Source organism: Phenylobacterium sp. P4_E10 (assembly GCF_056401675.1).
Genome location: NZ_JBFUIW010000007.1, coordinates 108989 through 165015, shown reverse-complemented (window position 1 = coordinate 165015; position 56027 = coordinate 108989). Strand labels below are relative to the sequence as shown.

General features: G+C 67.3%; 50 protein-coding genes and 1 tRNA gene (1 of these 51 cut by a window edge). 24 read left to right on the top strand and 27 right to left on the bottom strand.

What is annotated here, in order from left to right; all coding sequences use genetic code 11:
- Positions 1-252 precede the first annotated feature (252 nt).
- Both AC1DQJ_RS10675 and AC1DQJ_RS10670 read left to right on the top strand, forming a co-directional pair.
- Positions 253-2391 (top strand): KAP family P-loop NTPase fold protein, encoded by a 2139-nt coding sequence (locus AC1DQJ_RS10675; protein ID WP_477603009.1) that lies wholly within the window; start codon positions 253-255, stop codon positions 2389-2391.
- A 617-nt stretch (positions 2392-3008) separates the two neighbouring features.
- Positions 3009-3371 carry a hypothetical protein gene (locus tag AC1DQJ_RS10670; RefSeq protein WP_477603007.1) on the top strand — a complete coding sequence of 121 codons (363 nt, stop codon included), beginning with the start codon at positions 3009-3011 and terminating at the stop codon, positions 3369-3371.
- Positions 3372-3588: 217 nt separating this feature from the next.
- On the opposite strand, the gene AC1DQJ_RS10665 is transcribed toward AC1DQJ_RS10670, so the two are convergent.
- Positions 3589-3927 (bottom strand): hypothetical protein, encoded by a 339-nt coding sequence (locus AC1DQJ_RS10665; RefSeq protein ID WP_477603005.1) that lies wholly within the window; start codon positions 3925-3927, stop codon positions 3589-3591.
- Between the two features lie 277 nt (positions 3928-4204).
- Between AC1DQJ_RS10665 and AC1DQJ_RS10660 the strand changes: the two genes are divergently transcribed.
- Positions 4205-4573 (top strand): hypothetical protein, encoded by a 369-nt coding sequence (locus AC1DQJ_RS10660; RefSeq protein ID WP_477603003.1) that lies wholly within the window; start codon positions 4205-4207, stop codon positions 4571-4573.
- A gap of 1826 nt (positions 4574-6399) precedes the next feature.
- On the opposite strand, the gene AC1DQJ_RS10655 is transcribed toward AC1DQJ_RS10660, so the two are convergent.
- Positions 6400-6750 carry a hypothetical protein gene (locus tag AC1DQJ_RS10655; RefSeq protein ID WP_477603001.1) on the bottom strand — a complete coding sequence of 117 codons (351 nt, stop codon included), beginning with the start codon at positions 6748-6750 and terminating at the stop codon, positions 6400-6402.
- A gap of 238 nt (positions 6751-6988) precedes the next feature.
- Here AC1DQJ_RS10655 and AC1DQJ_RS10650 point away from each other — a divergent pair, with 238 nt between their 5' ends.
- Together AC1DQJ_RS10650 and AC1DQJ_RS10645 are read left to right on the top strand one after the other, a co-directional pair.
- A complete protein-coding gene (locus AC1DQJ_RS10650; RefSeq protein ID WP_477602999.1) occupies positions 6989-7687 on the top strand; it encodes a hypothetical protein in 699 nt (232 codons plus the stop codon).
- A gap of 329 nt (positions 7688-8016) precedes the next feature.
- Positions 8017-8340 carry a hypothetical protein gene (locus AC1DQJ_RS10645; protein WP_477602997.1) on the top strand — a complete coding sequence of 108 codons (324 nt, stop codon included), beginning with the start codon at positions 8017-8019 and terminating at the stop codon, positions 8338-8340.
- A 183-nt stretch (positions 8341-8523) separates the two neighbouring features.
- Here AC1DQJ_RS10645 and AC1DQJ_RS10640 read toward each other — a convergent pair whose 3' ends face one another.
- On the bottom strand, positions 8524-9588 hold the full coding sequence (locus AC1DQJ_RS10640) for a hypothetical protein (protein WP_477602996.1): 1065 nt from the start codon (positions 9586-9588) through the stop codon (positions 8524-8526).
- A gap of 226 nt (positions 9589-9814) precedes the next feature.
- Here AC1DQJ_RS10640 and AC1DQJ_RS10635 point away from each other — a divergent pair, with 226 nt between their 5' ends.
- On the top strand, positions 9815-10711 hold the full coding sequence (locus AC1DQJ_RS10635; RefSeq protein WP_477602994.1) for a hypothetical protein: 897 nt from the start codon (positions 9815-9817) through the stop codon (positions 10709-10711).
- 99 nt (positions 10712-10810) lie between these two features.
- Here AC1DQJ_RS10635 and AC1DQJ_RS10630 read toward each other — a convergent pair whose 3' ends face one another.
- A complete protein-coding gene (locus tag AC1DQJ_RS10630; RefSeq protein WP_477602992.1) occupies positions 10811-11215 on the bottom strand; it encodes a hypothetical protein in 405 nt (134 codons plus the stop codon).
- A gap of 281 nt (positions 11216-11496) precedes the next feature.
- On the opposite strand from AC1DQJ_RS10630, the gene AC1DQJ_RS10625 reads away from it, so the two are divergent.
- Positions 11497-11847, top strand: a complete 351-nt coding sequence (locus AC1DQJ_RS10625) for a hypothetical protein (RefSeq protein WP_477602990.1) — start codon at positions 11497-11499, stop codon at positions 11845-11847.
- Positions 11848-12300: 453 nt separating this feature from the next.
- Here the strand turns inward: AC1DQJ_RS10625 and AC1DQJ_RS10620 are convergent.
- The 3 genes from AC1DQJ_RS10620 to AC1DQJ_RS10610 all read right to left on the bottom strand — a co-directional run bounded on the left by AC1DQJ_RS10620 (position 12301) and on the right by AC1DQJ_RS10610 (position 14874).
- Positions 12301-12377: transfer RNA gene (locus AC1DQJ_RS10620), tRNA-Arg, on the bottom strand.
- 95 nt (positions 12378-12472) lie between these two features.
- Positions 12473-13732 carry a hypothetical protein gene (locus tag AC1DQJ_RS10615; RefSeq protein ID WP_477602988.1) on the bottom strand — a complete coding sequence of 420 codons (1260 nt, stop codon included), beginning with the start codon at positions 13730-13732 and terminating at the stop codon, positions 12473-12475.
- Between the two features lie 113 nt (positions 13733-13845).
- The gene (locus AC1DQJ_RS10610; protein ID WP_477602986.1) at positions 13846-14874 is read right to left on the bottom strand and encodes a P1 family peptidase; all 1029 of its coding nucleotides are present in this window, start codon (positions 14872-14874) and stop codon (positions 13846-13848) included.
- Positions 14875-14965: 91 nt separating this feature from the next.
- Here AC1DQJ_RS10610 and ggt point away from each other — a divergent pair, with 91 nt between their 5' ends.
- Complete coding sequence (gene ggt, locus AC1DQJ_RS10605) at positions 14966-16687, top strand: gamma-glutamyltransferase (protein WP_477602984.1); 1722 nt, start codon at positions 14966-14968, stop codon at positions 16685-16687.
- A 153-nt stretch (positions 16688-16840) separates the two neighbouring features.
- Here the strand turns inward: ggt and AC1DQJ_RS10600 are convergent, their stop codons facing one another.
- The 4 genes from AC1DQJ_RS10600 to AC1DQJ_RS10585 form a co-directional block, all read right to left on the bottom strand.
- Positions 16841-18337: a sensor histidine kinase gene (locus AC1DQJ_RS10600; RefSeq protein ID WP_477602982.1), complete on the bottom strand. Its 1497-nt coding sequence runs from the start codon at positions 18335-18337 to the stop codon at positions 16841-16843.
- 80 nt (positions 18338-18417) lie between these two features.
- Complete coding sequence (locus AC1DQJ_RS10595; RefSeq protein WP_477602980.1) at positions 18418-19458, bottom strand: quinone-dependent dihydroorotate dehydrogenase; 1041 nt, start codon at positions 19456-19458, stop codon at positions 18418-18420.
- Positions 19455-19796 carry a DUF952 domain-containing protein gene (locus AC1DQJ_RS10590; protein ID WP_477602978.1) on the bottom strand — a complete coding sequence of 114 codons (342 nt, stop codon included), beginning with the start codon at positions 19794-19796 and terminating at the stop codon, positions 19455-19457. The genes AC1DQJ_RS10595 and AC1DQJ_RS10590 overlap by 4 nt, the downstream gene beginning before the upstream one ends.
- 4 nt (positions 19797-19800) lie before the next feature.
- Positions 19801-20292, bottom strand: a complete 492-nt coding sequence (locus AC1DQJ_RS10585) for a SixA phosphatase family protein (RefSeq protein ID WP_477602976.1) — start codon at positions 20290-20292, stop codon at positions 19801-19803.
- A gap of 123 nt (positions 20293-20415) precedes the next feature.
- On the opposite strand from AC1DQJ_RS10585, the gene metX reads away from it, so the two are divergent.
- The gene (metX, locus tag AC1DQJ_RS10580) at positions 20416-21567 is read left to right on the top strand and encodes a homoserine O-acetyltransferase MetX (RefSeq protein ID WP_477602974.1); all 1152 of its coding nucleotides are present in this window, start codon (positions 20416-20418) and stop codon (positions 21565-21567) included.
- A 5-nt stretch (positions 21568-21572) separates the two neighbouring features.
- Positions 21573-22220 (top strand): methionine biosynthesis protein MetW, encoded by a 648-nt coding sequence (gene metW, locus AC1DQJ_RS10575; protein WP_477603108.1) that lies wholly within the window; start codon positions 21573-21575, stop codon positions 22218-22220.
- Between the two features lie 48 nt (positions 22221-22268).
- Here metW and AC1DQJ_RS10570 read toward each other — a convergent pair whose 3' ends face one another.
- Together AC1DQJ_RS10570 and AC1DQJ_RS10565 are read right to left on the bottom strand one after the other, a co-directional pair.
- A complete protein-coding gene (locus AC1DQJ_RS10570) occupies positions 22269-22547 on the bottom strand; it encodes a hypothetical protein (RefSeq protein WP_477602972.1) in 279 nt (92 codons plus the stop codon).
- Positions 22548-22622: 75 nt separating this feature from the next.
- Entirely contained in the window at positions 22623-25757 is a 3135-nt protein-coding gene (locus tag AC1DQJ_RS10565; protein ID WP_477602970.1) for an autotransporter outer membrane beta-barrel domain-containing protein, read from the bottom strand.
- A 175-nt stretch (positions 25758-25932) separates the two neighbouring features.
- On the opposite strand from AC1DQJ_RS10565, the gene AC1DQJ_RS10560 reads away from it, so the two are divergent.
- Both AC1DQJ_RS10560 and AC1DQJ_RS10555 read left to right on the top strand, forming a co-directional pair.
- Positions 25933-26274, top strand: coding sequence for a helix-turn-helix domain-containing protein (locus AC1DQJ_RS10560; protein ID WP_477602968.1), 342 nt, complete (start codon positions 25933-25935; stop codon positions 26272-26274).
- A 15-nt stretch (positions 26275-26289) separates the two neighbouring features.
- A complete protein-coding gene (locus AC1DQJ_RS10555) occupies positions 26290-27603 on the top strand; it encodes a hypothetical protein (protein WP_477602966.1) in 1314 nt (437 codons plus the stop codon).
- On the opposite strand, the gene AC1DQJ_RS10550 is transcribed toward AC1DQJ_RS10555, so the two are convergent.
- Together AC1DQJ_RS10550 and AC1DQJ_RS10545 are read right to left on the bottom strand one after the other, a co-directional pair.
- On the bottom strand, positions 27600-27944 hold the full coding sequence (locus tag AC1DQJ_RS10550; RefSeq protein ID WP_477602964.1) for a P-II family nitrogen regulator: 345 nt from the start codon (positions 27942-27944) through the stop codon (positions 27600-27602). The two genes, AC1DQJ_RS10555 and AC1DQJ_RS10550, sit on opposite strands and share 4 nt — an antisense overlap.
- Before the next feature lie 78 nt (positions 27945-28022).
- Positions 28023-28778, bottom strand: coding sequence for a class I SAM-dependent methyltransferase (locus tag AC1DQJ_RS10545; RefSeq protein WP_477602962.1), 756 nt, complete (start codon positions 28776-28778; stop codon positions 28023-28025).
- Between the two features lie 80 nt (positions 28779-28858).
- On the opposite strand from AC1DQJ_RS10545, the gene gloB reads away from it, so the two are divergent.
- The 3 genes from gloB to AC1DQJ_RS10530 all read left to right on the top strand — a co-directional run bounded on the left by gloB (position 28859) and on the right by AC1DQJ_RS10530 (position 32486).
- A complete protein-coding gene (gene gloB, locus AC1DQJ_RS10540; protein WP_477602960.1) occupies positions 28859-29623 on the top strand; it encodes a hydroxyacylglutathione hydrolase in 765 nt (254 codons plus the stop codon).
- A gap of 73 nt (positions 29624-29696) precedes the next feature.
- Positions 29697-31322, top strand: coding sequence for a Na+/H+ antiporter (locus tag AC1DQJ_RS10535; RefSeq protein WP_477602958.1), 1626 nt, complete (start codon positions 29697-29699; stop codon positions 31320-31322).
- A gap of 78 nt (positions 31323-31400) precedes the next feature.
- Complete coding sequence (locus AC1DQJ_RS10530; RefSeq protein WP_477602956.1) at positions 31401-32486, top strand: YeiH family protein; 1086 nt, start codon at positions 31401-31403, stop codon at positions 32484-32486.
- A 110-nt stretch (positions 32487-32596) separates the two neighbouring features.
- Here the strand turns inward: AC1DQJ_RS10530 and AC1DQJ_RS10525 are convergent, their stop codons facing one another.
- From AC1DQJ_RS10525 to AC1DQJ_RS10510, 4 genes are all read right to left on the bottom strand, one after another.
- Positions 32597-33289 carry a TPM domain-containing protein gene (locus AC1DQJ_RS10525; protein ID WP_477602954.1) on the bottom strand — a complete coding sequence of 231 codons (693 nt, stop codon included), beginning with the start codon at positions 33287-33289 and terminating at the stop codon, positions 32597-32599.
- 1 nt (position 33290) lies between these two features.
- Positions 33291-34085, bottom strand: coding sequence for a TPM domain-containing protein (locus AC1DQJ_RS10520; RefSeq protein ID WP_477602952.1), 795 nt, complete (start codon positions 34083-34085; stop codon positions 33291-33293).
- The gene (locus tag AC1DQJ_RS10515) at positions 34082-34702 is read right to left on the bottom strand and encodes a LemA family protein (RefSeq protein ID WP_477603106.1); all 621 of its coding nucleotides are present in this window, start codon (positions 34700-34702) and stop codon (positions 34082-34084) included. The genes AC1DQJ_RS10520 and AC1DQJ_RS10515 overlap by 4 nt, the downstream gene beginning before the upstream one ends.
- Positions 34703-34801: 99 nt before the next feature.
- Complete coding sequence (locus AC1DQJ_RS10510) at positions 34802-36010, bottom strand: acyltransferase family protein (protein ID WP_477602950.1); 1209 nt, start codon at positions 36008-36010, stop codon at positions 34802-34804.
- A 113-nt stretch (positions 36011-36123) separates the two neighbouring features.
- Here AC1DQJ_RS10510 and AC1DQJ_RS10505 point away from each other — a divergent pair, with 113 nt between their 5' ends.
- Complete coding sequence (locus AC1DQJ_RS10505; RefSeq protein WP_477602948.1) at positions 36124-36930, top strand: LytTR family DNA-binding domain-containing protein; 807 nt, start codon at positions 36124-36126, stop codon at positions 36928-36930.
- Here AC1DQJ_RS10505 and AC1DQJ_RS10500 read toward each other — a convergent pair.
- Entirely contained in the window at positions 36927-37289 is a 363-nt protein-coding gene (locus AC1DQJ_RS10500; RefSeq protein WP_477602946.1) for a SpoIIAA family protein, read from the bottom strand. The genes AC1DQJ_RS10505 and AC1DQJ_RS10500 overlap by 4 nt on opposite strands.
- Before the next feature lie 110 nt (positions 37290-37399).
- Between AC1DQJ_RS10500 and AC1DQJ_RS10495 the strand changes: the two genes are divergently transcribed.
- A complete protein-coding gene (locus AC1DQJ_RS10495) occupies positions 37400-38068 on the top strand; it encodes a hypothetical protein (RefSeq protein ID WP_477602944.1) in 669 nt (222 codons plus the stop codon).
- On the opposite strand, the gene AC1DQJ_RS10490 is transcribed toward AC1DQJ_RS10495, so the two are convergent.
- Positions 38065-38646 carry a histidine phosphatase family protein gene (locus AC1DQJ_RS10490; protein ID WP_477602942.1) on the bottom strand — a complete coding sequence of 194 codons (582 nt, stop codon included), beginning with the start codon at positions 38644-38646 and terminating at the stop codon, positions 38065-38067. The two genes, AC1DQJ_RS10495 and AC1DQJ_RS10490, sit on opposite strands and share 4 nt — an antisense overlap.
- A gap of 104 nt (positions 38647-38750) precedes the next feature.
- Between AC1DQJ_RS10490 and AC1DQJ_RS10485 the strand changes: the two genes are divergently transcribed.
- Positions 38751-39200, top strand: a complete 450-nt coding sequence (locus AC1DQJ_RS10485; protein WP_477602941.1) for a MarR family winged helix-turn-helix transcriptional regulator — start codon at positions 38751-38753, stop codon at positions 39198-39200.
- Between the two features lie 5 nt (positions 39201-39205).
- Positions 39206-40474 (top strand): beta-ketoacyl-ACP synthase II, encoded by a 1269-nt coding sequence (gene fabF, locus AC1DQJ_RS10480; RefSeq protein WP_477602939.1) that lies wholly within the window; start codon positions 39206-39208, stop codon positions 40472-40474.
- A 139-nt stretch (positions 40475-40613) separates the two neighbouring features.
- On the opposite strand, the gene AC1DQJ_RS10475 is transcribed toward fabF, so the two are convergent.
- The 5 genes from AC1DQJ_RS10475 to AC1DQJ_RS10455 all read right to left on the bottom strand — a co-directional run bounded on the left by AC1DQJ_RS10475 (position 40614) and on the right by AC1DQJ_RS10455 (position 48243).
- Positions 40614-42269, bottom strand: coding sequence for a M28 family metallopeptidase (locus AC1DQJ_RS10475; RefSeq protein WP_477602937.1), 1656 nt, complete (start codon positions 42267-42269; stop codon positions 40614-40616).
- A gap of 67 nt (positions 42270-42336) precedes the next feature.
- The gene (locus tag AC1DQJ_RS10470) at positions 42337-44184 is read right to left on the bottom strand and encodes an ABC transporter ATP-binding protein (RefSeq protein ID WP_477602935.1); all 1848 of its coding nucleotides are present in this window, start codon (positions 44182-44184) and stop codon (positions 42337-42339) included.
- On the bottom strand, positions 44181-46040 hold the full coding sequence (locus tag AC1DQJ_RS10465; RefSeq protein ID WP_477602933.1) for an ABC transporter ATP-binding protein: 1860 nt from the start codon (positions 46038-46040) through the stop codon (positions 44181-44183). Before AC1DQJ_RS10465 ends, AC1DQJ_RS10470 begins: the two co-directional genes overlap by 4 nt.
- A gap of 116 nt (positions 46041-46156) precedes the next feature.
- Positions 46157-46918, bottom strand: coding sequence for a DUF1365 domain-containing protein (locus AC1DQJ_RS10460; RefSeq protein WP_477602931.1), 762 nt, complete (start codon positions 46916-46918; stop codon positions 46157-46159).
- Complete coding sequence (locus AC1DQJ_RS10455; RefSeq protein ID WP_477602929.1) at positions 46915-48243, bottom strand: NAD(P)/FAD-dependent oxidoreductase; 1329 nt, start codon at positions 48241-48243, stop codon at positions 46915-46917. The genes AC1DQJ_RS10460 and AC1DQJ_RS10455 overlap by 4 nt, the downstream gene beginning before the upstream one ends.
- Before the next feature lie 128 nt (positions 48244-48371).
- Here AC1DQJ_RS10455 and AC1DQJ_RS10450 point away from each other — a divergent pair, with 128 nt between their 5' ends.
- The 3 genes from AC1DQJ_RS10450 (at position 48372) to AC1DQJ_RS10440 (ending at position 52365) form a co-directional block, all read left to right on the top strand.
- Positions 48372-48800, top strand: a complete 429-nt coding sequence (locus AC1DQJ_RS10450; protein ID WP_477602927.1) for a DUF2177 family protein — start codon at positions 48372-48374, stop codon at positions 48798-48800.
- A 192-nt stretch (positions 48801-48992) separates the two neighbouring features.
- Positions 48993-50573, top strand: a complete 1581-nt coding sequence (locus AC1DQJ_RS10445) for an AMP-binding protein (RefSeq protein ID WP_477602925.1) — start codon at positions 48993-48995, stop codon at positions 50571-50573.
- Positions 50574-51201: 628 nt separating this feature from the next.
- Positions 51202-52365 carry a DegT/DnrJ/EryC1/StrS family aminotransferase gene (locus tag AC1DQJ_RS10440; RefSeq protein ID WP_477602924.1) on the top strand — a complete coding sequence of 388 codons (1164 nt, stop codon included), beginning with the start codon at positions 51202-51204 and terminating at the stop codon, positions 52363-52365.
- Between the two features lie 388 nt (positions 52366-52753).
- Here the strand turns inward: AC1DQJ_RS10440 and AC1DQJ_RS10435 are convergent, their stop codons facing one another.
- On the bottom strand, positions 52754-54439 hold the full coding sequence (locus AC1DQJ_RS10435) for a bifunctional helix-turn-helix transcriptional regulator/alpha/beta hydrolase (protein ID WP_477602923.1): 1686 nt from the start codon (positions 54437-54439) through the stop codon (positions 52754-52756).
- A gap of 305 nt (positions 54440-54744) precedes the next feature.
- Here AC1DQJ_RS10435 and AC1DQJ_RS10430 point away from each other — a divergent pair, with 305 nt between their 5' ends.
- Both AC1DQJ_RS10430 and AC1DQJ_RS10425 read left to right on the top strand, forming a co-directional pair.
- Positions 54745-55707: a quinone oxidoreductase family protein gene (locus AC1DQJ_RS10430; RefSeq protein WP_477602921.1), complete on the top strand. Its 963-nt coding sequence runs from the start codon at positions 54745-54747 to the stop codon at positions 55705-55707.
- Between the two features lie 152 nt (positions 55708-55859).
- Positions 55860-56027, top strand: the start of a protein-coding gene (locus tag AC1DQJ_RS10425; RefSeq protein WP_477602919.1) for an alpha/beta fold hydrolase. The gene runs 666 nt beyond the window's last position; 168 of the gene's 834 nt are visible here — the first part of the coding sequence; it begins with the start codon at positions 55860-55862; the stop codon falls past the right edge of the window.

The following is a 56027-nucleotide window of genomic DNA, read 5'->3' as shown; positions in this document are numbered from 1 at the left end:
AGCACCCGCACTTAGGGTTGCGCCGGGCGTAATAGATGGCTTGGGAGTTACTCAGGCGACGTTGCCAGTGTCTGTCTTCGGGCCCCGATCAGATGTCTGCAATTGGCGCATACGCGGCAAATGCCAGGCCATCTCGCATCGGCGGAGTACCGAAACTCTGAGGCGTCGGCGCGGGGTGGGTTGCGGAAATGTGGACGGGCGATCCTGGGCCGCGACACTAGCGTGGCCACAAGGCTCTCGGGTCGCTTAGTGTTGAGCCCATCTGACATCGACGCGAGGCTGATCGGCGTGACGCAGGATACAAGGCTCCACTACGACGCTGCGTTAGCCCTTCCCGACCACGACAAATTCGGATTCCAGGCGCTCGCCGATCAATTGCGGCAGAACATTCTCCCGCTTCTTGCGGGGGATCGCGCCAGTGGCGGCTTCACCTTGGGACTTGAAGGGCGTTGGGGCAGCGGCAAGTCGACGATCTTGAATTACCTGCGCCTGTCCCTGAAGGCGGCGTTGAATCCCAATACACAGTTCGTGCTCGACTTCGATCCGTGGTGGCTGGAAGAAGACGCTAACATCGTCTCGGCATTGCTTAGCGCAGTCCTGGACGCCATGCCGAAAGACGAGGCTGATGTGGCGGCGTCGATTGTCGGCAAGCTTGCAAGCGCCGCCGGAAAGCTGCCCGAGGGTCTCGACGTTCTCCTGAGCCTCTCTAAAAAGACCGAGGGTGTCGGGGAGATCGTCAAAGCTGCGCGCGAAGCAGGCGGTGATCTAGGCAAAATATTGAACGCCTCGAAACCAGCCCGGAAGCTCCGCGATGTGGTGGCGGAGGCATTTGCAGCGAAAGGCTTCAGCTTTGTCGTCCTGATCGACGACCTGGACCGCCTGGCACCCGAGCAGGCCGTGCGCGTCATGAGCGCAATCAAGTCGATCGCGGATCTTCCAGGTTTCGTCTACGTGCTGGCTTACGATCCAGTCGCGCTGGGCAACATCCTCGCCAGCTTCAAGCCCGCATTGGACACGGACTATTTTGAGAAGATCATCAACGTATCTGTGCCAGTGCCGCCGCTTACGTCATCGCAGACCCTCAGCTTCCTCGCCGACCTCTTAAGCCCGGTGCTTCGAGACGCCGTACTTGAAGCGCCAGTTCACAAGGCCGCACTGCTGCGAATGCTGGACGCGCCGCGCGACGCCGTCCGACTGGCCAATGCCGTCAACTTCTGGATTGGCGGAAAGACCGCCGAACTCTTTCTTCCCGACTTCCTCTTGCTTGAAGCGATAAGGCTGTCGAGACCCTCGGCCTATGCTGGGATCCTCGCCACGAGCGACATTTGGCTCAATACGGAGAGCCTGGATTTCCTAAGCCGCGTACTTGGAAGCACCGACGCGCGGAAGGACGCCGTTCGTAAGGACGCGGCCGCCAGGGTGACGTCCGCCCTCCAATTGCATGACGCACCGCGGGACCATGCCATCCGCGCCTGCCTCAGCGCACTATTTCCGAAAGCTGCGAGCTATCTTGGCGAGGCCGCCGGGTTCGGCGAACACACAACCGATACGCAACCGCCTACGCGCGCGATCTCTGACAGCGGGCATTTCTTCACCTACTTCCTGCACCGCCCGCTTCCCGGGGCGCCGTCTCGTAGCGAAGTCGACGCGCTGATCTCCGAGACGAGCGCCAGTCAGTCCCGTCGCGAGCTCGTCGCTGAAATATCGAGGCGGCCGGCAGGCGACGTCACGCCCTTACATCACTTGGTGGCATTGCTCGATGCCGAACGCGATCACGGCAACATCAAGCCATCAGTCGTTTTTGAGCTCGTCCAGGCGTTCATCGCGCCCACGACGTTCCGTCGTCCGGCACCGATCGGAGAGAGGGTCGATCAGCAGGCTGTCAGAGGCTTTGCGTACCGCTCATTGGTGCACCTCTCGAAGCTGAGCGACGAGCAGGTCGCCGCGCTTACGGCCGATGAGCTCGACCTTGAAGTGTTGGGTCACCTGCTCATCTTGATAACGTCCGGGACCGCCCACTTCCTGCTCAAAGGGCCCCGCGAACACCGCAAGATCGAGGCAAGCGACGTCGCCTTGGCGACAGCCACGAAGGCCGTTGTGGACAGGGTCCTCGCGGCAATCGCGGACAATAGCATCTTTGCGGTCGCCACGGCTCCGCACCTGCTGTTCATGGCTCAGCGCTTCGGTTCCGAGGCGTTCGCCGCCACGATCAACCCGGTCTTTGAGGACGACGGTCGGCTCGTAGCTCTGGTCGACTGCTATTCTGGCTACATGAACGCGATGGAGGCCATCAGTTCCTTCGCGGGCAGGGACGAAGCGGACATGACCGAACGGGTCCGGGCAGCTTTCCAAGCCGTCGGCCGGCCGATGATCGAATTCTCAAACTGGTGAGATTGAAATTTTCGTCGGTTGTGAGGGCGATACCATGACAAGGCCGCGGAAGGCGGACAGCGCCGATGTCCGCGAAGGTGCGGGCCCAGTCGATCACAACGTTCCTACTAGTAGCGGACCAGCAGATGAGTCCGCTTTCAGCCTCGCCGCCAATTTCCGCAAGTGGCGCATTCGCGACTTCGGCGACGTGTCCGTTTCCGCCAGGTGCTGTTTCAGGAGCGTCTGGAATGGTGGGAAGCGGCCGACCTCGTGATAGCGTCACCATGTAAGGTTGCCGAAGGCGCAGCTTTGATCGAGGGGGATTTGGGACGTGGCGGTCGTAAGCGCCGGTGTGATTGGCGGTCTCGTCGCTAGTCTAGTTCTGAGCTTTGTTGCGGGGTCCGATGGACGCTTGCCCAAAGTGCTGCTCCCGCTCGGAGTGGCGTTGGCCTCCTTGGGGACGTCAGCCTTCTTCTTCTATGTGTATCTCTTCGTTGGCTCGACCCGGCCGGACGCTGAGCTTCAAATGCGGTATTGCCTCGGCTTGGCCATCGCGTTCCTGGTTGCTTCGATAGTCGTTTCCGCCTGTTCCCTTTGGGCCGCCAGAGAGCGCTAAGGGGCTCAAAAGCGCGTTGAGTATGACGAAACCTCTTGTGCCGTCGGCAATCTGTTTACTCGCTCTCTTGGCTTGCAACTCTCCCGCCTCGATCGATCGCGTCGGTCTATGCGTGCAGTATGAAGGACCTGCCCCCCACATCAGCACTGCAATCGTCGTGCTGCCGTCGAATAAGCCCAAGTGGGATCGCGACATTTCAAAGGACATCGTCGGGCTGCAGGTCCCAGCGCCAATCACCTATTGGCCGGGGACGTGGATCCCAACCATGATCGAACGCGAGCGCAGTGGATGGTGGAAGCCCGCGGCGAGCACAGAGGCGATCACGGTGAAGGTGGGCAGCGAGCATTATTTCAACTGCGATCAACTGAACCGTCCTGCACCGTGAAGTTAGATTGCCGCGGTCGTGAAGCGTAAAGGTCCGCAACGGGTCGAAGCCGGCCGGGGGGCGGGTTCTGATAAGCGGACATCGACCCGAGTCCGCAATCCGCTACCGCTGGTGAAGATCATGTGGGGCTGGAAGGAGGCGTAAGGATCTGGGGCTACCCGATGCCTTGCGGCTTGGCCTCGACGGCCTTTTCCCGGATCGACCGCGGTCATGCGTGCTAAGCGCCCAGGGGAGCCTTCAGCATATTGGTCGCCCTCTTCATGCAGGCGTAGGCATTGTCGTGATAAGCGGCAGCAGACATGAGCCTTCCGTGAGACCACATGAAGACCTTTCCGGCACGGGCTTTTCTGCTCGCGGACGTCGAATAGACCCCGCATATGAACGGCGGTAGCTCAGGCTCGGTCACCAAAATCGCTTCAGCGATCCTCACGCGCGCGCCTTCCTCGCTCGCTAGGGCCTTCTCAATCTGGCGCACCTCCTCGCGCGGCAATTGGGCGGTTAATTTCGGTGCGCATGCGGTCAAAGCCGACAGCACACAGAGGGTCACAAGGCGCATCACAGCTCGATCAAATCTGCTCGGAGTTGGTTGAGACTCCGCCAATGGGCCATGGATGTCGAGGGGACTCGCGTAAGACGCTGCGGTGGCGAAATCGCAACAGGGCGGAACGGACCGAGGCTCACCTTCCATTTGGGGAAACGTCCAGAGTCCGAATTTCGGCTCACGACCAATGACCTAAGCCGGCTACTTGCTCACTTCTGCCAGATGCAGTCGAAGGGGCCTGGAAAGGGTCAGTGGACGTTGTGTTTTGAGCGCACAGAAGCGAAGCTTTGCCATGACTGCGCACACGTTTCGGTTCACGCCACGCTGGAAGGAAGAACTGGTCGTGGCCGGCCCGGGCGGCTCCTTCATCCTTGCGCTGCCCATGGGCGTCCTCACTGCGTGCCTTCCGACAGAACAAGCCTGGCCGACCGTCGCACCTGCCTGGGCTATTGATTTGTGGCCAGTGCTCAAACCGGAACTCGAACGGTGGTGTGCGGCTAATGGTGCCGGGCTAGAGATCGACCCAACTGCTACGGTCAGTCCGCTCTACGAGACATCGTCCGGCTCATCAGTTCTCCCGATCCACTTAGCTGGATGGTTCGCGGCCATATTGCTGCTCTTAGCTGCCGGCTGGCTCCTTCTTGGATTCAAGGTCGGCTAAGCGTCGGATCGGGTCGACCGCGACGTTTTTGAATGCGGACCAAAGTTCCGCTCTTCGGTCTGCGGCCCATGTCTGGAAATGGCGCATTCGCGACCAACACCAGGCGATCTAGCATCGGCCGAGATTCGGACCTCTGAAGCGTCTGCGCGGGGTGGCTAGCGGACCTAGCCTCCACTACGAACCCTAGCTTCGTCAGGCTCAATCAGGTGCCGCGCCTCGATGGACGCGCTCGCCCCCGGCGGCGGAACTAGTGATCCGCGCTGGTGGAGCAGCAGTTCCCCACGGCTTGCCCTGCTCATCGACTCCGCCGGTTCTCTCGCAGTAGCCGCCGTCCGCCTTAGATCGGCAGGTGATCTCACGCGGGACATAGATGGCATTAATCGGGCGGAGGCGTGCGAGCCCTGTCCATGCAATCCCAGCCAGCAGCAAAACGCCTAAGATCACCGCGAGCGCGATGGCCCTCTGGTAGCGCCAAACCAACAGGTGCCAGTTCAACGGCCTCATTTCGAACCTCTACCACTGATGCGCTGAGAGTTTCGTATAGCGGACCTCGCGACGGTCTCAGATGTCGGATCCGGTCGAACACGACGTTCCTGCTAGGGGACGTTGGCCTATCGAACTACGTGTAGGGCACGCCAAGGAAACTCGCCGCTCGCGCCCGCGAACAGCAGGTTACCTCGTGAAATGGAGCTCAATCGAACGAGGCCGCTACAGTAATCGCCCTCTGAGCAGGCCTGCTCCAGTCCGCCGCTATCATCGCAGACGATGGTAGCTATCCCACCATCCTGCGTGGCTCGGTCACATAGTTCTCTCAGGGCGTCGAAGGCGCAAGCCTCGGGTTCGTAGAGGTCGTCCTGCTGCACAATGGGGCCACCCTCGGTCCAGTCGACATACTCCGACAACAGGCATGAGCACTCCAATGGCTTCACTCCCTCGGCCTTCCGACCCAAGTAGTAGACGAACTCGCGCCGCCTAAGCGGCGGTGGCGTCCATGCAGCCTCTTCTACGCCAAGCTGGCCCGGCCCGGAGGACGGGATCGAGAGCGGGCGCGACGTTCCGAGATAGACACTGAGGCACATGCCAGCAGACTACATGAGCGAACGCGTGGGGGAATGTACTCGACAGAATGTCGTTTCCGCCCCGCACAAGCAGGCCTGCTCAAGGTCGTCTAAGGGTCGGAAGCGGTCGAGCCTGAAGTTCCCACGAGCAAACCTCATCTAGTGTCCGCTTCTTGGCTGTGACCCAACTTCCGCTGATGGCGCATTCGCGACCAACGCCAAGCGACTTGGCATTGACCGAGATTTGGACCCCAGAAGCGTCTGACCAGGGTGGGTAGCAGACCACATCGGGAAGCCTCTTGCCGGTCTTAGGCGTCGCCCATTACAGCTTATGGCGATGAGCGCGATGCCGAAGCCCGCGGGAAGACGAGACTACTGGTACGCTTTTGCGGCGACAGTCGGTTTCATGTTGGTTTGGGGTATGACGCCGGTCGGCGACGTCGTTACTCGACTAGTCGCCTCAATTGATGCTCGTCTCGTAGACTGGGCTTGGCCCCTGGTGGGCCTGACGTTTTTCTGGCTGTGCCGTCTGGGTCTGTTCTTGATCCGCAGAAGGCTCCCGCCAGCAGAGGGTAACATCCGCTGAGGGGCGGATCCGGTCGATTACGGCGATCTCACCAGCGGACCGCCAGCTAGGTCAGCTTGCCGCTCAGCAGCCTTAGTCTGCAAAGGGCGCGAAAAAGGACCGTGGCGAGGGACGTCTCCGGTGTGCGACGATACCGCAGGGACAGATCATGCGGGGCTGGATGGAGGGGTAAGGATCTGGGGCTACCCGATGCCTTGCGGCTTTGCCTCGACGGCCCTTCCCCGATCGACCGCGGTCCTTATGCAGGCATAGACATTGTCGTGGTAGGCACCGGACATAAGCCTTCCGTGCGACCACATGAATATCTTTCCCGTGCGGGCCCTTCTGCTCGCTGATGTCGAATAGACCCCACAAATGAACGGTGGCAGCTCAGGTTCGGTCACCAAAATCGCATCGTCTATCCTCACGCGCGCGCCCTCCTCGTTCTCGAGAGCCTTCTCGATCTGGCGCACCTCGTCGCGCGGCAAGTTGGCGGTGAGTTTTGGAGCGCATGCAGTCAAAACCGACAGCATGCAGAGGATCGCAAGGCGCATCGTTGCTCGGTCAAACCTGATCTGAGTTGGCTGAGGCTCTTCCAATGGTTCCAAGTTGTCGAGTGGGCCTTGCGTAGGATCGCTGCCGTGGCGAAGTATGGCGCTCAACTTGCGATCTGGGAGAAGTGCCCACGGTCCGCATAGCGGCTTGAGACCAATGTCTCCTCATGGCGCACTCGCGACCTAAGCCGGCGCCGCGCTCATTTCTGCCAAGCGTGGACGCGAGGGGCGTCCACAGATGGATTGCGGACACGACCGTCAGCGCAATATCTTCCTCTCCATGAACCTTATGGCGGCCAGCATCGCTCTACGCGCTTCGAAGGTGCTTCTGTTCGTTGGCGGGGTTCTTCTCGCCTCGGGACTCGCAGGCGGTTCGACCGCGTTTGCCGCCAGTGACGATGCGTGCGCGGCGAGCGCCGCAGCACTGCGGGAGCTTCTGTTGAGTAAGGGTCCCGGTCGCTGGGAGCTTGGATCGGAAATCGATACCTCGCGAATTTCCTATCTCGACGTGCCGTTCATTCGACAGGATTTCGGCAAAGAGGACGCGGGGAACGGCGAACCGAGATGGTTCTTGCCTCAGCCTAACGAGGCTAATCAAGTTCCCGCTCCCATCCCTTCCGCTGAACTAGCGCAAACGTTTCTGACCGGCCACCAGTTGAGTGCGACGACGTGCGAGAGCGTGCGCGAGATCGCTTCCACGGCTGGAGCAGCTATCTCCGCCAAGACATCGCGACCGCACATTCGGAAGAACGGCGTGTTCGATCGCACCTACATCGCACTAACGCGGGCTGCGGTTTCAAGCGATGGCATGGAGGCGCTGATCTACGTTTCGGCGGTGTCGGGATCGCGCGCGGGTCAAGGTTATCTGCTACTTCTCCGACGCGATCTCAAAGGGGGCTGGATTGGATCTTCCCTGCTGGGTGTCTGGATTTCCTAAAGCCGAAGCCGCGCAGGCGCCTAGTTGAAAACGGACCTTCCGAACGTCTCACATGGGTCGAATCCGGTCGATCGCGACGTTCCTGAAAGCGGACCGCTGGCCGAGTCCGGTTTCCGGCCTGGAGCCATGGTCTCCTGGTGGCGCATTCGCGACCTGACCGGTGGAGCATTCCTTCCTAACCGAGGCTCGTCAGGATCATCTCGGTGGGTGGAAGTCGCACGATCCGCGTGGTTGAGATAGGCGACACAATTGAGGTGGGGCGGGTGGACTGGGCGGCTGCTACATTTCTAGATCACGTCCTCCACAGCCTCTGGCTTGATCCGGAGTGCGTGTGCATCAAGTTCGATCTTGGTGCGATCGCCAAACGCCATGCTCCATTCAACGAAGCACTGGTCGCAAGTTGGCAAGCAGTTGCGCCAGGTTCCGACGCCGCAGTCATCGAGTTTGACTTTCGCGCCTCTGGAGGCGCAAAGCGCAAGTTGCTTCGTCGTCTGAACGGGCACGTCATACAGCGACGGGGCGGCTTCAAATTGCGGAGCGCGACCTCGCTGAAATGGCTTCCCGATTATGCGATCGCCTATGAGATCGCCGCCCACGAGTGTGGCGGCGTCCTCATTGGTTGGACCTGGATGCGCTCGCCGCTCAGCGACTAATCGAGTCCGATAGGCGCGGAACCAGTCCGGCGATCAACCGCCAGGTGGCCGTCACAAGGTCCGCTATCCGCTCGCAAGCCTTGGTCTCCTGTTGGCGCATTCGCGACACGCGGTAGACCGGCGACCCGCAAATTGATTGGGCTCGGCGGGAAGTCGCCGGCGAGGCAGGGCAATGCCCCGGCCCTAGTCGCGGTCGCGCAGTAGAATTTCGCTTAAGGCTGCCCGCGTTGCGCTGTTGGTTGCGAGCACCGCCTCCAGCAAACGAAAGTCGACAGCGCCTTCCGTGGCAACCGTGGAACTTGGACTTCCTCGCGCTGGCGGCGCGTCTAGCTGCCCTAGAATCCAGCCCTCCCAGCGCGCGATCTCAAGCGAGAGGGAGGGGCCATCTGCCCGTCGACCCTCTACGACCTCGATCATACCAAGGAGCCCCATGAACGCGTCAAAGCGATCCTCCCCAGCGGCGTCCTCACCGAAGCCGGCGAGGAGCATCGTCATAACGATCGGAGCAAGCGCCACGCCGTGGCGCTCAGCCCAGCCGAGAATGGCGCGTGACTTGGCTAGACGATCTGACTGCCGGCGCTTGCTCTCCTTGGCCGCAAAGCTGACCCCGACGTGACTGTAGGCCTCTGCCGGATATGTCTCCGCGAGCACAACCCCGCAGTCCTTCCCGAGCAGGCTCGCGAGGTCTCCGTGGTATGGCCAGAGTGCGGCTCCAGCGGCAAGGGCGGGCCCGACGACCTCGCTCCATCCCGAGAGGGCACCGCGGCCGACCTGGTTGCCGCCTAAGGTCCAAAAGAGTGGGCAGGCCGCTCGGCGATCTTGTGTCGCCCGCTCGCAGGTGCGACGCAGCTCGTCCAGCGAGGCGACGCCGTGGGCGTCGAGGAGCGCCGACTGCTTCAGTCCGGCCTGAGCGCCGGCGGGGTAGAAAGGGCGATGCAGGGAAATCTCACCAGGCGAGCGTGCGACCTGGCCGAACTGAGACCATACTCCGTCGCCAAGGCATTTGAGCAGAGTCGGGAAGTCGGGCAGACCGGTCCGAGCCCCATAGCTGGCCGGAACTCCGATGGGGAAGTCGAAGCCGGCGACGACTGGCTCAACCTGCCCCGCAGAGATCAGACTGCGTACGAAGTCAGCCGTTGTCCCAACCTTGCGGACGTCAAAGATGCGCCAGCGCCCTTCGATCCGCTTAGCGGCGGCCACCCAACGCTTGTCAGCGGCGACGCTCCAATCGGCGTGGAGGAGTTGCATGTTTGAACCGGAGGGCGATGAGGTCATAGCGAGGCATATTGAGTGTGATCACTTCGATCTGAAACGCTCCAGTTAGGAGATGCTAGCAGGCGAATGTCTGCTCTCAGTTTGCGACCTGTACCGGCAGCGTGGTCTTTTGCGCCAGGTGCGGACTCCAGGACCGTCTGGAACGGGTGGAAAGCGGACAGGACCTGTGTTCCCATCACTGCGCTTGGGGGCTGAACGAATGAGAGTAGCGGCGCTTTTCGGCGCGGCCGCAATTGCGACCGCCTCGGCGACCGTGGCCGTGAACATCGGAGTGCATCCGCAGCCCCCCGTCTGGGACGAACGAGCGGCCATCACCACGCATTTGGCCTTGTGGATTGTGCTTACGGCTTTGTCTCTAGGGATGGCGCAAGCATTGCCTGCGCCTGCCTTGCCCCGGCGCCTAGCCACCCTGCCGGGGGTTGCCGGGCTCATCATCCCCAGCTTCTTTGTTCTGGCGGCGACGGCCCTCTCCGGCGGAATGCCGACGCCGGCAGTGGCGACCAAACTTGCTACGGGCATCGCGACCGGGGTCGGGTTGAGCTTTGTGTTGGCGTTCTTGAATAGCTTTTTACCGCCCAGTGAACACGAAGCGCCGGCTGATTCCGGCAGACCGGCGTACGCGGGCGCGCTCTTCGTCACAGCCGTAACAGCTCTGATTTGGGCCGGGATAACCTTCTACCCCAGGACTGCCGATAACGGCCAATTCCGACACTACCTTCGCCTGGAGCACGAGGGGCGGACGCTGACAGTCGGTGTCAAACGCACGATGCTCACTCGGGAGCAGCTCGGCGTCCTGAAGATCTCTGATCGAGCCGGCTCGAACGGATTGATCCTGGAGGAAGGCGAGTGGCGCTCCCTTATGGGCCTTTGGGTGCATGCTCGCGAGGCGCACACCGATACGCGGGCCAAAATCGGCACAGCAAACGATAACGTCCCTGGCGACCCTTCCAGCTTGAGCATCGAAATCATGCCGGCAGGGGCCCATCTCAGAATATCGTCGACACACGCGCCCACCATAGATTTTCAAGTAGACCGGGCAGAGTTCGACGTCGTCACAGCCTCGCTGGAGCGCACCCATCGAGACCTGCTGCAATAGGATGGATGCGGTCGAGCGCGACGTGTCTGCAAGCGGACCTTCAAGCCTCGCAGCCAATGTCTGCTGGCGGCGCTAAGCGTACATGCAGGCCCAGGAGCGCTATCGGCCGTCCTCGTTCTGTTCCTTCGTCGTTTGCTCGAACGCGGCAGCGACCTCCCGCACGAACTTGCCCGGGTCGTCGACATAGCTCGCCGCTGACGATTTCATGATCGCTTGCAGCAAAGCAGCGCGCGTGGCTGGAACAACCGCTCCGGCCTCATCGACTAAGCGCCAGTCATTGATCCGCGCCAGCTCGCAAATGGCCCCCACGAATGGGTGCGAAAGGTGCGAAAGATCCAAGCGAAATTGAAGCGACTCCACCCGACCGCCCTCAAGCCAGAGCTGGACGTCGTCGGAAGTCTCCTCGCCCCAAATTCTTAGGTCCGGGTGCCAGCCCTGTTTCTCTGGCAGTAGTGGCGCAAGGCGAGAGTTGAGTGCTTCGAAGTTGAGAGGCGTAGCCTTCACCCATGCTTCGTGTGCCTCATCAGCGGTCAGCCGAATAGGTTCGACGCTGGTCCTGGGCCTTCGGGGAACTGCGAAGATGGGAAACTGCCATAAAGCCATAGAGCCAAGTTGAAGGGCATCCGGCTCGTCCGCAACCGGTTGAACTGCGTCTCACCCGCAAGCGGACCAGAAGCTAGTTCTGCTTTTTGCCCACGAGCCTTGGTCTCCTACTGGCGCATTCGCGACCTCGCCGCGGTCCCAGAAGGCTGGAAACCAGACTGCTCGCAGGGCACCTTGGTCGTGTGGAAAAACTACCTATCAATCCGCTTGCCTGGCTCGAACCTGACCGCCGTTGGCTCTATGTCGCTTTGCTGGTGCTCACCCATTGTCGGCTCACCGAGAGCCGCGTCGCGGTAGCCCGCCACGTTCTGCTCGTTGATATGGAAATCTACGATGACCCGCGCCAAGGCGTGGGGAACTGGCTATTCCCGAATGAAGAGCCGCTGCTAGATCGATTAGGCGAGCAACTTCAGAGCATAGGCTCTGCGTCCCTAGGCGAAGATGGCTGGGCTCAGATCGTCGAGACGGCGGCCGTCTTGCGCGCTCATCTCGAAGCGAATGGCGTGGGGCGGCCCTTGGGTCGCGTCCGCTAGGGAGGATCCGGTCGCGACGCTCCGGCCAGCGGACCTTCAAACGAGTCCGCTTCCAGCCCCGCGGCAAATGTCTCCAACTGGCGCTAAGCGGCCGCACCCGCGTGCGGCGCAGGCGGCAGCGCCGGTTCGGCCAGGTTGGTTTGACTGCCGAGCCGAAAGACTTGGGGCTCCGCCCCAGGCGCGCTTCGCGATCCCCGCGAAGCTGGCGTCTCCGCTTGCACCCCCGGTCTCGCCGAAGGGCAAGGGTTCATGCTGAACCCCTGGCCTGAGTAACAAGACGGGAAACCTTTGGCCGGCGCGATCACCTGGCGAAAAGCTCTCGGGGTCCAGATTGCGCCCGAATCACCACTGACATCTGGGTACGCTCATGAGGCCCACGCCTGAGCGCTCGACCCCAATGTGACCCCAGGTGATTTGTGGAGCAGTCCCAAGGTGAAGAAACCTTAGGAGAAATGGCGCGCCCGGAACGATTCGAACGTCCGACCCTCAGATTCGTAGTCTGATGCTCTATCCAGCTGAGCTACGGGCGCGCATTGCCCTACGGCAAGGGCGCGGAACCTAGTCGCGGCTGGGGCGGATGGCAACCCGGCTTGAGCAGGAATTTTCGTCCCGGCCCAACTTTTTTCTAGAGGCCCGGCAAACGGCCCCCGAGACCCTTGAGAATGGCCCCGCCGAGGCCGGGCAAAGTCGGCGCCTGGGGCTGCTGCTGCTCGCGGGGAGCCTGGCCGCCGCGCGAGGCCGGGACCTCGTCGTCGCCCGCCATGCCGGCCATCGAGGCCATGTCCATGCCGAGCACGCCCGCAGTCTGGGACTTGTAGCGGACCTTCAAGGTCCAATCGATGTTCCAGGGCGCCTTCGGATCGGCCGGCTGAGGCGGGTAGGAAATGTTGGTCTCGCCGCCAAAGGCGGCCAGCTGGACCATCGCCTGGGGAGCGGCTTTGACCACTTCCTGCGGGATGGTGCAGCTGGTGGTGGTCGGCGCCATCAGCGCCTTGGCGCTCACCAGCCGGGCGAGGTCGGCGTTGCTGATGTAGTCCTGCATCGCGAAGGACGAGGCCTGCACCTCGCTGGACGACCACATGACCATCGTGCCGTCCTCGCCCGCGCCCACAGCGGTGGCGAGGTAGCCGCGGGCGCCGGCCACGGCGTTCCAGCCGATCTGGCCCGAACCGGTGGGGTTGGTCTGGTTCTTGATCAGGTTCAGCGGGCCGAGGAAATCCTGCTCGGCGGCCAGGGCGAACTTGATGTCCGGCGAGTAGTTGCCGCGGATCAGGTGGTCGCCGACCAGCGAGCCGGCGGCCGGCACCGAGGTGTTGGTCTTCGGATTCGGCCATTCGCCATAGGTGGCGTTGCGGCTGGGCGAGGGCGGCTGCATCGGGGTCCCGAGCTGAGCGGCCATCGCCTGCATGGCCGGCGGGGCTTGGCCTGCAGCCACCTTAGCGAAGTCGACGACGATCGGTTGGCCGGCCCTGGCGTGCTCGCCGCAGCCCCAGAAGATCAGCATCCGCCCCTTGGGCTTGAAGTCGTTGGGCATGACCGAATGGTCGGCCTTGCCGCCGGCCTGCGGTTTGGGGGTGGCGAGCGGCAGGATCTGGCCGGCCTTCAGGGCCGCCGGCGGCAGGTGCTCGGCGGCCGGTTCGCCGGTGGGTTTACGCGAAGAACCTAGCTGGAGGGTCAGGGTCTTCGACAGGTTTCCGCCCCCTCCTCCCATCATGCTGCCCATCGAGGGGACGCCGCCGCCCATGCCGCCGAGCCCCGTCTGGGTCCGGGCGCTCATCCAGTAGGTGGCGACCGGGCCCGTCACCTGCTGCTTGGTCTGCGCATCAGCGCCGCCGGCCAACAGGCTCGCGCCGGCCACCAGGGCCGTGGTCCTAACCCAATGCATGGGCGTCTCCTTTTGAACTCTCAGAACGCGGGTTTCTAAACACTACGCAACTAAGCCGTAGTCTGTAAAATCGCTGAGGGTTCGCGGAGCCGCGACGAGTACGACCAGGCCGGTCAGGCGACCGACGAGCGCCAATCCCGAACGCCGGGCCACGCCTGCGCGGCGTAGACCCCACGAGCGACCGCCCGGGCCAGGACATCAGCCGCAAGGGCGCCGATGCGCGTCACCGTGAAGTCGGCGGCCTCGGGAAGCGGCCGCCGGGCCGTGGAGAGCGCGAAGACCACGTCGCCGTCGAAGGGCGCGTGCACCGGCCGGATGGCGCGGGCCAGGCCGTCCTGAGCCATCACCGCCACCCGCTTGGCCTGGGCCGGCGTCAGGGCCACGTCAGTGGCGACGCAGGCGATGGTGGTGTTCATCCGGCTCCTGGGATCGGTCTTGGCCAGGCCCCACTCGTCGGCCGCGCCGGCAAGGCCCGCCGGGCCGAGGCCGCCGAACTCATCGCCCACCTCGAACGGTGCGGCCCAGAAGGTGCGCCCGTCGGCGGCCACCACCGAGCCAAACGAGTTCACGCAGACCAGGGCGCCGACGCTGATCGCGTCGGCGGAGACGATCGAGGCCGAGCCGGTCCCGCCCTTGAAGCCGCCGGCCATGGCGCCGTAGCCGGCGCCGGCGGTCCCGAGGGCGAAGTCGGCGCCGGCGCCGACCACCGCCGCGCGACCCAGGCGCCGATAGGGCGGATCCTCGCCCCAGTCGCGCGCGCCGCCGTTGGCGAGATCGTAGAGGATGGCTGAGGGCACCACCGGCGAGCGCGGCACGCCATTGGCGCTGACCAGCCCATAGCCGCGCCCCTGTGCGCCGAGCCAGGCCACCACCCCGTCGGCCGCCGCCAGGCCGTAGACCGAGCCGCCCGACAGCACGATGGCGTCGATCGCATCGACCAGGTTCTCGGGCGCCAAGGCGTCAGTCTCGCGGGTGCCGGGGCCGCCGCCGCGCACGTCGCAGGCCGCCACCGCCCGGTCGTCGGGGAGGATCACGCTGACCCCGGTGCGGGCGGCCTCGTCGTGGGCCTGTCCGACCTTCAGGCCGGGCACATCGGTGATCAGGTTGCGCGCTCCGGGCGCAGCGGCAGGTCTATCGCTCATAATCGGCATCGAAAGCAGGCTACGCATTTGTTGTCCACGCACGGATGACTATGGTGGCGCTCCCTTTCGCCATCGACGTGGTCTCGTGTTGTTGCTCAAGCGTTTTGCCGCCCTTCCGCTCGTCCTGGCCCTGGCCGCCTGCGCCACGACCGCCGTCGAAGCTCCCGCCCCGTCCGGATCCCCGTCGCCGCCCGCCGCCGCCCAAGGGCAGGTCATGGTCGCCGCGGCGAACCCGCTGGCGGTGGAGGCCGGCCTCAACGTGCTGCGCAAGGGCGGCTCGGCGGTGGACGCCGCCGTCGCGGTCCAGGCGGTGCTGGGCCTGGTCGAGCCGCAGAGCTCGGGCCTCGGCGGCGGGGCGTTCATGACTTACTACGACGCCAAGACCCACAAGGTGACCGCCTATAACGGCCGCGAGACCGCGCCGGCGGGCGCCACTCCGGACATGTTCCTGGGGTCCGACGGCAAGCCTCTGTCCTTCCCGGTCGCGGTGACCAGCGGCAAGGCGACCGGCGTGCCCGGCGCGGTGGCGATGCTGTCGATGGCCCAGGCCAAGCACGGCAAGATCGCCTGGAAGGAGCTATTCGGCGACGCTGAGCGGTTGGCCGACGACGGCTTCGTGGTCAGCCCGCGCCTGGCCGGCATGATTGCCGGACCGTTCCCGCAAGGCCAAACGCCCGACGCCAAGGCCTACTTCACCAAGACCGACGGCGAGCGTTACAAGGCCGGCGACGTCCTGAAGAACCCGACCTACGCCGACACCGTGCGCAAGATCGCCGCTCAGGGCCCCGCGGCCCTGCTGGAAGGCGCCCTGGCGCAGGCCATCGTCGCCAAGGTCAGCCAGGGTCCGCTGCCCGGTTCGATGACCCTGACCGACCTCAAGGCCTACCATCCGAAGTCGGGCGATGCGATCTGCCGCCCCTACCGCATCTATGTGGTCTGCGTGCCCGACGCCCCGTCCAGCGGCGCGGCGGTGCTCCAGGCCCTGGGCATCCTCTCGCACACCGACATCGCCGACCGCGGCCCGAACGACCCGCAGGCCTGGTTCCTCTTCGCCCAGGCCAGCCGCCTGATGTACGTCGACCGCGACCGCTACTTCGGCGACCCGGCCTTCACGCCGGTTCCGATCGAGGGGCTGCTGGAAGAGGACTACGTCGCCCAACGTGCAGCGCTGATCGGCGAGGTCGCCGGTCCCGCCCCCGCCCCCGGGACGCCGCGCGGCGCCGGCGCCCTGGCCCCGGACGCCACGAAGGAACCGGCCGGCACCTCGCATTTCGTGGTGGTCGATGCGGCCGGCAACGTCGTGTCGATGACCACCACCGTGGAAAGCATCTTCGGCACCGGACGGATGGTCGGCGGCTTCTTCCTGAACAACCAGCTGACCGACTTCTCGTGGTCGCCCAAGAACGCCGACGGCAGGCAAGCGGCCAACGCCGTGGCGCCAGGCAAGCGCCCGCGCTCGTCCATGGCCCCTGCCATCGTGCTGGACCGCCAGGGCCGCTTCGTCGCAGCGATCGGTTCGCCCGGCGGCAACTCGATCCTGGCTTATAACCTCAAGGCCCTGGTCGGGATCCTCGACTGGAACATGAGCGTGCAGGACGCCTTCAACCTGCCCAACCTGATCGCCCGCGGCGACAGCTTCGCCAGCGAGCCGGCGCGCTTCGCCCCCGGCGTGGTGGATGCGCTGGCCTCCAAGGGCGTCGTCTTCAAGGGCAGCGGCGGCGAGGGCTCGGGCCTGCATGGCGTGAAGGTGACCCCGCAGGGCCTGCAAGGCGGCGCCGACGACCGCCGTGAGGGCGTGGCGAAGGGGTTCTAACTCGGAGCTGTCATTTCGGTTTGCGCAGCAAGACCGGAACCCGCTGCGCCAGCGAAATGGGGCGAGGCCTCTCACTGGCGCAAGCCATCAGGTGTTCATGAGTCCCGGTCTTCGGCCTTCGGCCCAAACCAGGATGACACGGTTTGGGCGGAGCTAGGCTTCGGCGCTTTTGGTGCGACGGCGCCTCGGCGGGCTGAGCTTGGTCGGGGCGCCTGGCAGGCGCAGTTCGAACACCGAGCCCTGCGGCCCGGTCTCGGCCAGCAATAGGTCGCCGCCGTGGCCCTGGGCCAGTTCGCGGGCGATGGCGAGGCCGAGGCCCGCGCCGCCGGGGCGAGTCGATCCGGCGAAGGGCTGGAACAGCCGCTCGCGCGCCCGCTCCGACACGCCCGGCCCGTTGTCCGCCAGCCTCACGACGCTGGCGCCGTCGTCCTCGAACAGCGACACCTGGATGAAGCTGGCGCTGATACGACCGGACTGCTGCTCCACCGCCTCGCGGGCGTTGCGCATCAGGTTGACCAGGATGCGATGCAGTTGGTCGGGGTCGGCGGTGACCTGATCGCCGGGGTCCACCAGCGAAACGAGCCGCACGCCGTCCGGCGACAACCGCGCCTCCTCCGCCGCCGCCTCCACGGCCTGAGCCAGGGCCAGCGGCCGCACGTCGGGGGCCGCTTCCTCGGTCTTGCCATAGGTCAGCACGTCGGTGGCCAGCTTCACGGCGCGGTCGAGGGCGCGCTCCAGGCGCGGCAGGGCCTGGGTGACCTGAGGGTCCTTCAGGGCGGCCAGCCGCTCGGAGGCGATCTGAGCGCTGGTCAGCATGTTGCGCAGGTCGTGATTGATCTTGGCCACCGCCTCGCCGAGGGCGGCAAGGCGCGCGCGCGACTGCAGGGCCGCGCGCAGCTCTTCCTGCATCCGGTCGAGCTGGACCTCGGCGCGGCCGACCTCGTCGCGCCGGCCGGAGGGGGTGATGTGAGCCTCGGAATCCCCGGGATCGGCGGCGAAACGCTCCATCGACCGGGTGATCCGCTGCATCGGGCGGACCAGGAAGAAGTTCAGCGACAGATAGACCAGACCGCCGGCGATGGCCGAGACGAAGGCCATGATCGCCAGCAGACGCCAGAGATAGTTCTTCAGCTCCGCCTTCAGCTCGGCGTCGGGGGCCACCACCTCGATAAACTGGGCCTTGTAGAAGCGAGGCTCGGCGATCACCCGGACCATCCGCCCCTCGCCGTCCCCGAATAGGGTCTGGAACGGGGCCGAGAGCCAGGAGGCCGGCGCCTGATCGCGCAGGTCGACCAGATACGGCGGCTCGTCCAGCCGCGGGCCGGGCACCTTCAGGAAGCGGTTGCCGTCATTGTCGAGCACAGCGACGGTCTGGACGCCGGCGCCCTCGCGCAGCTGCGATGCAAGATTCTCGCTCAGCATCTGGTCGGGCGCCACCTCGGTCGCCATCGAGGCGAGTTCGGCGGCCCGCACGCGGTCCAGCAGCCACTGCTCCTCGAACGCGGCCAGTGCGGCCGGCAGGGCGATCGCGCTGGCTCCGGCGACGAACAGAATGGTGAGAATCAGCAGGCGCGCTGACAGCCCGCCCGGCCAGAAAAAGCGGCGCGTGGGCGGCTTCGTGGGCGCCGAGGGAGAGAGGGCGTCCGCCATGACGACTCCCCGTTACTTCACCCCGGACCGTTCGGCAACGCAGCGCAACCGCCAAGCGGCGCCGAATCTACGCTGGAGCCTCAATTCGCACCCACCGCCTCGGCCACCGCGCCGAAACCATCCGCCCGCAGTCTGGCGGCGAGGTCGCGCTTGATTCGGGTGACCAGGCCCGGCCCGCCGAACACCATCGCCGAGTAGAGCTGCACCGCTCCGGCCCCAGCGCGGACCTTGGCGTAGGCGTCCGCACCCGAGCCGATTCCGCCGGCGCCGATCAGGGCGACACGGCCGGCTGCGGCCTGATGGAACCTGGCCAACATCTGAGTCGAGAGGGCGGTGAGCGGCGCTCCGGACAGGCCGCCGGCCTCCCCGGCGAAGCGAGAGGCCAGCGCCGGGCGGCTGATGGTGGTGTTGGAGACGATGATCCCCGAGAGGCCGTTGGCGACCACCGTCTCGACGATAGCCTCGACCTCGCCCTCTTCCAGGTCCGGAGCGACCTTCAGGAACATCGGCGCGCGGCCAGCGACCGGCAGGGCGTCGCGGGCCTGCGCCAGGCGGCCCAGCAACTCCTCGAGCGCCGCCTTGGTCTGCAGGGCGCGCAGGCCCGGCGTATTGGGCGAGGAGATGTTGATCGTGAAGTAGGAGGCCAGGCCCCACAGCCGCGTCAGGCTGGTGACATAGTCCCCGATGCGGTCCTCAGCGTCCTTGTTGGCGCCGATATTGGCGCCGATGACGCCCGGACCGCGGCGGGCGAGCCGCGCGGCGAAGGCCTCGAGGCCTTCGTTGTTGAAGCCCATCCGGTTGATGACTGCCTGGTCCTCGGTCAGCCGGAACAGGCGCGGTCGCGGATTGCCGGCCTGGGCCAGCGGGGTGACCGTACCGCACTCGACGAAGCCGAAGCCTGACCGGAGCATGGGCCCGAACACCTCGGCGTTCTTGTCGAAGCCAGGGGCGAGGCCGACGCAGTTGGGCAGCCTCAGCCCGCCGACCTCCGTCGCCAGAATCGGATCGTTGAAGCTGTCCCGAGGCCCCAGGCCCGCGGCCAGGGCGCGGATCGTGAAGCGGTGGGCGTCCTCGGGATCGAGGACATGCAGGGCGCGGGCGGCGATGTCGTGCAGGCTCACGCCAGATCTCCCAACTGCGGGACGCCGTCGTCGCCAAGCGGCGCCTCGGTGACGGCCAGCACCTTGGCGGCGTCCAGCGCGCCGTAGAGGTGCGGGAAGAGGGCGCCGCCGCGCGACGGCTCCCAGACGAGCGCCTCGCCGAGCGCCTCGGCCTCGATCGCCAGCACAACCAGATCGACCTGGCCGGCGAAGTGGCGCCGAGCGGTCTCGGCCGCCTGGGCGCCGGTGGAGAAGTGGATGAAGCCGTCGGTCAGATCGACCGCGGAGCCCTCGAAACGGCCCTCAGCCGCCGCCCGTGTCCATTCGGCGCGGGACAGGATCTTGTAGATTCGCGCCACCGCCTCAGCCCCTCGGGAAGAACAGGCCGTCATAGGACGGAAGGCCGACCGCATCGAACAGGAACACCGCCGAGGCCGCGGTCGGGAAGGCGGCGTGGGCGCGGGCGATCAGCGGCGCGGGAGCCGAGCCCTCCGCCAGCAGCCGGATCGTCAGCTCCTGCAGGCCCGGATTGTGGCCGACGATCATCACCGTGCCGGACGTCTCGCCGGCCGCCTCGGCCAACTGGCGGACCACCCGTTCTTCGGCGTGATAAAGGGAACGCTCGATGCGCGAGGCCGCCTTGGGGAAGGCGCTCTGCGCCGAGGCCCAGGTCTCGCGGGTGCGCGCGGCCGGCGAAACCAGCACGAGGTCCGGAATCAAGCCGAGGTCCGCGAGGTTGGCCGCCATGGCCGCCGATTCCCGAACGCCGCGGTCGGTCAGTTTGCGGTCGAAGTCGTCGCCGCTTGCAGAGTCCCGCTCCGCCTTGCCGTGCCGCAAGAGAATAAGCCGATCCATGGATACTCCGCTGCGCTCCCTAGCTGCTCGTCGCGCCCCCGAGCGCCGCAGAAGTCTGATAGCGGACGCGAAGCGATACGCGAAGCTGTTGACACAGAAAGAGCTTGGCGGTCCAAGCGGCGCATGACCGCCATTGCGATCCCGACAGGCGAGACCGGCGGCGGGGTGCACCGCTTTCCCGCCGACCAGCCGCTGCGCCTGGACTCCGGTGCGCTGCTCGCCCCTCTGGAGGTCGCCTACAAGACCTATGGGACACTCAACGCGGACAAATCCAATGCGGTGCTGGTCTGCCACGCCCTGACCGGCGATCAGCATCTGGCCTCCATCCACCCGGTGACCGGCAAGCCCGGCTGGTGGGACCGTGTTGTCGGCGAAGGCCTGCCGCTGGACCCGGCCAAGCACTTCATCATCTGCACCAATGTCGTCGGCGGCTGCATGGGCTCGACCGGCCCGGCCTCGATCAATCCGGCCACGGGAGCGCCCTACGCCCTGGCCTTCCCGGTGATCACCATCGCCGACATGGTCCGCGCCCAGGCGATGCTGATCGAGGCGTTTGGCATCGAGACCCTGTTCGCCGTGGTCGGCGGATCGATGGGCGGCATGCAGGTGCTGCAATGGGCCGCCGACTATCCGCAGAAGCTGTTCTCGGCGATCTGCATCGCCGCGGCCGCGCGCCACTCGGCCCAGAACATCGCCTTCCACGAGGTCGGCCGCCAGGCGATCATGGCCGACCCCGACTGGCGGGCCGGCAGCTATGAGCTGGCCGGCGTGCGCCCCGAGAAGGGCCTGGCCGTCGCCCGCATGGCGGCGCACATCACCTATCTGTCGGAACCGGCCTTGCAACGGAAGTTCGGCCGCGAGCTGCAGCGCGACGGCCTCTCCTGGGGCTTCGACGCCGACTTCCAGGTGGAGAGCTATCTGCGCCACCAGGGCGCCAGCTTCGTCGACCGCTTCGACGCCAACTCCTATCTCTACATCACCCGGGCGCTGGACTATTTCGACCTCGCCGCCAGCTGCGGCGGGGTGCTGGCCGAGTGCTTCCTGCGCGCCCGGCACGTGCGCTTCTGTGTGCTCTCCTTCTCCTCCGACTGGCTCTATTCGACGACTGAGAGCCGCGACATCGTGCGCGCCCTCAATGCCGCCGGCTGCCGCGCCAGCTTCGCCGAGATCGAGACCGACAAGGGCCATGACGCCTTCTTCCTCGATGAACCGGCGCTGGATTCGGCGCTGCGCGGTTTCCTGGCTTCGGCCGGCGAGAAGCGGGGCCTTGCTTGACCGCCATGCGTGACGACTTCCGGGAGATCCTTCGCCTGGTGCGCCCCCGTGCGCGCGTCCTCGACGTCGGTTGCGGCGAGGGCGAGCTGCTGGAGCTGCTGACCCGGGAAAAGGCCATCGACGGCCAGGGCCTGGAGCTGTCCGGCGAGGGCGTGGCCTCCTGCCTCGCCCGCGGTTTGGCCGTGGTGCAGGGCGACGCCGACCGCGACCTCGACCATTTCCCGACGAAGGCCTTCGACTATGCGGTGCTGTCGAAGACGCTGCAGCAGGTGCGCGATCCGCGCCACGTGCTGAGGGAGCTGCTGCGGATCGCCGACCGCGCGGTGGTCTCGCTGCCGAACTTCGGCCATTGGCGGGTGCGGATGGACCTGCTGACCAAGGGCCGCATGCCCGAGACCAAGGCCCTCCCCGAGCCCTGGTGGTCGACGCCGAACATTCACCTCTGCACGCTGCGGGACTTCACCGCCCTGTGCGACGACTTGGAACTGAGGATCGAGGCCTGCGCCTCGCTGGTGCCGGGCAAGCCGGCGCGCCAGATCGATCCGGCCCGGGCGGTCGAGAACTGGCGGGCGGAAAACGCCCTGTTCCTGCTCAGCCGAAAGGCGGAGCCGACACCCACGCCGGCTCCGCCCCCGGGCGACCTCTTCGACTAGCGGCGGGCGGCGGGGGGACCAAACCGCCCAGGGGGGAATGCGCCGCTTTTAGGAGAGCCATCGCGGCTGCGGACGTCCTGCCGCAGCCATCAGGCTGAGGAGCGCCAGGCTCCCCTCGAAGAGGCAGAAGCCGGCCACGAACACGACCGGCGTCTCCACGAGCGCGCGGGGGTCGATAACGACCAGCGCCGCGCCAAATCCCAGACAGACCACCGCACCGGCCAGGGCGGCCCACGACCGCCACAGCGGCGGGCGCCCGTAGGTGCGGCGAGCCAGGCTCACCAACACCGCGCCGATCGCCAGGAGGCCTCCAGCCAGAAGCGTCATCTACTCAACTCCAGTCCGTCGGGGACCGCTTCGAGCGTCCCCCGACGCGATTGCACGAGACCTGCTTCGCAAGGTCTAGAACATGAACCGGACCACCACGCGGCCGTCGTAGGCCTCGTAGTCGTCACGCACTTCGCCGCCGCCTTCGACCGCGAAGTCGAAGTACTGGCCCTGGCCGCGCAGGGCCAAGCGCAGCACCGGGCCGCCGCCGGAGAGGTCCGGCGCGGCGATGCTGAAGGCAGGACCTCCGGCGACGAAGCGGGCGGTCGTGACGTCCACTCCGTCGCCGGCTGCCTGACGCCATCCGGCGGTCAGCTCGGGAACCCAAACAAAGGCGCTCTCCTCACCAAGGCGAGCCCCGAACGTGACACCCGCGAAGGCGCTTAGCTGATTGCTCGATCGTTCATCGACCGTGAGGTCCATGGCCGCGCCGCCGCCGCTTTCGGTGCGGTCGCCTTCCTTCAGCATGAAGTAGTCGGCGGTGGCCTGCGGCTTGACGAAGAAGCGGCCGAAGTCGGCGAGGTAGGAAAGTCCGGCGTGAGCGGCGACCGTCCAGCCGTTCCAGTCGGACTCCGATTCCTTGTTCAGGCCGGCGGTCGGGTCTGACAGGGTCCGGGTGCTCTTCAGCGAGGCGTAGCCGCCGTTGAGGCCCAGATTGGCGGTGAGGCCGCCGGCGCTGTCGCGCCAGTAGACGCCGGCCGAGAACACCTGGCCGCCCAGCGACTCCGCCGCCGAGGCGAAGGCGTCGTCGACATTGACGTTCACGAAGCTGGTCATCAGGCCGACATTGCCCAGGCCGTCGACGTGGGTTTCAGCCCCGCCGGCCAGGCCGAAGCCGTCGGCGTCGTAGTTGGTCGTGCGGTCGACGTCGCGCTTGACCAGGAAGGCGATCTCCTGGGTCCAGACGCGCAGGCCGTCGGCGGTCATCTGGCCGTCGCCTTCGTCGATGGCCCGGTTGGTGGCGTCCGAGGCCGCCGCCAGGGTGTGGAACAGGCTGCCGGTGAAGTCCGGCAGGAACTGGTCGTAGAGCCCGGCGAAGCCGGCGGCGTCGGTCTTGCCCAGCAGCGCGTCGCGGACCGTGGCGTCGCGGTCGAAGTTGGCGAAAACTGCGTCGTAGGCGGCCGCTTCTGAGTCGTTCAGCCCGGCCTCGGTCGCCGAGCGGCGGCGTACGTCGGCCAGCAGCGAATTGCTCGCGCCGTCCACCCGCAGCTCGGCCTTGTAGAGCCAGGGCGTGGAGCCCAGCAGGCTCTGATCGAGGGTCCCGGACGTCAGGGTCCCGGCTTTGATCAGCGTGAAGGTGGTCGGGCTGCTGAGCTTGGAGGTGAAGCGCAGGCCGACCTTGGAGCCGGTGGCCAGGTTCGCCGCGCCCGCCACGTTCAACAGGGTCGACTTGGCCGCGACCGGATCGGCGGTCAACACCAATTCGCCCGTGGCGCCGAGGGTCAGCGAGGTCAGGTTGATGGCGTCGGCGTTGGTCGCCGTCAGCCGGCCCTTGGCGATGTTGACGGTCAGGCCACCGCCGGCGTCGCTCAGGGCGCCGGTCATCTTGGCGCCGCCGTCGATAACCAGGGCGTCGGCGCCCGAGCCGAAGGCCACCGCACCGTTCAGAACGCCCGCCATCAGCTCCAGGCGCGACGGGCCCGAACCGAACAGCACGTCCCCGGCGATGGTCGGGGTGATGGTCGAGGACGAGTTCGCCCCCTGCCGCACCGTCGCGCCGCCGGTGTTGGCGCGCAGGTCGATGGCCACGGCCTTGCCAGTCACCGCCTGGGAGGCGTCGCTCGGGGCGATCGCCGCCGTGATGTTGTTGACGTTCTCGATCAGCTTCAGGCTGCCGGAGGCGTCGAGAATCGCCGTGGCCGAGCCCTTGGTTCCGGTGATGGCGGCCGAGATGACCCCCGAGTTGCCGAGGTAGTCGACGCCAGCCCCGGCGTCGATCTGGACCGCGCGCACGTCCACCGCCTCGGTGGACACCACGGCGGCCTTAATGCTTCCGCCCTCGACCAGGATCTTCGGCGTGCTGGCGCCCGCGCCGAGACGCAAGCCGACCGCGCCGGCCTTAACGGCGCTGGAACTCACCGCGCCGGAGACACGCACTCCGCCATCGATCGCGACATTGCCGCCGAGGCCGCCGAGCTGGATCGCCGTCGCGGCGATGTTGTCGTAGACGCCGGCGCTCTGGACGCTGCCCTTGATGTTCAGGCCGTAAGCATTGTCGCCCGTGCCGCCGACGCCGAGCCGCACGCCGCGGCCGTCGGACCCGACCAGGATCGCCGGAGCCGAGCCGAACGAGCTCACCGAGCCGGTGGTTTCCTGGGCGTCGGTGATGCCGTCGTCGTCTTCATCGGCGTCGTCCTTGTTGTTGTCCGCGGGCGGGGCGTCGACGACGATGCCGCCGAACACGTCGCCGCGCACGCGCACCGATGGGCCGCCGATCAACAGGTCGTCGGCGTCGAGCTTGGCGACGGCGGCGTCGGCGCCGCGGGTGGCCGAGCGGAAGCCCGTGGTGGTGATCGATGCGCCCAGCACCAGCTTGCCGCCGATGTTGTCGTCGGCGGCCACGCCGACCGAGTTCTGGCCCTGGGCCGTCACGGCCGACAGGATCGCGACGTCGCCGCCGACTGTGCCGGCGGTGTGCACGCCGAAGCTGCGATCGCCGGTGACGGCAATCGCCCCGGCGGTGCGCACCGACCCGTCGATCGCTGTCTCCACCGAAATGGCGGCCGAATCATTGCCCTCGATGGTGATCGAGCCGGCCGACTGGTTGACGCTGCCATGGAAGGCGGCCGGGCCCGTCACCCGGATGCCGAAGCGCCGCGCGCCGGTGGCGAACGGACCGTCCAGGTCGCCGTCGCTGTCGGTGTCCTTGAGCTCGGTGCTCTCGTCGACGACGATGGATCCGGCGTTCTTGATCTCGCCGGTCATGCCGCCCAGGGCCAGGATGGCCGTCGCGTCGTCGACATTCTGGAAGCTGATCGCGCCTTCGTTGGTCACGCTGTTGTTGCTGTTGAGCGTGATGGCGGCCCCAGCGGCCGTGGGCTTGATGGTCCCGGCGCTGGAGACCCGGAGGTCGTCGCGTCCCCCGCTGGTTGCGGTGGCGGTGGCCACCGGGGCCGTAGTGCTTGTCGAGACAACGGTTTCGGCCTGGGCCGCGCCCGCCAACAGGCAAAGCGGCGATGCGGCGGCGAACAGGACATGGCGAAGACGCATAATCACTCCAGACGGGCCTCACGACGTGGCGGCTGCCACAGACCCATGTTATGATGACAACGAGGCGTTACACGTCTCGTATGAATACGTTTCGTAAGTACTGTACATCGAGCGGTCAAGTGCGCATGATGGGTCGCACGGTTTATTCGCCGTGCGAGGTTTGAGGAGTTGAATCATGCCAAGGAGCGCGGTCGACCCTGCGCGGGCTGCAGTCACCAAGGGACTGCGCCAGGAGGCGGGGCGCTGGCTGAAAGCAGGACGCGAGTCGGCCGGGCTGACCCAGGCTGAACTGGCGGAACGCGTCGGCCTGCGCTACTACACCTTCGTCTCGCAGGTTGAGAGCGGCCTGGGCCGAGTGCCAATCGAGACGCAAGGCGCCTGGGCTCAGGCGATCGGCCTTGATCCTGCCGAATTTGCCCGCACCTTGCTGCGATACTACGAGCCGGAGCTCTTCCGGCTGCTGTTCGGGGACGCCGCTCAGGATGCGCCGGTCGCGCGCCTGGCAGGCAGGGGCTAGGGATACACCGTAGCAATGGACAATGTCGTCCCGTTCACGCCGCGGCCCAACGCCGGCGGTGGATGGACCGCCGCCGAGCGCGCGCGGCTGTCTGAACTGGCCGACCGGCTGGCGGCTGACGGCGTGAAGGTCGAAGTCGTCTACGGCGTCACCGACGAGGGCGATCCCTGGTGCGTCATCAAGGACGACCAGGAAGAGGTCCTGATCCACGTCGCCCGCATCAACGGCCAGTTTGTCGTCCATGACGCCTCGGCCGACGCGATCCAGGAAGGCGAGACCCTCTGGTCGGCTTGCGACCGCCTGCTCGGCGGCGACTGGCGCCAGAGCCGCGAGGACGTGGTCGTCTCGCTCAGCGCGCGCCAGATGCAGACCTTCATCGCCCTGGTCGTGGCCGCCGCCTTCATCCATCAGGCCGACGACGCCGAGGCCGCGGTTTCGCCGCACGCGGAAACCGCCGCGTCGACCGTGCCGACAGCTCTGGCCGTCACCGCCGCGGCGCAGGCCGGGTCGGAGGATCAACATCGCCAGGATCTTCTGGCGCCTCAGGACCACGGAACGAGCGACCCAGCGCCCGCGGCCGCCGGCCAGCCCGCCACGCCTGAGGCCCCGCCGCCCGAGCCGGCGCAACCTGAACCCGAGGCCGCCTCCGCGCCGCCCGCGGCCTCCGCATCGGTGGAGGAAGAGCCGCTCCCGACGCAGTCCAGCGAGGGCCTGGCCCTGACCGGCGGCTCCGGGAACGACAACCTCTTCGGCGGCGCTGGCGACGACACCATCGACGGCGGCGCCGGAAACGACAGCCTGTCGGGCGGCGCCGGTTCCGACCAGCTGCTCGGCGGCGAAGGGAACGACACCCTCGACGGCGGAACCGCGCCGGACGGCGGTCACGACCTCCTCGACGGCGGCGACGGCGACGATCAGCTGCTGATGACCGGCGGCACGATCGCCATCGGCGGGGCCGGAGCCGACACCTTCGTCATCCGCGCGGTCCCCGGTCACGACGGCTTACTGGGCGTGGTGCTCGACTTCGACGCCGCCGCCGGCGATCGGCTGGTGTTCCACGGCAAGGATGTGGCGGTCACCTCTCGGACCGACATGACCAACGTCCTCAAGGACCTCGGCGAACACAGCAACCTGCTTCCGCTGTCTCCGACTCCGGGCCAGCGGGTCGGGGTCGATCTGGACGGCGACGGTCGCGAGGATGGTCACATCATGCTGTCAGGACCGCGCCTGCCGCCGCCGACGCCGACCGACGCCAGCATCGCGCCCGACCTCGATCACCCGCCCCTCGACATTCCGTCGGCGAACGACGGCAGCTTTCTCTTGGGTTAGCCGGCGATGGCGGCCGCATCGCGGTCGCCGGTGCGGATGCGCAGGGCCTGTTCGAGGTCGAGCACGAACACCTTGCCGTCGCCGATCTTACCGGTGTTGGCGGTGCGCGCCACGGCCTCGATCACAGTCTCGGCAATGTCCGAGGGCACGGCGATTTCCAGCTTCACCTTCGGCAGCAGCTTCACCTCGTACTCGGCGCCGCGATAGACCTCGGTCTTGCCGCGCTGGCGGCCATAGCCGCGCACCTCGGTGACCGTGAGGCCCGAGGCGCCCGCTTCCGTGACCGCTTCAAGCACAGCATCCAGGCGGCTCGGCTTGATCACCGCGACGATCATTTTCATGGCGCTACTCCGAAAGCTCGAACCGCAGGGTCCATGTCCGCAAGCTACGGCCAAGCGACACCGTGTCCAAGCGCTTGTCTAAGATTGCGGTTCGGGCGCCCGCGAAACAGGCGCCCGATTGGCTGGGAGAGGCGACAGGCCCGGCCGGACGGCAGGAACCCGCACCCGCGAGGCCTTGGCCTTGACCGCGAAGGTCTCCTTCACCGCCTCGGTCAGCACCAGACCGGCGAACCCCGGCCACAGGCGCGAGCCCACCTGTTCGAAGCCTTCGGCCCAGCTGGCGAGCCAGCCGACTGGCGGCACATAGAGCGCCCGCGTCCAGCCGGTGGGCTCCAATTCCGCCTCGCGCAGCAGCTCGGCCAGCTGGCTGCGGGTGTAGGGCCGGCCATGGCCGAACGGCGTCTTCTCGGAATTGGCCCAAAGACCGTTGCGGGCGGCGGTGACCACCACCACGCGGCCGGTGGGGGCCAGCACCCGCCAGACCTCGCGCAGCAGGGCCAGCGGATCGGGGCTCTCTTCGAGCGCATGAACCGCCAGAATCCGGTCGAAGAAGGCGTTCTGGAACGGCAGGGCGTCCTCTTCCGACAGGCAGGCCAGGTTCGGCGCGTCGGCGGGCCACAGCTCAACGCCCTGCTGAGCCGGCATCGCCGCCACCACCCGCCGCGCGGCCGGGCGGATCGAGCCCATGAACGGCGTGGCGTAGCCGAGCCCGAGAACATCCAGGTCGCGGGCGTCGTCCCAGGTCTCCAGCACCTTGCGCGACACCATTTCGCGCGCCGCGCGCCCGAGCGGCGTGGCGTAGAACTGTCGGAGATCGAGGACGTCGCGACGCATCTGTGAGTGACTTAAGCTCGACTCAGGCCGCCGCCGACCCTAAATCGCCAGAACGCGGACAAGAAGGCCTGGAGAGACACGTGTCGATCACCGTCCATCAGTTTCCCTGCCTCTCCGACAACTACGGCTTCCTGGTGCGCGACGACGCCACCGGCCTGGCCGCCTGCATCGACACTCCCGACGCCAAGGCGATCCTGCGCGAGTTGGAAACCCTGGGCTGGAAGCTCGACCTGATCCTTAACACCCATTGGCACCCGGACCATGCCGGCGGCAACGCCGAGATCAAGGCCGTCACCGGCGCGACCGTCGTCGGGCCTCAGGAAGTCGAGCGCATTGGCCAGGCCCCTGACCGCATCGTGGCGGGCGGTGATCGGGTGATGCTTGGCCAGACCGGTTTCGAGGTGCTGGAGAGCGGCGGCCATACGCTGGGCCACATCGCCTATTTCGACGCTGCCGATCATACGGCCTTCGTCGGCGACACCCTGTTCGCGCTCGGCTGCGGGCGGCTGTTCGAGGGCACGCCCGAGCAAATGTGGACCAGCCTGCAGCGGCTCGCCCACCTGCCCGACGACACCAAGGTCTATTGCGCCCACGAGTACACCGCCTCGAACGCCCGCTTCGCCCTGTCGGTGGACGACGATCCGGCGCTGAAAGCCCGAGCCGCCGACATCTTCGCCGCCCGCGAGCGCGGCGAGTGGACGGTGCCGACCACCATTGGCCTGGAGAAGGCGACCAACCCGTTCCTGCGCGCGCCGCAGCTGGCGGGCCGGCTGGGCCTGACCGGCGCCAAGGACCACGAGGCCTTCGCCGCCGTCCGCGCCGCAAAGGACAGCTTCAAGGGCTAGAGCCTGTCCGGCTGCAACCGGCTCCACTGGCGGCTGTTATGCTCCAGGCCCCGCACGACCTGCTGGAGACGCCTTGGTCACGATCACCACCATTCTGTTCCTGCTGTTGGCGGTGATCGTCAGTGCTGGCCTGGCCCGACTGAGCCGGCTGCCGCTGGTGCAAATCGCGCTGGGCGCAATCATCGCCGTTTCCAGCGTGCCGACGGTCGATCTCAAGCCGTCGATCTTCTTCTTGCTGTTCCTGCCGCCGCTGCTGTTCCTCGACGGCTGGCGGATCCCCAAGGACGACCTGTTCCGCGACCGCGCCATCGTTCTGGAGTTGGCGCTCGGCCTGGTCATCTTCACCGTCCTCGGCGTGGGCATGCTGATCCACTGGCTGATCCCGGCCATGCCGCTGGCGGTGGCTTTCGCCCTGGCTGCCGTGCTCTCACCGACCGACCCGATCGCCGTTTCCGCCATCGCCTCGCGCGCGCCGATCCCCAAGCGGATGATGCACATCCTCGAAGGCGAATCTCTGCTCAACGACGCTTCGGGCCTGGTCTGCATGCGTTTCGCGGTCGCCGCGGCGATGAGCGGGGTGTTCTCGCTGAAGGACGCTGTCGGCTCATTCCTCTGGGTGGCGCTAGGCGGGTTGGCCATCGGTGTCGCGGTCACCTGGGTGATCAACACCGCCAAGACCTGGTTCAGCGCCCGCCTGGGCGAGGAAGTCAGCATCCAGATCCTGATCAGCCTGCTGATCCCGTTCGGCGCCTACCTGCTGGCCGAGCACTTTCATTGCTCGGGCATCCTGGCGGCCGTGGCGGCCGGCGTGACCATGAGCTTCAGCGAGCAGGGCGGGAAGGCGCTGGCCGCCACGCGGGTACGCCGCGCGGCGGTGTGGGACACCATCCAGTTCACGCTCAACGGCGTGATCTTCGTGCTTCTGGGCGAGCAGATGCCCAGCATCATGGCCCGGGCCGCCGAAACCGTCCGCATCACCGGCCATCAGGAGCCATGGTGGCTAGCAGTCTACGTGCTGGCGATCACCGCCTCGCTGGGGGTGATGCGGTTCGTCTGGGTCTGGGTCTCGCTGCAGTGGAACCTGTTCGTGGCGCGGCGGCGCGGCGAGCCGATTCCGCAGGTCAGCTGGCGGCTGGTGGCGGCCATGTCGCTGGCCGGCGTCCGCGGCGCCATCACCCTGGCCGGGGTGCTCACTCTGCCCTTCGCTCTGACGGACGGGACGCCGTTCCCGGCCCGCAACCTGGCGATCTTCCTCGCCGCCGGGGTGATCGTGGTCTCCCTGGTCCTGGCCAGCATCGCCCTGCCGCGGCTGCTGAAGGGGCTGGAGCTGCCGCCCGAACTCTCGCGCGAGAACGACATCGACAGGGCCCGGATCGCCGCCGCCCAGGCCGCCATCGCCGCGATTGAGAAAACCCAGCACGATCTAGCCGAGGGCCGCGAGGACGCCGACCTCTATATCGACGCCTCTGCGCGGATCATGGATCTCTACCGCCAGCGCATCGACCGCCGCTCCCAGAGCCTGGAGGCCGGAGCGCTCAACCGCCAGGTCGAGCGGATCGAGCGACAATTGCGTCTGGCCGGACTGGCCGCCGAGCGCAATGCGATCTTCCAGCTGGCCCGCGCCCGGCAGATCGACGATGCGTCGGCGCGCAGCCTGATCCGCGAGATCGACCTGCTGGAGTCGCGGTACGCCGTCTAGGTCGCGCTCGTTTGCCCTTGTCCGGGTTCGTGAACCACCCCATCACCAGTCAGGCGCCGCCCCCAAGGAGCCCGATTGATGCGCGACGACCTCGGCGATCTCGCCTTCCGCTCGCTCGACTCGCTGGAAGGCGCGCCCGACCCGGAAGCTCAGGCGCGGCTGCGGCGCGAGAGCTTCACGGCCAAGACCCGGCGCTATGCGCCCGGCGTGATCATCGCCGGCCTGGTGGCGCTGGCCGCCCAGTGGCTCTCCGAGCACTACACCGCCCCGGTCATGCTGTTCGCCCTGCTGCTGGGCATCGCCGTGAACTTCACCGGAGATGATCCGCGCTGCCGGCCCGGCATCGATTTCGCGGCCCGCCAGATCCTGCGGGTCGGGGTGGCGCTGCTGGGCGTGCGCATCACCCTCGATCAGGTCCGCTCGGTCGGCCTCGACACTCTGCTGCTCACCGCCGGCGCGGTGGTCGTGACCATTCTGGTCGGGGTCGGCATGGCCCGCACCATGAAGCTGAGCGGGCGGCTCGGCGTGCTGATGGGCGGGGCGGTCGCCATCTGCGGCGCCTCCGCCGCCCTGGCCATCGCCTCGGTGCTGCCGCGAAGCAAGACCCATGAGCGCGACGTGGTGCTGACCGTGGTCGGGGTGACCACGCTCTCGACCCTCGCCATGGTGCTCTATCCGACCTTGGCCGGGCTGCTGCACTTCAGCGACCGGACCGCCGGGGTGTTCTTCGGGGCCACCATCCATGACGTCGCCCAGGTGGTCGGGGCCGGCTACGGCGTCTCGGTCGAGGCCGGCGACATCGCCACGATCGTCAAGCTGTTCCGGGTCGCTTTGCTGCTGCCGGCGGTCGTGGTCATCTCGCTGATCTACCGGGGCGCTGCCGAGCCGCAGGCCAAACGCCCGCCGCTGATTCCGATGTTCCTGGTCGCCTTCGTAGCGTTGGTGGCGATCAACTCGACCGGCTACGTAACCGACGCCATTCGCCAACCGCTGGAGAGCGCCTCGCGTTGGTGCCTGGTCACCGCCATCGCCGCCCTGGGGGCCAAGACCGCGCTCGGCGACCTGGCCAAGGTCGGCTGGCGGCCTATCTTGGTGCTGGTCGGCTCAACGCTGTTCGTGGCGACGTTCGTGCTCGCCGGCCTGGCGCTGCTCGGCGGACTCTAGACCCTTTCCGGTTCCGGTGAACTCACCTGAACCGGACAAAATGGGTCGATCTGCAAAAGTTTAGAGCGTGGCGGTCGCTTCAACCGGCCTCCACTTGAAGCTGTCACGCTCTAGTTCAACACCACAACGGAGTCCGACAGCTCGTTCGGATTATCGCCCGCCCGCGGCGGGAAGTGCTCGGCCAGGATGGCCCCGCACAGGCTGATGGCGTCCTCGAAGCCCTCGGCCGGACGCCCGGCGCGGAAACCTTCGACCAGCCGCTGCATGGCGCCCTCCCAGGCTCCGTCCGCCACCTTGGCGGCGATGCCGTCGTCGGCGATCAGCTCGGCCATATGCTCGGCGGCCGAGACATAGATCAGCACGCCGGTGCGCTCGCGGGTCGCCTGCAGGTTCTTGGCCAGGAACTGCTCCTGGGCGCGGCGGCGCACACGTTCGCGCTTCAGGCCGCGCGGCGTCAGGAACCGGCGGATCGGCGGGATCGCCACGAAGATCGCCACCAGCAGGAACAGCACGCACTGCAGCAGGATGGCCCCGCTCAGCGCCGCCCTCGCCGCGGCCTCGGCCGCCGAGCTCATCTGCGCTGCTGACCAGCCGCCGCCCAGATCGTCGGGCGCGGTGACGTGGATGCCCGCCGCCAGCAGCGCCGCCGGCGCGGCCAGGGCCGCAATGGCGCCCCAGGCGATCGGCACCTCGCGATAGTCCGAAGATTCCGGGGCCACGACGCAATAGATCTCGCCGGTAGTCCCGGCCTCAGCCGCCCTCACTGCCGCCTCGATGCGCGCCCGGTCTGATTCCGTCAGCATCCTACCAGCTCCCCGAAGCCCCGCCGCCGCCGCCCGAGCCGCCGCCGCCGCTAAAGCCGCCGCCGCCGAAACCGCCCCCGCCGCCGCCACCCCAGCCGCCGCCCCAACGTCCACCCCCGCCGCCGCCGCTAAGGATCAACGGCAGCCACCAGAGCCCGCGACGCCGCCGCCGACCGCCCATGACGCCGCTCAGCAGCCAGAAGATGATGAAGATCACAAAGATCGTCGCTGGGCCGATCTCACCCTCGCGCGAGGGTTTCTTGGCCTGGGCTGCGGCCGCCGCCTTCGCCTCGTCCTCGGGCAGGGACAGCTGCTGGATGATCGCGCGGGTCCCGTCGACCACGCCGTCCTCGATCTTGCCTTCCTTGAAGGCCGGAATGATCCGCTGGTTGATGATCAGACTCGACAGCGCGTCGGTCAGCACCGGCTCCAGGCCATAGCCGACCTCGATGCGAACCTTTCGCTCGGAGGGGGCGACGATCAGGATGGCGCCGTCGTCGCGGTCCTTGTCGCCGATGCCCCAGCTGCGCAGCAGCTGGTAGCCGTAGTCCTCTATCTCGTAGCCCTGTAGGTCGGGCAAGGTCGCCACCACCAGCTGGCGGCCGGTCTTGCTTTCGAGCGCGGCGAGCTCCTGGGTAAGCGTCGCTTCGGTCTGCGGCGAGAGCACATTGGCGTTGTCCACCACCCGCCCGGTCAGCGGCGGGAAGGTCGGCGCCGCGAACGCCGATCCGACGCTGACAAACAGGACCAGGACCGCAAGGCGCAGAGCGCCCCACGGTCCCGTGCGCATCGTCATTGAGGCGCGGCCGGCGCCGGAGCTGCGGGCGCGGGCGCCATGTTGACCGGCGGCGCGGCCGGAGCGGTTCCGCCGAAGTTCACGCTGGGCGCGTTCTGGGCCGCGGCGCTCGCCGCAAAGGTCTGCATCGGCTTGGCCCAGCGGTGCACGGTACCGGCCCAGAGGGCGCCGGGGAAGGTGCGGATCTCGGTGTTGTAGTCCTGGACGGCGGCGTTGTAGTCGCGCCGCGCGATGGCGATGCGGTTCTCGGTGCCTTCCAACTGGCTCTGCAGGGCCAGGAAGTTCTGGTTCGACTTCAGGTCCGGATAGCGCTCCTGGATCATCATCAGCCGGCCGAGCACGCCGGACAGCTGGTCCTGGGCGGCGGCGAACTTTTGGAACTGCACCGGGTCGGTGATGGTCGAGGCGTCGACCTTGACCTGGGTGGCCGAGGCGCGGGCCTCGGTGACCTGAGTCAGCACCTCGCGCTCCTGGGTCGCGTAACCCTTCACGGTCTCAACCAGGTTGGGGATCAGATCGGCGCGGCGTTGGTACTGGTTCTGCACCTCGGCCCAGGCCGCCTTGGCCCGCTCGTCCTTGGTCGGGATGGTGTTGATCCCGCAGCCGGCGATCAGCATGGGCGCCAGTACGATCAGGGCTGCGCGCACGAAGCGTTGGCGAAGATTGGTCACGTGAGAATGCTCCCAAGGCCGCCAAGTCTCGGCTTGGCGCGGCCATCATTGGCCCGAGGCGGGGCCGGGCGCAATCTCCGCGCGATTGCCGATGGCCGGGCGCGCCGGCTCGAGCTTGAGCCCAAACAGCGGCCGCAGGAAGCCGACGCGGCGCACGACTTCGTAGGTGGCGAAGCACGCGGCGAAGGTGCCGACGATCAGCAGCGCCGCCTCCAGCCCCTGCGACAGGCCGAGCCTGGCCAGGTGGTGAGCAGCCACCACGATGACGGTCTGGTGGACGATGTAGAACGGGAAGACCCCGAGGGTCAGATAGGTCAGCACGGGCCCGCCACGAGTCAGGTGCTTGGCGCCGAAGCCCAGGACTGCGGCGATCGCGCACCATTGATCGAGTACGTAGCCGATTTCGCGCACCGGCAGGACCCAGGCCGGCTCTCCGTCATGCCGATAGATCCACCGCAAGCTCGAATAGGCGGCATAGCCGAGGACCGCCAGGCCGAGCGCGGCCCAGCGCAGGCGAATGAAGTCCAGCTTCACCGGCTCAGACTTGGCGATCAGGAAGCCGAGCAGGAACACCGAGAACGAGAGCGCGTGGTTGTACCAGTCGTCGATCAGCGCGTGGGTCACCTCGAAGTTCGGGGCCAGCGCCCCGCGGATCAGCGCCAGGAAAAGCACCGGCCAGACGATCAGGCCCCAGCCGCGCAAGGCCCGCTCCGCGCCGCCCTGCAGCTTGTCGAAACCACGGCGGAAGAGCGCCAACAGCCCGGCCAGGATCAGGCTGTAGACCAGCAGGTAGGCCACGAACCACATGTGGTTATAGGTCGGGGTGATCAGGCAGCCACCCGCGTCGCACCAGTGGCCGCTGGCGGTGACGTACTTGCCGTAGAACGCGCCGAACGAGCCGGCGAAACCCAGCTGCTCGACGATCTCGTAATAGCTCTGCGGCGGCACGATCACGAACACCGCCAGCAACAATGGCGGCAGCAGCCGCGCCGTGCGCGCCTTGGCCAAGGCGCCGGCGCTGACCTTGTCGGCCATGAAGCGCGTCGCCGCGCCCGACACCAGGAACAGCAGGGTCAGCCGCCATGGATTGGTCAACTGCATGACCGGCTCCAGTTGCTCGACCGGATGCGGCGACTTCACGTGCCAGTCCCACGGCACGTAGAACATGCCCACGTGATAGAGGATCAGCAGGAAGAAGGCGCCGACGCGGATCCAGTCGAGATCGGGGCGGCGTTCGGAAGCGGCGGCGGACATGGCGGTGTCCCTGGCTGGGGATGGAAGTCGCCGGCACTTGGCTCGCGGCGCCGAAGCGGTGAAAGTCCGCAGGGCTGCGCGGCGCGGCCGCTGGGACGGGCGGGAACTCCACGGTGACGAGCGGCGACAGATCCGGGACGAACGGCGTCTTCTGGCGGGCGCTGCCGCTGTTCGCCGCCGCCATCCTGGCGCTGAACACGGTCAACATGTTCACCGCCTTCCAGGACCGGCCCGGCGAGCATTGGATCGTGCCGGTCGTCGAGGAGTACACCAGCGCGGTCTGCGCCATCGGTTTCATGTGGATCGGCTGGGCGGCGTTCCGCATCGCCCCGCCCGACAGCCGCCCGGTCTGGCGGATGCTGCTGGTCCAGCTGGCCGGCCTGCTGGTGTTCGCCACCGCCCACATCGTCGGCTTCTACGTGCTGCGGGCGCTGATCTTTCGGCTGCTCGGCGGGTCGTTCGAGTTCGATCTGGCCGAGCGCTACGTCTACGAGCTGCGCAAGGACGCGGTCGGCTACTTCATCGGCGTCGCCGGCTTCTGGGCGCTGTCGCGCGCCTACACGCCCAAGGCCGAGACGCCCGCCGTCGAGGGGCCGGCTACCTTCGACATCCGCGACGGCGCCAAGCTGCTGAGGGCGCCCGTTAGCCAGATCCTCGCCGCCCGCTCGGCTGGCAACTACGTGGAGTTCGTGCTGGCTGACGGCCGCAAGCCGCTGATGCGCACGTCGCTGGCCGCGCTGGAGGCCGAACTGACGCCGTTCGGCTTTGTCCGCACCCACCGCTCCTGGCTGGTCAACGCCGCCAAGGTGACCGAGCTGCGCCCGGAGACCTCGGGCGACTACGCCGTCCTGCTCGGCGATGTCGAAGCCCCGTTGTCACGCCGCTTCCCGGACGCCCTGACGCGGCTGCGCGCCGGCTAGCCGGCGCCCTTGGCCCAAGTCCTGGCCGCCTCCAGGTCCTTCATGTCGAACGTCCGCACCTCGACCGACAGGAAGGCGGCGAAGAACCGCGCCATCGGTCCGATCCAGCCGTTGTCGGTGACCACCGCGCAGCGGCCGAAGGCGTCCAGCCGCGTGAAGCTGTAGTTGAGGTCGCGCCACCACAAGCTCGGCTCCATGCCCGCAAAGCTGCGCACCACCTCGACTGCGTTGATCTTCTCGTGGGTTTTCAGCAGCGCCTCGATCGCCGCGACCGCGGCCTCGTATCCCGCCTTGTCGACGGCTCCATCGACCGTCAGCTCGATATAGCCGATGGTTTCGTCGATCATAATGTCCAGCATGCCTGCGCTCCCTCGCCACGATGTCTACGCCTCGGCGAACGGAACGCATTGAGCGCGATCAAGGGTGCGTTAGCTTGGACTTCGCGCCAAACCGGGGGAGCCGACCGCACGTGGACTTCATGAAGATCCTGCGGAGCTTCGAGGAGTTCCTGTTCGAGGCGACCTCGTGGCTGGCATTCTACCCGCTGACCTTATGGCGGATCATCACCCAGCCGCTGACCTGGATGGCCTATTCGGACGGCGAACAATCCGAAGAAGGCGAAGGTCGGTACGATCGGGCGCTTTCACCGCCGCTGCTGCTGCTGATCACCGTGGTCTTGCTGAACCTGGTGGGGACGGTGACCCACTCGGCGCCGCCGCCGACCTCTTCCGAGGTGCTGAAGGTGGTCAACAGCACGCCAGAGAACCAGGCGCTGTTCCGCTCCCTGATTTTCAGCCTGATCCCCTTGGTCGCGGCGGTCGTCATGCTCAAGAATCGGGGCGAGACGCTGTCGCGCGAAACGCTGCGCGCGCCGTTCTACGCCCAGTGCTATCTGGCCGCGCCCTGCGCGGTGATCCTCAACACCGGCGGCTTCATCTTCGCGCACGCCGAGCTGTCGAACGCCATTGGCCTGGCGGTGATGGCGGCCGGCGCTGCCTGGTTCCTCACCGCCCAGACCCGCTGGTTCGCCGCTAAGCTGACAACTGGACTGCCGAAGGCCGTCCTCCTCGCCCTCGCCTCGACCCTGGCCGCGATCATCTGCCTGCTGGCGATCCTGATTCCGATCGCGGTGGCCTAGCCGCCCGCCATCTCCCGCAGATGCGCGCGCTCGTTCAGAGCCACGACATTCCGCTGGCCGCCGCGGGCGCACATGTAGCGGTGGACGCTGGTGTAGCCCGGCTCGAAAAACAGCCGCGGAGCCATGCCGAGGATGTGGGCGGTCCAGACGTTGATCACCCCGCCGTGGCAGAACACGGCCACTCGCTGGCCGGGGTGCGAGGCGATCACTTCCTCCAGCGCGCCGACCACCGCGGCGCTGAACGCCTCGATGTCCATGGCGTGCTCGCCGTTGGCCAGCGCCAACCAGGCCTCGTAGTTCTCGCGCTTCAGGACCTCCATCGGCACGTACGAGCCGGCGTCGCGGTCGAATTCAGCCACGCCCTCGTGCACGCTGATCGCGTGGCCCAGGTGGCCGGCGAACGGCTCGGCGGTCTGCACGGCGCGCCGCATCGGGCTGGACCACACCGCGTCCGCGCCCTCGTGCGCCAGCCAGCCGGCGACCTTGCGCGACTGCTCGTGCCCCTCGGCCGACAGTTCGGGATCGGAGCTTTCGTCGCTTCGCACCGGCAGCCCGTGGCGGATCAGGATCAGTTCCATGGCGTGTCTCCCCTGGACTTCGCTTAACCCGAGGCGGCGGGCGAGTGCTAGGCTCCCGCGACGGCAGGCTTGGGTCGCCCAACCCAATACTGTATATACCGGATATGCAGCCGTCCCAGGACATGACCTGGTTCTGTTTCGGCCATCGCAGCCGCAAGGCCGCGCGGGCGGTGACGCGCGCCTTCAACCAGCGCCTGAAGCCGTTTGGCCTGAACATCGGCCAGTACGTGTTGCTGGGCGTCATCGCTCGCGGCCAGCACCGATCGGTGGCGGCCATGGCCGAGGAGGTCGGGGTCGAGCCCTCGGCCCTGTTGCGCAATCTGCGCCTCCTGGAGGAACGCGGCCTGGTCGCTGGCGAAGGCGGCCGTGGTCGCGCCGGACTACGCCTTGCGGTCACGCCTGCCGGCGCCGACCTGATCGAGACGAGCATTCCCGCCTGGCGCGACGCCCAGGCCGATTTGGCCGCCCTGATGGACGGGCGCGCCGACGAAACCCGTGAGGCCCTGGTGCGCTTGGAACGTGCGGCCTTGGCCTTAGAGAGAGCTGAAAGGTGAGTGAGATGCGTAGAATCGTCGTGACCGGCCAGGGTGTGGTCTCGCCCCTGGGCACAGGAACCGAAGCGGCCTGGGCGCGGCTGATCGCCGGCCAGTCGGGGCTGCGCCGCCTGCCCCAGGATCTCGCCCCCGACGTGCCCGCTCAGGTCGCCGGCATGGTGCAGACCAAGGCCGAAGACCCCGAGGCCGGCTTCGACCTCGACGCCGCGGTCCCCGGAAAGGACCAGAAGAAGATGGACCGCTTCATCCAGTTCGCGCTCGGCGCGACCGACGAAGCCGTCGCCCAGTCGGGCTGGACGCCGGAGAGCGAGGCCCAGCGCGACCTGACCGCCACCATCATCGCCACCGGCATCGGCGGCTTCCCGGCCATCGCCGAGGCGGTGCGCACCACTGACGAGCGCGGCGTGCGGCGGCTGTCGCCGTTCACGGTGCCATCGTTCCTCGCCAACCTGGCCGCCGGCTGGGTGTCGATCCGCTATGGCTACAAGGGCCCGCTCGGCGCGCCGGTCACGGCCTGCGCCGCCGGCGTCCAGGCGATTGGCGACGCCGCCCGGATGATCCGCTCCGGCGAGGCCGACATCGCCATCTGCGGCGGCGCGGAGGCCACCATCGATCGGGTCAGTCTCGGCTCCTTCGCCGCCGCCCGGGCCTTGGGCTCGGCCTTCAACGACGAGCCGACCAAGGCCTCGCGCCCGTTCGACCAGGCCCGCGACGGCTTCGTCATGGGCGAGGGCGCCGGGATCATGGTCATCGAGTCGCTGGACCACGCCCTGGCCCGCGGCGCCAAGCCGATCGCCGAGCTGGTCGGCTACGGCACCAGCGCCGACGCCTATCACCTGACTGCCGGACCCGAGGACGGTTCAGGCGCGGCCCGCGCCATGCGCGCGGCCCTGGCCCAGGCCAAGCTGGAGCCATCGGCTATCGGCCACCTCAACGCGCACGCCACCTCCACGCCGGTCGGCGACAAGGGCGAATTGGCGGCGATCAAGTCGGTGTTCGGGACCGGCCACGGCCCGGCGATCAGCTCGACCAAGTCGGCCACCGGCCACCTGCTCGGCGCCGCCGGCGGCCTGGAGGCGATCTTCACGGTCCTGGCGCTGCGCGATCAGATCATCCCGCCGACCCTCAACCTCGAAACTCCCGACGAAGACGCCGCCGGCCTCGACCTGGTGGCGCTCAAGGCCCGCAAGGCCTCGTTCGACTACGCCCTCTCCAACGGCTTCGGGTTCGGCGGCGTCAACGCCAGCGTGATCTTCAAGCGCTGGGAAGGCTGACCCTTTCCTCCCCCATTCATGGGGGAGGGGGAGCGGCGAAGCCGGTGGAGGGGACGAGACTGGGCTCGGTGGATGGGCCTGCCCCCTCCACCACCTTCGGGCGGTCCCCTCCCCCGCTGCGCAGGGGAGGAAAAGGAGTCTACTTCCGCTTGGCGGCGCTGGCGTCGCGGACCGGTTTGAACTCCGAACCGTCCTTCCAGTTCGGCCAGACCCCGCCGTTCGCCAGTTCCTTGCCCATCTCGTAGAACAGCGCCACGTCCTGCGCCGCGCCGGCGAGGTCCCAGTCGGCCGACCAGCTGTCGCAGGTCTTGTGGTAGCAGTTGGCGGTGTAGTCGCTGACCCACTTGTCGCCGGCGGCGCGACCGCCGTTGACCAGGTCGGCCCCGCCCCCCAGCCCCATCAGCAGCAGCACCGGAACCCCGCGACGGGCCATCGAGAAGTGGTCCGCGCGGTAGAACAGCGCCCGCTCCGGATGAGCGTCCGGCGTCACCGTGCGGCCCTGCGCGCCGGCCGCCTTGGCCAGGATGTCCTCCAGGGCGTTCTGGCCTGCGCCGATCAGCACCAAGTCCTTGGCCAGGCCGTTCGGCTGCAGCACATCCATGGTCAGGTTGGCGGCCATGGTCTCCAGCGGCACGGTCGGGTGAACGCCGTAGTATTCCGAGCCCAGCAGACCACGCTCCTCGGCGGTCCAGGCGGCGAACACCAGCGTCCGCTCCGGGGCCGGCCCGGCCTTGAAGGCCCGCGCGATCTCCATGGTCCCGGCCACGCCGATGGCGTCGTCCAAGGCGCCGGGGCGGACCGTGCGGCCCTGGGCGTCCGCCGCGCCGACGCCGTAGGCGTCCCAGTGGGCGGCGAACATCACGCTCTCGCTCGGCCGCTTGGCGCCGGTGATCTTGCCGATGACATTGCGGCTGACGACCTGCGCGTGCTCTAGGCCATAGCTGGCCGAGAAGCTCGCGCCGGTCAGCGGGACCGGATGGAAGTCGGCCCGCCGAGCTTTCGCCTTCAGGGCGTCGAAGTCCTGCCCCGCGGCGGCGAACAGCTCGCGCGACGCCTCCCCGCTCAGCCAGCCCTGCAGCAGCACCTTCTCCTTGGCCGGATCGGCGCGGACGATGTCAAAGGCCTCGCCGTTCGAGGCGATCACCGTCGACCAGCCATAGCCCGCGCCCGGCGTCTCGTGGACGATCAGCGCGCCCAGCGCCCCGCGGCGGGCGGCCTCCTCGTACTTGTAGGTCCAGCGCGCATAGTAGGTGGCCGCCAGGCCGCCGAACTTGCCCACCACCGGCTCGCCCGGCACGGCCTCGAAGTCCGGATCGTTGATCAGGAAGACCGCGATCTTGCCCTTCAGATCGACGCCCTTGAAGTCATCCCAACCGCGCTCAGGCGCCGTGACCCCGTAGCCGACGAACACCAGCGGGGCCTTCTCGATGCTCACCTTGTCGACGGGCCGCAGGGTCGAGGCCGAGATATCCTTGTTGCGCTCCAGCCGGCGCGCTTGACCCTTGAGGTCGAAGGCGAAGTCGCCGCCGTCCTTCAGGTTGAAGCGCACCAGCGGCACGTCCTGGGTAAAGGCGCCCTTGTCGCCTGCCGGCTCCAGCCCGAGAGCTTTGAACTGCGCGACCAAGTATTCGATGGTCTTGGCCTCGCCCGGCGATCCCGGCGAGCGGCCCTCGAACGCGTCCGAAGCCAGGTCCTTGGTGATCGACGACAACCGCGCCGGATCGATCGGCGCCTGGGCCAGCGCGCTGCCAGCCAGCAGCGACAGGGCGAACGAAAACGCGGCGGTGCGGATCATGAGGAACTCCGGAAAGCTTGAGCGGCGGACCGTATCCCCCAGCGCCATCCGGTGAAAGCGCAGACGCTTACGTCCGCGTCGCGAACTCCGAATCGCCGGTCACCGCCACCACCTGGTCGTCGAACGAGGCGTGGGCCGAGGTGTAGAGGTGCGAATAGAGCCCGCCGTGGGCGATCAGCGTGTCGTGGTCGCCCTGCTCAAGGATGCGGCCCTGCTGAAGCACGATGATCCGATCGGCGTCGCGGATGGTCGCCAGCCGGTGGGCGATGACGATGCAGGTGCGGCCGGCGAACAGCACCTTCAGCGCCTTCTGGATGGCCTGCTCGGTGAACGAGTCGATATTGGCCGTGGCCTCGTCGAGGATCAGGATCTGCGGGTCGGCGACCAGCGCCCGGGCGAACGAGATCAGCTGCCGCTGGCCCATCGAGATGTTGCGGCCGCGCTGGCCGAGCTTGGTCTGGTAGCCGTCCGGCAGACGCATGATGAAGTCGTGCGCGCTGACCGCCTTGGCCGCCGCGATCACGTCCTCGCTCGTCGCGTCTTCGGTGTTGTAGCGGATGTTCTCCTCGATGGTGCCGGTGAACAGGAACGGCTCCTGCAGCACCATGCCGATGGTCTTGCCCAGCGAGTCGAGGGTGACATCGCGCACGTCGTGGCCGCCGACCAGCACCTGGCCCTGATCGACCTCATAGAACCGGTGGGTCAGGGCGATGATCGAGGTCTTGCCCGAGCCGGTCGGCCCGACCAGGGCCACCACCTCGCGCGGGTTCACCTTCAGGCTGATGTCGTGCAGCACCGGACGGGCCGAGTCGTAGCCGAAGGTGACGTTCTTGAATTCGACGGTGGCCGGGACGTCGGCCAGCGGCTGGGCGCCGGGCTTGTCGGTGATCGCCACCTTGACGTCCAGCACCTCGAAGATCCGGTGCCCGGCCGCCATCGCCCGCTGCATGATCGTGTACTGCATCGACAGCATGCGGACCGGGTCGAAGAACCGCTGAACGTAGAAGATGAAGGCGACCATGACGCCGACTTCCAGCGTGCCGCCCAACACCGCATTGCCGCCGACCACGATGACGATGGCCATGGCGAAGCCGGTCAGCACGTCGACCGTTGGGACCATGATCTGGGTCATCCAGGCCGCGTGCGCCTGGGCGACGAAGTTCTCGTGCGCCTTCTCCTGGTAGAGGTCGAAGTTCACCGCCTCGCGCCGGCTCTCCTGCACGGTGCGCACGCCGTTGATGTTCTCGGCCAGGGCCGAGTTGGCGGTCGAGGAGGCGTCCCGCGCCAGCCGGAAGCTGGACTTGGAAAACGGCAGCCAGATCGCTCGCACGACGATCAGCAGCGGCAGCACGGTCAGGGTCAGCAGGCCCAGCTTCCAGTCCATGCTGATCAGCACCGCGGTGATCCCGATCAGCATGGCGAAGTCGCCGACCGCGCCGGTGGAGCTCTCGAGGAACTCCTGCAGCGCGTTCACGTCGCCCTGCAGGCGGGACATGATCCGCCCGACGTGGGTCTTGTCCATGAACGACAGCGAGACGTCCTGGAAGTGGTCGAACATCTTGCGGCGGATGTCGAAGATCACCCGCTGGGCCAGCCGCGCCGACAGCCACTGCTCCATGAAGAACGCCGTCGTGTAGATGGCGATCAGGCCGGCGAAGGCGATCAGGGTCTGGTTCAGCAGCGTCGCGTCGCGGGCGACGGCGGCGTTCACCGCCCGCCCGATCAGAGCCGGGATCGCCACCACCGAGGCGGCCGAGATCAGCACCGCCACGACCGCGACCATGAACGAGCGCCGGTGCGGCTTGAGCATCGCCAGGAAGCGCTTGGCGACCCCGGTGTCGAAGGTGCCGAAGATGTCCTCGCCTTCGGACGAACCGAGCGAGGCGCGGGGTTTGCGGGGCGCGGGCTGGCTCATGCGGCGTCCTCGTCCAGAACTGCCTCGGCGTCAGACCGCGTCTGCAGCTCGTAGAGGTCGGCATAGATGCCGCCGGCCGCGACCAGCTGCGCGTGGGTGCCGCGCTCGCTGACCTGGCCCTGATCCAGCACGACGATCTGGTCGGCGTGCATCAGCGAGGACAGCCGGTGGGCGATGATGATGGTGGCCTTGGCTGCGGTCGCCTCGGACAAGGCGTCGCGCACCCGCCGCTCGGTGACCGCGTCGATGGCGGCGGTGGAGTCGTCGAAGATCATCAGGCCCGGGCCCGGCGCCACGCCGCGCGCGATGCTCAGCCGCTGGCGCTGGCCGCCCGACAGCGCCACGCCGCGCTCGCCGACCCGGGTCTCGTAGTTCTCCGGCAAGCCGGCGATGTGGTCGTGGATCTGAGCGGTCTTGGCGGCGCCGACGATCCGGTCATCCTCCGCCCACGGATCGGCATAGGCGACGTTGTGGCCGATCGAGGCGTCGAACAGGAACGCCTCCTGCTGCACCAGCCCGACGTACTCGCGCAGGGAGGCCAGGGTTACGTCACGGATGTCCTGGCCGTCGATGGTGATGGCCCCGCCGGTGATGTCGTAGAAACGCGGGATCAGGTTGGCGATGGTCGACTTGCCGCTGCCCGGCGGCCCGACGATGCCCAAGGTCTCGCCGGCCTTCACCTCGAAGCTGACGCCGCGCAGGATCTGCTTGCCCTCGTCATAGCCGAAATCGACGTCCTCGAAGCGCAACGTACCTTTGCCCGGGACCAGCGGCTTGGCGCCCGGCGCGTCGGCGATCTCCGGCTCCATGTCGAGCACCTCGAACAGCCGCGCCCCCGACGAGGTGGCGCGCGCCGCTGAGTTGAAGATCATGGCGATCTGCCGGATCGGGGTCTGCAGCAGGGTCATGTAGGTGAGGAATTCGGTGAGCTTGCCGACACTCATCGTCCCGTCGACCACCTTGTGGCCGCCGTACCAGAGCAGCAGACCCATGGAGCCGTAGAACGACACCGTCATCACCGCCACCGCCCGGAATCGCAGGGTGATGCGCTTGTAGGAGAAAGTCAGCGCGTCCAGCGAGGCGGCGTCGAACTTGGCCATCTCGAAGCGCTTGCCGGCGAAGGCGCGCACCACACGGATGCCCTGGAGGTTCTCCTCCATGGTGAGAGTCAGGACCGCCATCAGCTCCTGCACGCGCAGCCATGTGACCCGCAGCAGGAAGCCCATCCGCCCCAACGCCCAGCCGGCGATCGGCACGAAGGCCAGGCCGATCAGGCCCATCACCAGGTCGGTGCTGAGCATCATGTAGGCGGCGAAGCCGAGCAGCAGGACCAGCGACACAAACTGCATCACCCCGCCCTGGATGAAGACCCGCGCGCCCTCGAGGTCGAGCATGCCGCGGGTGATCAGGTCGCCGGAATGGATGCGGTCGTGGAAGCCGAAGCTAAGGCGCTGCAGCTGTTGGAAGTAGCGCAGGCGCAGGTCGTAGCCGACCCGCTGGCTGACATATTCCGACTGATAGCCCGTCATCATGGTCAGAACGCCGCGGATGACGGTGGCGGCGATCACCAGCAGCGCCGTGGTCCAGAGCGCGGCCTGCGCCTCGGCGGCATGCGCTGATCCGTCCCTCAGCAGCGCCTGGGCGTGGTCGACCGCGGCTCCGAACAGCCGCGGCAGCGTCAGGCTGGCCACCGCCGCGCCGAGGGAGCATGCGACCGCCAACGCCATCCGCCCCGGATAGCGCAGCGAAAGCGCCGTGATCCGCTGCAGGACGCGCGGCATCTCGCTGACATCCACGCGCGGCGCGGTGGAGTCAGGAGTGCGCGCACCCCGCTGGGAGGGGTGTTGCTCGCTCATCGCAAGTTCCATCTTGAAGTATGCGGACTATTTTGAACCGCAGGATCGCTGCGCGCCAGACTTGTTTTGACGCCGCGTGCAAATTCGCCCGTTACACAGGCCTGGATTTTCTGCGCTCAAGTCGGTTGGCGATCTGGGCCCATGGTGACCAGCTGCATCGGCGGCGGCGGGCGGCGGTGCAGCGGCTCGCCTTTCACGAACATTTTCAACGCTTCCCAATGAATCGCCCACAGCACGCCGAGGCTCATCATCGGGTGCGCGGCCCAGGCGTGGACCAAGGCGGCGTCGGTCAGTTCACGCCGGACGCCATGGAAGGCGGTCGCCAGAACCAGTCCTTGCGGCCCCGTTACATCGACCTCCACCGCGACCGAATCACCCGTTGAACGGGTGCGAAACCGGTAGGTCAGGTCCATGTCCATGAATGGCGAGACGTAGAAATTCTTGCTGCAGGTCTGCTCGCCGTCCGCCGCCAGAAGATAGAGATGCCGCTCCCCGAAAGTGTTGTTGACCTCGTAGAGCACGGCGCTGAGCGCCTGGTCCGGGCAGTGGCAGAAATAGACGGTCAGCGGATTAAACGCCCCGCCCAGCAGCCGCGGCATGCACAGCGCCCGCACCGCTCCGCCGTGCGGCAGGCCGGCCTCCTTGAGCAGCGCCTCGACCTGCGCCTTCAGCGGCTCGGCGCCGCCGGAGAGGTGATCGGCCTGATGGAAGCTCGCCAAGGCGAAGCGGTCGACGCCGAACGCCATCAGCCGCTGATCGAGCGCCTGCAGTTCGTCCAGGTCCAGCAGCAGCATGAAGATCCGATAGGCCAGCCGATGGCGTCGCGGCCCGCGCCGAGAATGTGTCACCATCCCGGCATAGAGGCCGCTGGCGCTCACGCGGCGCGACCCGCCGCCGACGGCGGCTCCAGGTGGATCCGCCCGGATTCGTCCGACACCTCCCAGGGCCGCCGCGCCCCGCCCAGGGCCTCGGCCACCGCCAAGCCCGACTGCAGCGCGTCCTCATGGAAGCCATGCCCGAAATAGGAGCCGCAGAACCAGGTCCGCCGCCGCCCCTGCAGCGACCACAGGTCCCGCTGGGCGGCGATCGCCGCGGCGTCGAACTGCGGATGGTCGTAGGGCTCGGCGCAGATGATCTTCTCCCGAGCGATCTCCCGCGTCGGATTGAGGGTGACGAACAGGTCCGGCGCGTCCTTCAGCGACTGCAGGCGGTTCATCCAGTAGGTGACGCACCCTTCGCCCGGCTCGTCCCGGCGGCCGATGTGGTTCCAGCTGGTCCAGGCCGCCTTGCGCATCGGCATCAGGCTGCGATCCGAATGCAGGACCGCCAGATTGCGGTTGTAGGCGAAGGCCGACAGCAGCCTCTGCTCCTGCGGGTCCGAATCTGCCAGCAGGCCCAGGGCGGTGTCCGCATGGGCCGCGATCACCACCTGGTCGAACCGCTCGGCATGTCCGCTGGCGTCGCGCACCTCGACGCCCAGCGGGTCGCGCCGCACCTGGGTCACCGGCGTGGAGAGCCGCAAGCTGCCCCGGAAGGCCTCGGCGAGCCTTGCGACATAGGCCTGGCTGCCGCCGCAGACCGTTCGCCACTTGCCGCGGCCGAACAGGCTCATCATGCCGTGGTTCTGGAAGAACCGGATCAGCGCCGCGGCGGGGTACTCGCGGATCGCCCTCAGCGGGGTCGACCAGATCGCCGCGGCCTGCGGCAGCAGGTGGTCGTCGCGGAAGGCCCGGCAATAGCCGCGGGTCTCCAGATAGTCGTCCAGCGAGGTCAGCGGCGCCTCCAACTCCGCCAGGTCCTTGGGTCCCTGGCGATAGAAGCGGCCGACATCGCGCAGCATCGCCCAGTAGCGGGCGCTGAAAAGGTTGCTGGCCTGGGCGAACAGCGCCCCTGAGGAATATTCGAAATCGCCGTCGTCGAGCGAGACGCTCATCGCCATGTCGGCCGGGCGGCTGGCCACGCCCAAGTGCTCGAGCAGCGCGGTGAAGTTCGGATAGTTCGCCTCGTTGTAGACGATGAAGCCGGTGTCCACCGCCACCGGCCCATGACGGCCCTGCACCTCGAGGGTGTTGGCGTGGCCGCCCAGCCGATGGGCGTCTTCATAGAGAACCACCTCGTGGCGCTGGCTCAGCAGCCAGGCGGACGAGAGGCCGGCGACGCCCCCGCCGACTACGGCGATCCTGAGCCGTGGACTTTTACTCACGCGGCGCGCTCCCCATGCATGTCCGGACGGGCCGGTCCCAGGAGCTACGGATCGTCGCGTCCGTCGGATGCAGCGCATCCGCACGCGCCCAGCGTCCGTAACTTCAAGAGAGCCGCCGAAGAGGAGCCTTGAAACTGGCCATGCTGAAGGTCGCAGGCGCCTATCTCGCCTCAGGACTCGCGCTGGCGGCGCTGGACGCGGTGTGGCTGAGTCAGATCGGACCTCGCCTCTATCGGCCCGTCCTCGACCCGATCCTGGCCGAGCGCTTCAACCTGCCCGCCGCGGTCGCCTTCTACCTGATCTACATCGCCGGCGTGCTCGGGCTGGCGGTCCTGCCGGCGGCGCGCGATGGTGTAGGCCTGCTCCGCGCCGCCGGCCTCGGGGCGCTGCTGGGGTTCGTCGCCTACGCCACCTATGACCTGACCAACCAGGCGACGCTCAAGGTCTGGTCGCTGAAGGTGACCCTCGCCGACGTCGCCTGGGGGACCTTCCTCACCGCTTGCGCCGCGGCGGCCGGCTACGGCGCGTACCGCTGGCTGGAGACCCGCTTCGGCTGATCCGATCGGCGTTTGGATTCCCTGCGCCGTTGTCGGGCGGCTCTTGCCCTGTCATTGTGGGTTTCCGAAACGGAAGGGGCGGACAGCGCCGCGCATATTTCGCGCACGCGACGCTCATCTCGACGCCGTCTCGCATCATAGAAAAGAGCGCCCGCGGACCGTCCATCGGCCCTCGGCGACGGGAGGAATTTGATGGAAGATTTGAAAGAGCGCACCAGCCTGGATGACGTCCTGAACGAGGCCGCTGCGACTGGGATGACCACGGCCGTTTGGGCCAAACTCCAACCCGACAAGCCCGCAGTCGTCGACCCGGACGGCAAGGTGACCACCTTCGGGCAGGTCAATGCGGCCGCCAACAAGCTCACGCGCCTCTTCCGTCAGCACGGTCTCGGCAAGGGCGACGCCCTGGCGATCGTCTGCTCCAACCGCGCCGAATTCATCGAGGTCCAGGCCGCGACCCTGCGCTCGGGCCTGCGCATCACCCCGGTCAACTGGCACCTGACCGTCGACGAGATCGCCTACATCATCAACGACTGCGAAGCGAAGGTGCTGGTCGGCGAGGCGCGGGTCGCCTCGGTCGCCGCCGCGGCCGAGCAATGCCCCAACGTGCTGGTGAAGCTGGCGGTCGGCGGCGAGATCGCCGGCTTCCAGAACTACGCGGACGCCCTCGCCCCGTTCGACGGCTCGGACATCACCGACCCCGTGCTCGGCAACCAGATGATGTACACCTCCGGCACCACGGGCCGCCCGAAGGGCGTGTTCCGCGAGGCGGCGGCGATCACGCCGCAGGCGATGTACGCCATGCGCGGCTATGACGACGATTCGGTGCAGCTCTGCGCCGGCCCGGCCTATCACGCCGCGCCGCTGGCCTTCGACGTCCGCGCCGCCATGGGCGCCGGCTGCCCGCTCTACTTCATCGACAAGTGGGACTCCGAACTGGTGCTGCGCACCATCTCGGAAAACAAGGTCACGCACCTGCACCTGGTGCCGATCATGTTCCAGCGCCTGCTGGCCCTGCCCGACGCGGTGCGGGCCAAGTACGACATCAGCCACGTCAAATACATCGTCCACGGCGCGGCGCCCTGCCCGCCCGAGGTCAAGCACGCGATGATCGAGTGGTTCGGTCCGGTGCTGAGCGAATACTACGCCGGCTCCGAAGGCGGTGCGGGCTTCGCCATCTCCTCCGAGGAGTGGCTGCAGAAGCCGGGCAGCGTCGGCAAGCGCCCGGCCCTGCTGCAGGTTCGCATCCTCGACGAGGAGGGCAACGAGTGCGCGCCCGGCGTGCCCGGCGGCATCTATCACCAGCTGCCGCCCGGCGGCTTCACCTACTTCAAGGACCAGGCGAAGACCAACGCCAACCGCGTCGGCGACTTCTTCACCATGGGCGACGTCGGCTACTTCGACGAGGACGACTACCTGTTCCTCACCGGCCGCAACGCCGAGACCATCATCTCCGGCGGGGTGAACATCTATCCGCAGGAAGTCGACAACGAGCTCATCAAGCATGACGCCGTCGCCGACAGCGCCACGGTCGGCGTGCCGCACGACGAGTGGGGCGAGCAGGTCAAGGCGGTGATCCTGCTGAAGCCGGGCTACCAGGCGTCCGACGCCCTGGCCCAGGAGATCCTGGACTTCGGCCGCAAGACCCTGCCGGCCTTCAAGGTCCCGCGCAGCCTCGACTTCGTCACCGAACTGCCGCGCTCCGAAGCCGGCAAGATCCAACGCAACAAGGTCCGCGCGCCCTATTGGGAAGGCCGTACGCGCCAGATCTGAGCCAAGCTCACAGACAGCCGGCGGTGACGCCGCCGGCTGTCCCTTGTTCCAGTGGCCAGCGCGGCTTGAGGCGGCGGCTCACGCACTAACCGACCGCCACGCGCACCCGCCCCGAGAAACCAGTCGATCCCGGCGTCCTCGACGCCCGCCCGGCGCACAGCTTCGACGCTCAGCCGCAACGGCTCGAGCACTGCGTATGCCGCTCGGCCAACCTGCGCGGACAGGTGGCGATCGTGTCGCTGGCGGCGACCGTCATCGATGAATTTAGTTACGCGGCGTCAAGCGGCGCCATTCGTAGATTATCTACAATCATCGCACCCAAGTAGAGCGAGTATGCGTAAATTGCGCATTTTGAATACTTACCGCGCGCTACGACTTCACTTGCATTCTATTTCACCAATAACTTAGCATGCACCCAGACACCGCGCCGCCAGGAACGATCCCTGGAGGCGCGCGCCGCCCCCGCAGGGCGGACGGCCGCCTCGAACATGGCGGCCTGGTCCCGGAAGTGTCGGGGGGCGCTTCCGGGACCATTCGTTTCCCGAGAAACTTTCCGAAAATAAGCGTGTTTGGCTTAGCGTGACTCCGTGTGCGATGAAGCGCGCCGCTTCACTTTGCGGATGTGTCCATGCCGATCCCCTTCATCGACCTGCAAGCCCAACGCGCCCGTCTGGGTCAGCCCCTGGAGGACGCGATCCTCAAGGTGGTGCGGTCTGGCGCCTACATCATGGGTCCGGAGATCGGCCAGTTCGAAAAGGCCCTGGGCGAGTTCGGCCAGGCGCCGTTCGTGCTCTCCTGCGGCTCCGGCACCGAGGCGCTGCAGCTGCCGCTGATGGCCTGGGGCGTCGGCCCCGGCGATGCGGTGTTCTGCCCGTCCTTCACCTTCGCGGCGACCGCCGAGGTCATGCCCCTGGTCGGCGCCAGCCCGGTGTTCGTCGACGTCCTGCCCGACACCTACAACCTCGACCCGGCCAAGCTCGACGCCGCCATCGCCGCGGTGAAGGCCGAGGGCAAGCTGACCCCCAAGGCGGTGATCGCCGTCGACCTGTTCGGCCAGCCGGCCGACTATCCGGCCATCTCCGCCGTGGCCAGGAAGCACGGCCTGAAGCTGATCTCCGACAGCGCCCAGGGCTTCGGCTGCACTTTGAACGGCCAACACCCGATCCACTGGGCCGACGTCACCACCACCAGCTTCTTCCCGGCCAAGCCGCTCGGCTGTTACGGCGACGGCGGCGCGGTGTTGTGCAAGGACGAGCGCCTGCACGACCTGCTGGTGTCCTTGCGGGTCCACGGCCAGGCGGTGAAGTCGGACCTCGAGGGCAAGACCTTCGACCACGACCCGAAGTACCTGAACCTGCGCGTCGGCATGAACAGCCGGATGGACACCATCCAGGCCGCCGTTCTGCTGCAGAAGCTGACCATCTTCGCCGACGAGATCGAGGCCCGCAACCGCGTCGCCGACCGCTACGCCGCCGGCCTCTCGGACGTGGTCAAGGTTCCCAAGGTGATCGAGGGCGGGATCAGCGTCTGGGCCCAGTACACGATCGAGACCGACGACCGCGACGGACTGGTCGCTCACCTGAAGACCCAGGACGTACCCAGCGCCGTCTACTATCCGATCCCGATCCACCAACAGGACGTCTATTCGGGTTATCCGGCCCCCGGCGGCCTGCCGGTCACCAACGCGGCGGCCAAGGTGGTGATGAGCCTGCCGATGCACCCCTATCTGACCGAAGAAGATCAGGACACGGTCATCGCCGCGATCCGCGCCTACGTGAAGCGCAACGCCTGAGAAGCCTGAAGTATTACGGGCGCGGCCCGTGGGGGACCGCGCCCGCCTCCTAGGTGATGGGCCGGAACTCCCCCGAGATCGGCCGATCGATGGCAGGGCTCGCGGAGCCTCGCCATCCTCCTAGCAGTCCTGGAAAAGGTCGGACCCGCCACCGCTGCTGGGTGGGGCATTGACGGCGGGTCCTGGATTCCAGCTCAGCCCACGCGATTGCGAGACCTGAGCGGGAATCGTTGCCTGGCGGTGTCGGGGAGGCCGCCGGGCGCAAGCTCGCAGCGCGGCTCAAGCGGTTTCCAAGCATGGAGGTAAGGTCCCACCCGACATTGCCATCCTTCCCGGTCAGAAGACCGAATCGGCCCGGCTCGCGCATGACGCAAATGCACTAAGGCGATTACGCAGCCGCACCTGTCAGGATCTCTTCCCAGTGCTTCAGCGCGAGGAAATGGCCGATCTCCGGCGTCACGCGCACCTCGCTGGCGCGATCTCCGGCGAAGACCAGCATGGACGCCGCCGGCGCCAGCCGGTCCTGCTCCCCGTGCCAGACGATCAGCGGGGCCCTCAGCCCGGCCAGATCCATGTTGCGAGCCCTGCGAAAGGCGCGCACCTCGTCGGCGGGGCCCCGCCCGGTCCGCGCCAGCGCCTCGGCCACATAGGCCGCGACATAGGTCGCCGCCTCGGGATGGGCGTCGAGATAGGCCAGGTCGCCGGGCGAGCCTTGCCGGCGCAGGATGCGCTCCAGCATGGCCGGCGAGATCCGCAAGCGCAGGATCGAGAAGAGAGTCTCCAGCACCCACGGATTGTCTTCCATCCGGCGGCGGAACTGGACCAGCGGGTTGCCGCCTTCGGGCGGCCGCGGCGAGCGGCCGGAACAGACCATCACCTTCACCGCCCGCGGGCCCAGCCGGATCCCGGTCGCGATCGCGCAGAGCGCTCCCGACAGCACGCCGGCGACCCTTACCTCGTCGAGGCCGAGCTGATCGCATAGCTCGACCATGTCCTGGGCGACGCCGTCGAAGCTGTAGTCGCCGCGAATGTCCGACTGGCCGAACCCCGGACGATCGGCGCAGACGATCCGCAGCCCCAGTCGCCGCGCCAGGGCGTCGGTGTCCGGCGGCAGCAGGCTCGAGCCCAGGCCCTCGTGGAACGACAGCAGCGCCTTGCCGCGCGGATCGCCGTACTCCCGATAGGCCAGCTTGCGCCCGTCCGACAGGGTGATCGCCCGGACCGGCGGGGCCTCCTCCACCGGCTGGCGGATCGGCGTCTGCATGTCGATCGTGCTGGCCAGCGAGGACAATTCGGTCAGCGCGCGGATCAGGTCGCTCTGCCGCTTCAGGCCCATCTTGTCGAACACCGCCCGCAGTTGGTTGCGCACGGTGTTGACGCTGACCGACAGCACCTCGGCCGCTTCCTGGAGGGTGCGTCCGTCACGCAGTTTGCGGGCCAGCCGGGCCTCCGCCGCCGTCAGGCCGAAGCTCTCGCGGATCGAGGTCCACAGCACCCCGGTCTCCGCCGCCGCCGGGAACACCACCGCATAGGTCTCGTCCTCTTCGGGGATCACCAGCCCGACCCCGACAACCGCCGGCAAGGTGCGGGCCGGGATCACATAGGCGAAGCTCGGCCCGGCCTCGTCGCCGCGCTCCAGCTTCAGGATCACCTGGCCCTGCCGAGCCTTGCGGGTCCGCGCCAGCGCCTCGGCCAGCGCCTCCTGGTTGTCGGGATTGTCGAAACCGATCTCGCGTCCGATCTCCAGGACCCCGAGCCCGTCCTCCATCACCATGCGGGCGGCCGGATTGTGCGCGCTGACCTTGCCGCGCGCTGTCAGCAGCATCCAGCCCAGGTCCGGCCTTCCGCCCGCCGGCAGTTCGTCGGCGTCGCGCGTCAGTCGAGCGATGTCTTCGCTGATCGCCAGGCCGCGCACGAAGTCGGCGTCCGGCTCGCGGCCCAGGCCGCCTTCGCCCAGCACTTCGATCAGCTGTTCCCAGCCCTCCGGGTCGGCCGCCACCTGGTACATGGTCTCGATGACCAGCTGCGCGTGATCTGCGGTCGGCGGCGCCGGTTCCGGTCGGCTGGACAGCATCGAAGTCAACGCCCTCGCCCGTGTGTCATTACGGGACAGTATTCCCCGCAAGTGAGTATTCACTGCAAGTCTTTCACGATCGGCGCAGACAAAATAATTAAGACCAATCTTAAGGGCCTACGCAGCGCATCCGATGCCGTCTCGGGCGGCCGGTTGCGGCCCTCACGATTTTAAGCGGGCGCCTTCTTGTCGGTTGAGGTGGCCACCCGAACCGGAAAGGCTCTAGGTTTCGCATCCCCTTGCGTCAGCCTCTGGCGCGTGGGAGGTAGCAATCAAACAATTGTTTAATTCATTAGGAGAAGCGCATGAAGGCGGCGGTCTATTACGAGAACGGCGGCCCGGAAGTCCTTAAGTACGAGGAGTTCCCCGATCCCAGCCTGCATCCCAAGGGCGTGATCATCAAGGTCGAGGCGATCGCCATCGAAGGCGGCGACGTCCTCAGCCGCTTCGGCGGCAAGCTGATGACCACCCCGCACGTGGTCGGCTACCAGGCCGCCGGCGAGATCGTCGCCGTGGGCGCCGAGGTCACCCATCTTAAGGTCGGCCAGAAGGTCGCCACCGTGAACAACTGGGGCAGCCACGCTGAACTGCGCTCGGTCCCGGCCCGCAACTGCTGGGTCATCCCGGACGGCTTCGACGTCAAGAAGGCCGCCGCCATCCCGGTCACCTTCGGCACCGCCGACGACTGCCTGTTCGACGCCGCCAACCTGAAGGCAGGCGAGACCGTCCTGGTGCAAGCCGGCGCCTCTGGCGTGGGCGTGGCCGCGATCCAGCTGGCCAAGCGCGCCGGCGCCACCGTGCTGGCTACCGCCTCCTCGGACGAGCGTCTCGAGCGCCTGAAGCCGCTCGGTCTCGATCACGGCATCAACTACGCCCGCGAGGACGTGGTGAAGGAAGTCATGCGCCTCACCGACAAGAAGGGCGCGGACGTGATCGTCGACTCGGTCGGCGGTCCGACCCTGCAAGGTTCGATCAATGCCCTGGGCTATCGCGGCCGGGTCTCGATGGTCGGCGCCGCCGGCCGTGAGCCGATGGTCGTCGACGTCGGCGCGATGATGGGCGGCAACCGCCAGCTGCGCGGCGTCTTCCTCGGCGCCGAGATCATGACCGACCGCGCGCACGACAATATCCAGCGCCTGATGGACGAAGCCGCCCGCGGGGAGCTGGAAGTCTTGATCGACAAGGTCTTCCCGCTCTCCGACGCCGCCGGCGCCCACGCCTACATCGAAAGCCGCGCCGCCGTCGGCCGCGTGGTGCTGGTGCCGTAAGGCTCACGCCAATTGCTCCCCCACTGGGGGAGCTGTCAGCGAAGCTGACTGAGGGGGCCTTCGACCCTTGGCCGTCGGCCCCCTCCGTCATTCGCCGCTTTGCGACGAACGCCACCTCTCCCAGCGGGGGAGGATCAGACTGGAGAGATCCCATGCCCCGCGCGAAGAACGGCCAGGTCGAACTCGAGTACGAATCCTTCGGCTCTGATTCCGCCCCCGCGATCCTGCTGATCAATGGGCTCGGCTCGCAGATGACTCGCTGGCCGGCCGACTTCTGCGAGAAGCTGGCCGCACGCGGCTATCGCGTCGTCCGCCTGGAC

Excerpts from the sequence above, each read along its gene's own strand:
- AC1DQJ_RS10670 (WP_477603007.1), top strand. The coding sequence starts at position 3,009 with ATGACGAAACCTCTTGTGCCGTCGGCAATCTGTTTACTCGCTCTCTTG.
- AC1DQJ_RS10665 (WP_477603005.1), bottom strand. The coding sequence starts at position 3,927 with ATGCGCCTTGTGACCCTCTGTGTGCTGTCGGCTTTGACCGCATGCGCA.
- AC1DQJ_RS10660 (WP_477603003.1), top strand. The coding sequence starts at position 4,205 with ATGACTGCGCACACGTTTCGGTTCACGCCACGCTGGAAGGAAGAACTG.
- AC1DQJ_RS10655 (WP_477603001.1), bottom strand. The coding sequence starts at position 6,750 with ATGCGCCTTGCGATCCTCTGCATGCTGTCGGTTTTGACTGCATGCGCT.
- AC1DQJ_RS10650 (WP_477602999.1), top strand. The coding sequence starts at position 6,989 with ATGGATTGCGGACACGACCGTCAGCGCAATATCTTCCTCTCCATGAAC.
- AC1DQJ_RS10640 (WP_477602996.1), bottom strand. The coding sequence starts at position 9,588 with ATGCAACTCCTCCACGCCGATTGGAGCGTCGCCGCTGACAAGCGTTGG.
- AC1DQJ_RS10635 (WP_477602994.1), top strand. The coding sequence starts at position 9,815 with ATGAGAGTAGCGGCGCTTTTCGGCGCGGCCGCAATTGCGACCGCCTCG.
- AC1DQJ_RS10615 (WP_477602988.1), bottom strand. The coding sequence starts at position 13,732 with ATGCATTGGGTTAGGACCACGGCCCTGGTGGCCGGCGCGAGCCTGTTG.
- AC1DQJ_RS10610 (WP_477602986.1), bottom strand. The coding sequence starts at position 14,874 with ATGAGCGATAGACCTGCCGCTGCGCCCGGAGCGCGCAACCTGATCACC.
- AC1DQJ_RS10600 (WP_477602982.1), bottom strand. The coding sequence starts at position 18,337 with ATGGCGGACGCCCTCTCTCCCTCGGCGCCCACGAAGCCGCCCACGCGC.
- AC1DQJ_RS10585 (WP_477602976.1), bottom strand. The coding sequence starts at position 20,292 with ATGGATCGGCTTATTCTCTTGCGGCACGGCAAGGCGGAGCGGGACTCT.
- metX (WP_477602974.1), top strand. The coding sequence starts at position 20,416 with ATGACCGCCATTGCGATCCCGACAGGCGAGACCGGCGGCGGGGTGCAC.
- metW (WP_477603108.1), top strand. The coding sequence starts at position 21,573 with ATGCGTGACGACTTCCGGGAGATCCTTCGCCTGGTGCGCCCCCGTGCG.
- AC1DQJ_RS10570 (WP_477602972.1), bottom strand. The coding sequence starts at position 22,547 with ATGACGCTTCTGGCTGGAGGCCTCCTGGCGATCGGCGCGGTGTTGGTG.
- AC1DQJ_RS10565 (WP_477602970.1), bottom strand. The coding sequence starts at position 25,757 with ATGCGTCTTCGCCATGTCCTGTTCGCCGCCGCATCGCCGCTTTGCCTG.
- AC1DQJ_RS10560 (WP_477602968.1), top strand. The coding sequence starts at position 25,933 with ATGCCAAGGAGCGCGGTCGACCCTGCGCGGGCTGCAGTCACCAAGGGA.
- AC1DQJ_RS10555 (WP_477602966.1), top strand. The coding sequence starts at position 26,290 with ATGGACAATGTCGTCCCGTTCACGCCGCGGCCCAACGCCGGCGGTGGA.
- AC1DQJ_RS10550 (WP_477602964.1), bottom strand. The coding sequence starts at position 27,944 with ATGAAAATGATCGTCGCGGTGATCAAGCCGAGCCGCCTGGATGCTGTG.
- AC1DQJ_RS10545 (WP_477602962.1), bottom strand. The coding sequence starts at position 28,778 with ATGCGTCGCGACGTCCTCGATCTCCGACAGTTCTACGCCACGCCGCTC.
- AC1DQJ_RS10530 (WP_477602956.1), top strand. The coding sequence starts at position 31,401 with ATGCGCGACGACCTCGGCGATCTCGCCTTCCGCTCGCTCGACTCGCTG.
- AC1DQJ_RS10525 (WP_477602954.1), bottom strand. The coding sequence starts at position 33,289 with ATGCTGACGGAATCAGACCGGGCGCGCATCGAGGCGGCAGTGAGGGCG.
- AC1DQJ_RS10520 (WP_477602952.1), bottom strand. The coding sequence starts at position 34,085 with ATGACGATGCGCACGGGACCGTGGGGCGCTCTGCGCCTTGCGGTCCTG.
- AC1DQJ_RS10515 (WP_477603106.1), bottom strand. The coding sequence starts at position 34,702 with ATGCTGATCGCCGGCTGCGGGATCAACACCATCCCGACCAAGGACGAG.
- AC1DQJ_RS10510 (WP_477602950.1), bottom strand. The coding sequence starts at position 36,010 with ATGTCCGCCGCCGCTTCCGAACGCCGCCCCGATCTCGACTGGATCCGC.
- AC1DQJ_RS10500 (WP_477602946.1), bottom strand. The coding sequence starts at position 37,289 with ATGCTGGACATTATGATCGACGAAACCATCGGCTATATCGAGCTGACG.
- AC1DQJ_RS10490 (WP_477602942.1), bottom strand. The coding sequence starts at position 38,646 with ATGGAACTGATCCTGATCCGCCACGGGCTGCCGGTGCGAAGCGACGAA.
- AC1DQJ_RS10485 (WP_477602941.1), top strand. The coding sequence starts at position 38,751 with ATGCAGCCGTCCCAGGACATGACCTGGTTCTGTTTCGGCCATCGCAGC.
- fabF (WP_477602939.1), top strand. The coding sequence starts at position 39,206 with ATGCGTAGAATCGTCGTGACCGGCCAGGGTGTGGTCTCGCCCCTGGGC.
- AC1DQJ_RS10475 (WP_477602937.1), bottom strand. The coding sequence starts at position 42,269 with ATGATCCGCACCGCCGCGTTTTCGTTCGCCCTGTCGCTGCTGGCTGGC.
- AC1DQJ_RS10470 (WP_477602935.1), bottom strand. The coding sequence starts at position 44,184 with ATGAGCCAGCCCGCGCCCCGCAAACCCCGCGCCTCGCTCGGTTCGTCC.
- AC1DQJ_RS10465 (WP_477602933.1), bottom strand. The coding sequence starts at position 46,040 with ATGAGCGAGCAACACCCCTCCCAGCGGGGTGCGCGCACTCCTGACTCC.
- AC1DQJ_RS10445 (WP_477602925.1), top strand. The coding sequence starts at position 48,993 with ATGGAAGATTTGAAAGAGCGCACCAGCCTGGATGACGTCCTGAACGAG.
- AC1DQJ_RS10440 (WP_477602924.1), top strand. The coding sequence starts at position 51,202 with ATGCCGATCCCCTTCATCGACCTGCAAGCCCAACGCGCCCGTCTGGGT.
- AC1DQJ_RS10435 (WP_477602923.1), bottom strand. The coding sequence starts at position 54,439 with ATGCTGTCCAGCCGACCGGAACCGGCGCCGCCGACCGCAGATCACGCG.
- AC1DQJ_RS10430 (WP_477602921.1), top strand. The coding sequence starts at position 54,745 with ATGAAGGCGGCGGTCTATTACGAGAACGGCGGCCCGGAAGTCCTTAAG.